Here is a 56,563-nt window from a genome sequence, read left to right on the forward strand (position 1 = left end):
GGGCCACCCTCACCCGCTGCACCGCGGCCGAACTGCCCGGAACGATCCGCGCCGCGCTTGGCGACGCGCGGAAAGTCCTTGTCCCCGAAGGCTTTCCGGTCGAGATCGACGGCACGCCGGACGCGGACGACCTCGACTCCTGCGACGCGGTGGTCACCACGGCCGCGCTGGGCATCGCCACCACCGGCACCATCGTGCTCGACTCCGGGCCGGGGCAGGGCCGCCGCGCGCTGAGCCTCGTGCCCGACGTGCACGTCTGCGTGCTGCGCGAGGACCAGATCGTGCCCGGCGTGCCGCAGGCCGTGGCCGCGCTCGACCCGGCCCGCCCGCAGACGTGGATCAGCGGGCCCAGCGCGACCAGCGACATCGAGCTGAACCGCGTGGAAGGGGTGCACGGGCCACGCACCCTGCACGTCATCGTCGTGGCCGGCGGGTGAGGAGGTGGGCGTAGTGACCGAAGCGCTCGAACGCGACGAGCTCGACCTGCTGCAGCTGCTCGCCGAAGGGCTGCCGCTGGAGGCCATCGCGCGGCGGCTCGAACTGTCCGACCGGACCGTGCGCCGCCGCCTGCGCGCCATCTGCGACCGCCTCGGCTTCGCCACCCCCATCCAGGCCGTCGTCTGGGCGGCCCGGCGCGGCCTCGTGTAACCGCTTTCCCGCTGTCCGGTTCCGGACGAGTTTCTTGTCCCGCAACGAAAACCACCGTAATCTCCCCGTTTGAAACGATTCACTGCCGAATCCAGGCCGTTCCCCACCGGCCGCACCAGGAGCCGCCGTGCGCATCCGATCCCGCCTCCGTCCCCTGACCGCCGTGGCCGGCCTCGCCGCCCTGCTGTTCGCGGGCACGGCCGTGCCCGCGAACGCCACCGGTCACCTCTTCGGCGTCACCGACCTGCGGTCCGCGCACCAGGACCGTCCACTCGGGACGGACGACCGGACCCCGGCGCTGAGCTGGCAGACCGTCCTGCTGGGCCAGACCGCCTACCAGATCCAGGCCGCCACCTCCGAGGCCAGGCTCGCCCACCCCGACCTGTGGGACACCGGCCGCGTCGCGAGCCAGGACGTCTCGGTCGACTACGCCGGGAAGGCGCTGGGCAGCCGTCAGCGCGTCTACTGGCGGGTGCGGGTCTGGTCCGGCGCGATCCCCTCGGCCTGGAGCGCGCCCACCTGGTTCGAAACCGGCCTGGCACAACAGGACTGGTCGGCGGGCTGGATCACCAACTCCCAGTGGCAGCTGAGCACCAAGCAGCCGAGCCCCGTCGTCGTGCCGCTGCCCGCGCAGAACGCCCGCTTCGTCAAGCTCGACGTCACCAAGCTGGGCCTCCCGCTCGCCGAAGAGCCCCTGGACAGCCAGAACCGGCTGGTCACCACCGGCGACACCCGCCGCTTCCCCGACCTGACCTACCGGCTGCAGCTGGCCGAGCTCCAGGTGCGCGACAGCACCAACCCCGGCGTGAACCTCGCCGACGGGCGCGGGAAGTACCTCACCGCCTCGGAAACCCAGACCGTGCGCAAGGAATGGGACCCGGCCCTGCTGGCCGACGGCCAGCTCACCACCAACCCCGAGGACACCACGACGGCCGGGTACCAGAGCGCCGCCCACGCTTCCGCCGACGCCGACGTGTGGCTGACGATCGACCTCGGCGCCACCCACGCGTTCGACCAGCTCGTGCTCTACCCGCGCACCGACACCCTCACCGCCGACGGGCGGACCCCGAACTTCCCGGTCGACTACACCGTCCAGACCGCGAACGACGCCGCCGGGCCGTTCACCGTCGCCGCGGCCGTCACCGGCCAGCAGCCCCCGCAGCCGTGGCTGCCGCCCGCGCTTCCCGTGTTCAGCAAGGACTTCTCGGTGTCCGGCCGCGTCACGAGCGCCCGGCTCTACGTCAGCGGCGTCGGCGTCTACGTGCCCAGCCTCAACGGGCAGCGTGTCGGCGACGCCGTGCTCGAACCGGGCAACACCGACTACACCGACCGCGTCACCTACGCCGCCTACGACGTGACGAACCAGCTCCGCGGTGGCGCCAACACGATCGGTCTCGCGGTCGGCAACGGCACCGCCGACGCGCTGCACACCTCCGGCCGCTACCGCAAGTTCGCCCGCACCGCCGACGACCCCCAGGTGATCGCGCAGCTGGAGCTGACGATGGCCGACGGCAGCGTCCGGCGCGTCGGCACCGACGCGAGCTGGCGCACCACGCTCGGCGCCACCACCGCGTCCAACTGGTACGGCGGCGAGGACTACGACGCCCGGCGCGAGATCCCGGGCTGGGACAAGCCCGGCACCGACCGGGCGTCGTGGTCCGCGGCCGTGCCCGTGAGCAACCCCGTCCAGCTGACCGCCCACCAGAGTGAGCCCGTGCGGGTGGTGGAAACGCTGCCCGGCCAGGAGATCTCCCGTCCCGCGCCCGGCGTGCGCGTCTACGACGTGGGCCGCAACATCGCGGGCCTGCCGCAGGTGACCCTCACCGCCCCGGCCGGCACGACGATCCGCGTCTTCCCGTCAGAAGCGCTGCGCGACGGGCAGGCCGACCAGTCCACCAGCAACGTCGGTGCCCCCGTCTGGGACAGCTTCACCGGCAAGGGCGGCACCCAGACCTGGCACCCGGACTTCTCCTACCACGGCTTCCGCTACCTGACGGTGATCGGCGTGCCCGACGACGCGCAGCTGTCGGTCACCGGCCTGCGGGTCATGGCCGACAACGCCTCCGCGGGCACCTTCGACACCTCCGACGACGTGCTCGACGGGATCCACCAGCTCACCCGGCACGCGCTGGAGAACAACATGCAGAGCATCCTCACCGACTGCCCGAGCCGCGAGAAGCTCGGCTGGCTGGAGCAGGACCAGCTCGCCTTCGACACCATCGCCCGCAACTACGACGTCGAGGCCTACCTCGGCAAGATCGTGCAGGACATCGCCGACGGGCAGGACGCGACCGGCATGGTGCCCAGCACGGTGCCCGACTACACCACCCTCGCCGGCGCCTACCGCGACGACCCGAACTGGGGTGGCGCGCTCGTCCTGGTCCCGCTCAAGGCGTACCGGACCTACGGCGACACCGACCTGCTGACGCGGTACTACCCGGCGATGCAGCGCTACCTCGCCTACCTGACCGGGCAGAGCAGCCGCTGGGCCAATGGCGTCTACAACTACAGCCTCGGCGACTGGATCTCCACCGAGAGCCCGGCCGTGCCGAAGGACGTCACCGGCACGTTCGGCGTCTGGGCGATCGCGGACGGGCTCGCGCAGATCGCCCGCGTGCTCGGCCACACCGGGGACGCCACCAGCTACCAGGCGCAGGCCGACGCGATGGCGAAAGCCCTGTGGGCCAAGTACTACAACGCCTCGACCGGCCTGTTCAGCACCGGCGGCCAGGGCGCCACGGCGCTCGCGCTCGACATGGGCGCGGTGCCGGCGGATCTGCGTGCCGCCCAGGTGCGGCACCTCGTCGACACCATCCAGAACGCCGGCTGGCACCTGGTCATGGGCGAGATCTCGTTCCCGTCCGTGCTGCGCGTGCTTTCCGAGTCCGGGCGCGACGACGTGGTCTACACCGTCGCGACCCAGACCACCAGCCCCAGCCTCGGCCACCAGGTCGTGTCCGGGCTGACGGCGCTGGGGGAGACCTGGGACGGCGGCAGCGGCCAGTCGCAGGACCACTTCATGCTCGGCGCGATGGACGCGTGGCTCACCACGCGCCTGACGGGCATCGAGCAGACGGCGGACTCCACCGGTTTCCGCGAGCTCGTCATCGACCCCGCCGTGGTCGGCGACCTGAAGTCGGCCTCCGGGAGCTACGAGAGCAAGTACGGCCAGGTCGCGACCTCGTGGACGAAGGACGACCACCAGTACCGCCTCGACGTGACCGTGCCCCCGGGCGCGACCGCCGAGGTGCACGTGCCCGGCACCGTCCTGTTCGGACTCGGCCGCTTCCTGCGGGTCGAGAACGGCGAGACCGTGTTCGCGGTCGGCGCCGGTTCCTGGACCTTCCGCTCCTTCGTGCGCTGAGAAAGGGAAACCCATGCGCAGGACACTGCTGTCCGTCGTGCTCGCGGTCGTGACCGCGCTCGGCGTCACCACCGTCGCGACCCCCGCGGTCGCGAAGGACACCGGCCCGGCCGAGACCACGCGGCTCGACCGCTTCGATCCCGCGGCCTTCGCGAACCCGCCGAAGGACTCGCGCCCGGCGATCTACTGGTACTGGAACAACACGATCACCAGCGACATCACCGACCAGCAGATGGCCGAGATGCGGGACAAGGGCATCTACGAGGCCGTGTTGTTCCCGCTCGGCGGCGACTCGATGAAGCCGGTGTTCCTGTCCGAGGACTGGTTCACGCTCGTCGGGCACGTGCTGCGCGAGGCGCAACGCACCGGGATGAAGATCTGGCTGTTCAACGACAACAACTTTCCCAGCGGCCGCGGCGCCAACGTCGTCGCCGCGCAGGACCCGAACCTGCGCCTCAAGGGACTCGTGCGTTCCACCCGGATCGTCACCGGGCCCGCCACGGTGCAGCTCGCCCAGACCACCGGCCTGTCCGTCGACAGCGGCAAGCTCGTCGACGACCCCGGCATCACGCCCGGCATGGCGCCGATCACGAAGGGCGCCGGCTGGACCGACTACACCGTCAGTGGCACCGCCACCCTCACCTCCGGCGGCGTGCAGCTGGCCGTGCGCAGCGACGGCACGCACGGCTACCTCGTCGACGTCGATGCCAAGGGCGCCGCGAGCGTGTACAAAGTGGACGGTTCAACCCGGACGCGGCTGACCACCGGCGTCAACACCCCCGGGTTCACCCCGACCCACACCCAGAAGATCAGCGTCACGGTCAGCGGGAACACGATCACCCCGAAGATCAACAACACCGCGCAGCCCGCCGCGACCGACGCGAGCTACCCCGCGGGCGCCGCCGCCGTGTCCGCCGAGGGCACGCAGCGCACCCAGTGGGACAACCTCGATGTGACCGCGCCGGACGGCACGAAGCTGTGGTCGTCCACCTTCGACAACGCGAGCAGCCTGGCCGACTTCCCGGCCACCCGCGCGAACCTGGCCGGCATCACCGCCTCGGCGGCCCGGCCGCTGGGCACCACCGCCGCGCAGGAGGTCCAGGGCGGCAGCTGGCAGGTGCCCGCCGGTACGTGGCAGCTCGACGTGTACTCCCAGACCCTGCTGCAGGACGACTCCAACGGCTACACCCGCGGCTACCTCGACCTGCTCGACCCGAAGGCCACCGACGCGTTCCTGCGGGCCGTCGCGCAGCAGTACTACGACCGCTTCCGGTGGGCCATGGGCACCGTCGTGCCCGGCTTCTGGGACGACGAACCGTTCATCGCCTCCGCGCAGCCGCACCCGTTCAAGCGCCTCGCCTGGTCGCCCGGGCTCGCCGACGCCATCCGCGCGGCGGGCGGCACCCCCGGCGTCGCCTACACCGCGGCCGCCGACGGCCTCGACGCGACGGCCGACCGGGCCGCGGGCACCTACTGGCGTGCGGTGAACAACCTGTTTTCGCAGAACTACTACCACCGCGAGGCCGACTGGATGGCAGGCCACGGCCTGCAGCTGATCACCAACCCGCTGCTGGACGAGCAGTCCCCGCAGTCGCGGATGAACTCCACCGGCGACCTCACCAAGGACAACCAGTGGGCGCAGGTCCCGGGCAGCGACATGATCACCACGGACTACACCGCCGGTGAGCAGACCACGCTGGGCCGCAACGGCGCGTCCGTCGCGCACCAGAGCGGCGCGCCGCGGATGCTGATGGAGACCTTCGGCAACGCGGGCTGGCAGGTCGCGCCCGAGTACATGCACGCCACCACCGGCGCGCTCGCCACCCGCGGCGTCAACCTCACGTTCCTGCACGCGATGTACACCGACGAGACCTCGGTGACCTTCGCCCCGCCGTTCGGGCCCCGCAGCACGTTCTGGGCCGACATGCCGGACGTGGACGCGTGGATCGGGCGGGTGATGGAGGTCGGCCGGGGGGAGAACCTGGCGCAGACCGCGCTCATCCAGCCGCAGCGCGCCGCCGAGCAGACCCGGGCCGCCGACACGAGCCACCAGCTCGACAGCGACTTCGACGAGACCTCGTTCGCGCTGGAACGCGGCCAGGTCGACTTCGACCTGCTGTCCGACTCGTCGCTGTCCGGTGACCCGAACGCCCGCTACCAGGCCCTGCCGTGGCTCGGTTCGCTCAAGGTGGGTCAGGCCAGCTACCGTGAAGCCGTCCTGCCGAAGACCCCGGTGCTGGACCTGCAGACCGTCCGCTCGCTGTCACTGTTCGTGCTGGCCGGCGGGCACCTCGCCGCCGTCGGCCCGCTGCCGCAGCGTGAGGCGAACGGTCATGACGCCGAGCTGCAGACCGCGCTCAAGCTCCTGTTCGGCAAGGCCGGAACGTCCTGGCAGCAACGCGGCCTCGGCGCGGTCGCGCTCGTCGACGACGTGAACACGCTGCCCGCGCTCGCCCAGCAGGCCGGGTTCGCCGCCGCGTCCCTGCAGCCCGCCGCTTCCTCGGTGCGGGTCTCGCGGACCGGCCGCGGCAACGACATCGCGTTCCTGCTCAACAACGAGAGCGACCAGGTCGTCACCACCACGGCGACGCTCCCCGTCGGTGGCACGCCGGAGATCTGGGACCCGCGCACCGGCTCGACGAAGGTCGCGACCGCCTACCAGAGCGGCCGCGCGAGCACCGGCGTGCCGATCACCCTGCAGCCCTACGAAACGCTCGCCGTCGTGTTCCGCCAAGGGGTCCGCGCCACCGCGCACCTGACCGACGGCACCCTGCCCGCGGACTCGGTGACCGCCACCGGCCGGACCCTGCAGGCGAACGTCACCACGTCCGCCCCCGGCACCTACCCGCTCACCGGGCAGGACAACGGCCGCACCTACCGCGGCACCGTGCAGGTCACCGACCCGCTCGCGCCGATCGCGCTGAACGGCCCGTGGACCGTCAGGCTCGACCAGGACGGCGCCGTGGCGGCCGAACGCCCGCTGGGCTCCTGGACCACGTTCGCGCCCACGTTCTCCGGCAGCGCCGACTACACCACCACCGTCACCCTTACCGCCGCGGACCTGGCGCAGCGCAAGCTGATCCTCGACCTCGGCGAGGTGCACGACCTCGCCACCGCGACGGTCAACGGCACCACCCTGCCCACCGCGCTGTGGCGTCCGTACACAGTGGACGCCACCACGGCGCTGCACCCCGGCGTCAACACGATCAGCGTCCACGTCACCAACACGCTGGCCAACTCGCGCAACAAGATCCTCGCCTCGGGCCTCGTCGGCCCGGTCTCGCTGCGCCCGCAGGCCGTCGTCCCCGCCCGTTTGGAGGCCACCAGATGACCAGAGTCTCACGCCGCACCGTCCTGGCCGCCGGAGCCGCGCTCGGCGTCGCGTCCGCCGTGAACTGGGTCCCGCCCGCGCTCGCCTCGCCCGCCAGGCCGTTCGCCCAGCAGTTCGCCCGGCCCGACGCGAGCACCGCGGCGAAGTTCCGCTGGTGGTGGCCGCACGGGCTCGTCGACCTCGACGAGATCGCCCGCGAGGTCGACCAGATCGCCGATGCCGGCTTCGGCGGTGTCGAGATCCAGGACGTGCACCACAGCGTCCGGACCGTGATGGACCCTGAGGGCCACGGCTGGGGCACCCCGGCGTGGCTCGCCGCGGTGGAGACCGCGCTGCGCCGCGCCCGCGCCCGCGGGCTGCGGGTCGACCTCGCGATGGGTCCGTGCTGGCCCACCGCGGTGCCGACGATCACGCCCGACGACCACGCGGCGAGCAAGGAGCTGGCGCACGGCGTCGTCGTCGTGGACGGCACCTACAGCGGCCCGCCGCCCGCCGCGGTCGTCCCGGCCGAGGCCGGGGTGGGCAAGCAGGACCTCGTGCTGGTGCAGGCCGCGCAGGTCATCGGCTCGGCCACCGCCACCACGGTCACCCTCGACCCCGCCACCGTGCGCACAGTCGACGTCCACAACGGACTCGTCGACTGGACTTCCCCCGGCGGCACGTGGGTCCTGCTGGCGTACTGGTCACGTGGTTCGGCGCAGCAACCCGAGGCCGGGCCGCACACCTCGCCGCTCGCGTACGTCGTCGACCACTTCGGCGCCGCGGGCACCCAGGCCGTGCTCGACGAGTGGAACCGCACCATCCTCACCCGCGAGATCCGCGCGCTGCTGCGTGCCGTCGGCGACAACCTGTTCGAGGACTCGCTGGAGATCGAGACCGACGCGACGATCTGGTCCCCGGACTTCCTCGCCGAGTTCCGCCGCCGCGCCGGTTACGACCTGACGCCGTACCTCCCGGTGATCGTGCAGAAGTCCGGGAAGTACCCGTTCGCGTTCGGCGGCACCACCGGGTCCGCCACCGCCGACCACGTGCGCGACGACTACAACCAGGTGCTCTCGGACCTCTACCACGAAAACCACCTCATCCCCATCCGCGACTTCGCCCACAGCCTCGGTATGACGCTGCGCGTGCAGCCCTACGGCCTGCGCACCGACGCGATCCGCAGCGCCGCGCTGCTCGACGTGCCCGAGGGGGAGTCGCTGGGGTTCCACAACCTCGACGACTACCGCGGCCTCGCCTCGGGCCGGGACCTGGGCGGCAGGCAGCTGCTGTCGTGCGAGTCCGCGGCCTACGCCAACGGCGCCTACAACACCACGTGGGACAAGGTGCTGCAGACGATGGGCAGCGCCTTCGCGGGCGGGGTCAACCAGGCGGTGCTGCACGGGTTCGCCTACGCCGACGCGCCCGGCGCGGCCTGGCCGGGGTTCGCCGCGTTCTCCCCGTACAACGGCACCGGCATCGGCTACGCCGAAGCGTGGGGCCCGCGGCAGCCGACGTGGGGGCACGTGCCTGACATCGCGGGCTGGTTCGCCCGCACCCAGCTCGTGCTGCGCACCGGGAAACCGCAGACGGACCTGGTGTTCTACCGCCAGCAGGGCTGGGGCAACACCGGCATCGGCGCGCCGTGGGCCACCAACGACGCGATCCCGATCGGCTGGACCCACGGGTTCGTCGACGAGGCCGTGCTCGAACTGCCCTCCGCCGTCGTACGCGACGGCAGGCTGGCGCCCGACGGACCCGCCTACAAGGCGCTGATCCTCGGCGGCGACCAGTTCCACGGCAGCGAGCACACCCTCAGCGTGCGGGGCGCGCGGCGGCTGCTCGACCTCGCCCGTGCGGGCCTGCCGACCGTCGTCCTCGGTGACTGGTCCGACGTACACACCGTCGGCATCGCCCAGCCCGGGGAGAACGACCAGCTCAAAGCGCTGATCACCCAGCTGACCGCGTTGAAGACCGTGCGGGTCGTGACCGACCAGACCGGGATCCCCGCCGCGCTGGCGGACCTGGGCGTGACCCGCGACGTCGAGCACGCCACGTCCACGGTGATGACCGTGCACCGGATCGACGGCGACACCGACTACTACTACATCGCCAACGCCCGGCACGCGGAGAACCGCAAGATCACCGCCGTGGACCAGGACGTCTGGCTCACCGCGGGCACCCGGAACGCGCAACCGTCCATTCTGGACGCCTGGACGGGACGGGTGGAACGTCTTGGCGTCTACGAGCGCTCCGGCGACAAGATCCGGGTGCGCGTCAAGCTCAACCCGGGACAGTCGATGATCGTCGCGCTCGGCCCTGCCGACCGCGGCCCGTCGGCCACCGCCACGGACGCCGACGCGGTCCGCTACCTCGACGGCAGGCTGGTGCTGCGCAGCGCCACCGCGGGCACCTACTCGACGACCCTGTCCACCGGACGCGTCGTGCGCACGACCGTCGGCGCCGTCCCCGACCCGGTACCACTGTCCACCTGGGACCTGGAGGTGGAGGACTGGCAGCCGGGCGCGACCCCGACCCAGACGGTGAAACCGGTGCGGCGCCTGTCGCTGACCGTGCTCGCGCCCTGGCCGTCGATCCCGGGACTGGAGGACGTCTCGGGCGTCGGCCGCTACCGCACCACCGTGCAGTGGTCCGGTGACCGCGGCCTCGGCGCGTACCTCGACCTCGGCGAGGTGTTCGACACCTACCGCGTCCGGGTCAACGGCGCCCCGCTGCCGCCCGCCGACGTGCTCGACACCGTCGTCGACGTGGGCCCGTGGCTGCGGCCCGGCCGCAACACCATCGAGGTCGAGATCGCGACCACGCTCAACAACCGCCTGCGCGTGACGAATCCCGCGGTCTTCGGCATCGCCGCCCGCCAGGCGTACGGCCTCGTCGGCCCCGTTCGGCTGGTGCCCTACCGGCAGGTGGAGGTCCGGTGAACCCGTCCCGCCGCACGGTCCTCACCGCCGGAGCCCTCCTCGGGCTCGCGGCCGCGCTTCCCGCGTCCGCCGGCGCCGCCGAGCCGTTCTCGCCGGTCGCGCTGGGCAAGGTGGAGCTGCTGGAGAGCCGGTACCTGCAGAACATGCGCCGCACCGTGGCGTACCTGAGGTTCGTCGACCTCGACCGGCTGCTGCACATGTTCCGCGTGACCGCCGGGCTGCCCAGCACCGCCGAACCGTGCGGTGGCTGGGAAGCGCCGACCATCCAGCTGCGCGGGCACACCACCGGGCACCTGCTGTCCGGGCTCGCGCAGGCCGCCGCGAACACCGGTGACGCCGAGCTGACCGCGAAGAGCGCCCGGCTGGTGTCGGCACTGGCGCAGTGCCAGGCGCCGTCCGGCTACCTCTCGGCGTTCCCCGAGCAGGCGTTCGCCGACCTCGAAGCCGGCAAGGTGGTGTGGGCGCCCTACTACACGATCCACAAGATCCTGGCCGGCCTGCTCGACCAGCACCGCCTGCTCGGCAACCGCCAGGCGCTCGAGGTCGCCCTCGGCATCGCGCGGTGGGTCGACGGCCGCACGTCGAAGCTGACCCACGAGGCGATGCAGGCGGTGCTGCACACCGAGTTCGGCGGGATGAACGAGGCGCTGGCGAACCTCTACGCCGTCACCCGGGACCCGCTGCACCTGGGGCTGGCGCGCCGGTTCGACCACGACGAGATCTTCACGCCGTTGTCGCAGCGGCAGGACACGCTGTCCGGGCGGCACGCCAACACCGACCTGGCGAAGATCGTCGGCGCGGCCGCGGAGTTCGACGTCACCAGGGAGACGAAGTACCGCACGATCGCGACGTACTTCTGGGACCAGGTGGTGCACCACCACAGCTACGTCATCGGCGGCAACGCCAACGCCGAGTTCTTCGGGCCGCCCGACCAGATCGTCAGCCAGCTCGGCGAGAACACGTGCGAGAACTGCAACAGCTACAACATGCTCAAGCTCTCGCGCCTGCTGTTCCTGCAGGACCCCGAGCGCACCGGCTACCTGGACTACTACGAGTGGACCCTGCTCAACCAGCTGCTGGGGGAGCAGGACCCGCAGTCGCCGCACGGGTTCGTCACCTACTACACCGGGCTGACGCCGGGCACCGAACGCAAGGGCAAGGAAGGCGTCGTCTCCGACCCCGGCACCTACAGCAGCGACTACGGCAACTTCACCTGCGACCACGGCACCGGGCTGGAGACACACACCAAGTACGCGGAGAACATCTACTTCACCGCGGGCGACACGTTGTACGTCAACCTGTTCATCCCGTCCACAGTGGACTTCGCCGGTGGCAGGGTGACGCTGGAGACCCAGTACCCCTACGACGAGACGGTCCGGCTGCGGGTGGACGCCACGGGCGAGTTCGCGCTGCGGATCCGCGTTCCGTCGTGGGTCTCGCGCCCGTCGCTGACCGTGGGGCGCGCCGCGGTTCCCGCCCGCCCGGGCACGTTCGCGACGATCCGGCGGCGCTGGCGGGCCGGAGACGTCGTGGAGCTGCGCCTGCCGATGGCGCCGCGCTGGCTGGCCGCGCCGGACAACCCGGCGGTGCACGCGCTCACCTACGGCCCGCTGGTGCTGGCCGCCCGCCACGGCGACGCGCCACCGCCGGTGATTCCCTCGGTGGACCCGGGAAGCCTGCGCCGGGAGCCCGGAGCGGGGGAGTTCAGCGTGCGGGCGGGGGAGGAACGGCTGCGGCTGAGCCCGTTCCTCGACGTGCAGCACGAGCACTACAGCGTCTACTTCGCCCTGCCACCCGAGCGCCCGGCCCCGAAAACGGTGGCGCTGTACCCGCTGACGGACACCCGGGAGCGCGGGGGACGCTGGCCGGACGCGACCCTCGCCGACGGCGCGGTGTTCGGCCCGCGCGGCGTGGAGCTGGACGGGGTGAAGGCGCACGTCCGGCTCGGCTCGGGCCTGCTGGCGAACCTGACCGAGCTGACGGTGGCGATGTGGGTGCGCGTGGACACGGTGGTGAACTCGGCGCGCGTGTTCGACCTGGGTTTCAACGCGCAGTCGTACCTGTTCCTGACCCCGCGGACCGGCCTCGGGGTCGCCCGCTGCGCGATGAAACTCGGCGGCATGGCGGCGGAGGACTACGTCGACGCGGCGGTGGCCCTGCCCGCGGGCACGTGGACGCATGTCGCGGTGACCATCGGCGGAGCCTCGGGAATGCGCCTGTACTTCGACGGCGCACTCACGGGCAGCAACCCGGCGCCGCTGATGACCCCGCTGCTGCTCGGCGCCACCCAGAACAACTACCTGGGCCGCTCGCAGAACCCGAAACACCCGTATCTCCACGGCGCCGTGGCCGACTTCCGGCTGTACAGCAGGGCCCTGCCGGACGAGGAGGTGCGGAGGCTGGCGGATCACTAAAGTGGCGCGGTGAACGCACCGGGCCGCACCGTCGACGACGTCCGCGCCTACCTGCTCGACCAGATCGGCCGCGCCCTCCGCCGGCCGAGTGCGTACGGCGGTGAGGTGTCGCTCATCCTGCTCTTCCGCGTGCTCGCGTTCACCGACTGCCGCGAGCAGCAGCGGGAGGAAGAACTGGCGGCGTTGCAAGCACGGGAGGCTTCCGGCGCCGCCATGGTTATCGGTCGGGTCACAGCGGCCCTGGGATCGCGGGACACGAACGCCATGGCCTCGGTCTACACAGAAGCCGCGTACCGCCAGGGCTGGCTCTCCCTCGACCGGGCGCTGCCGCCGGACGAGTACGAGCACGTCCGGCAGACCGCACGGCCGTGGTGCGCCGAGGACCGGCAGCTCTCCGACCTCCTCGCCGAGTTCGGGGAGCCGTCCGTTCGATGGCCCACCTCCGAGGGCTGCCTCGGCTACGGCACGGCGAACCCGGCGGATCCCCTGGTGTTCTTCCACCTCAAGGGATCCGTCCTGCTCGCCACCCGTTTCGGGGACGGCGACTTCTTCGCCGGCTTCACCTACACCCCGGCCGGAAAAGCCCTGCGCGGCTGAGTCACCCGAACGTCGCCGTCGCCAGGACGGCGTCGATGCGGGCGTCGAGGTCCGGTGAGGACCCGTACTCCGTCACCAGGATCTTGCTCGTCGGCAGCCACCACATGCGCACCTGGCCGTTCTGCGTGGCGTCGGTGCACGTGACCTGCCAGCGCGCGTACTCGGCCTTCTTCGATCCGATCGGCGCGTACCCCGACTCCACCACCGTGCTGCCGGTCGCCGGCGAACCCGGCCCCGACGGCGTGACGCACTGCGGCGCATCCGTTCCCGTCGACCAGCCATACGGCCGCTTCGCGCTCGGCGCGGTGAACCCGGGTTCCGCCGATGCCGACCGCAGGTCCTGCATCCGGGCCACGCACACCGCCGAGCCGTCGGACACGCAGCCGTCCGAGGTGTACTGCATTCCTTGCTGCAGCGTCACGTGCATCGTCGCGACGGTGACCGACGAGCCGGTCGGCGAGGGCGCGGCCGCGGACGGGGACTGCGAAGGTGCCGGCGCCGCGCTCGGGCCCGCGAACGGCTGTCCCGCCACCGCTTTCGTGCAGCCCGCCGCCGTCACCGCGACGCACCCGGCCAGCACCACACCCCACACCGCTTTGCTCCGCAACGGAAAACCCTTTCCCTCACCGTCGGCACCTGTTTCCCGGACGTGCGAACACGTCCCGGGTTGCGCCAGCATCGCACGTTGCACAGCGGACCCGCAGACGTGCCGACTATGCTGTCGTGACCGTATCGACCGGCAGGGTCGGCACCCGACACAACAAGGACGAGCAGGCACCGATGGTGGCTCGGGACGCTGCGCTCACCCGCGCAGCCCCTGCGGAACGGCAGGGGCCCACGGACGTCCTGCTGATCGAGGACGACGACGGCGACGCGCTGCTGGTGGAGGAGCTGCTGATCGACGTCGGCGCCACCGTCCGGCTGCGGCACGTCCGCTCGCTGGCCGAGGCCCGCGCCCTGCTCCCCGGCGCCACGTGCGTCCTGCTCGACCTGGGCCTGCCCGACACTCACGAGCTCGAAGGCGTCCGCTGGCTGCAGGAGCACCGGCCCGACGTCGCGGTCGTCGTGCTCACCGGGCTGGCCGACGAGTACCTCGGCGAGCACGCCGTCCGCGCCGGCGCGCAGGACTACCTCGTCAAGGGCCAGGTCGACGGGCGGCTGCTGGACCGCGTGATCCGCTACGCCATCGAGCGCGTGCGGTCGGAGGAGATCCAGCGCGAGCTGCGCGAGGCCCGCATCTACGCCGAGGAGAACACCCGCCTCGAACGCGGCCTGCTGCCGTCGCCGCTGGTCTCGGACCCGGCGCTGACCGTCGCCAGCCGGTACTCGCCCGGCGGGCAGCGGCTGCTGCTGGGCGGCGACTTCTACGACGTGGTCCAGTCCGCCGACGGCTGGGTGCACGCCGTGGTCGGCGACGTGTGCGGGCACGGCCCGGACGAGGCCGCGCTCGGGGTGTCGATGCGCGTCGCGTGGCGCACGATGGTGCTCGCCGCCCGCCCGACCAGCGAGGTGCTCACCACCCTCGACCAGGTCTTCACCCACGAACGGCACAAGAAAGCCCTGTTCACCACGCTGACCATGCTCTCGATCGACCCCACCCGCAGCTACGCCCGCGTCTACCTCGCCGGGCACCCGCCGCCACTGGTGATCACCCCGGACGGGGTGCGGACGCTGGAGGCGCCCCTGCGCCCGCCCATCGGCATCGGCGACGGCGCCGCCTGGCCGAGCGGCGAGCTGCGCCTGGACGGCCGCTGGTCGGTCCTGATGTACACCGACGGGCTGATCGAAGGCCGCATCGGCATGGGCAGCCGGCGCCTCGACGTCGACGGCCTGCTGGGGCTGGTGGAGAACGTCCTCACCGCGGGACACCGGGGGCGCGGGGCCGAGGAAGGGCTGCTGGACGAGGTGATCGGGCGGGTGCGCACGCTCAACGGCGGCGACCTCGACGACGACCTGGCGGTGCTCGCGCTCGGTGGAGGCACGGCATGACCGAGCAAGCCCGGGCCGCGCGGGCGGCCCGCTGGCCGCTGCGCCGCATCACCACCGCCGGGGTCGCCGTCGTCGCGGCGTTCTCCGTGGCCGCGATCGTGGTCGGCGTGCTCGCGCTGACCAGCCTGGCGACCGCGCGCAACCGCGTGGTGGACCGGATCGACCCGGCGCTCCAGCAGTCGCTGCGCCTCGAAGCGGCGCTCGTCGACCAGGAAACCGGGGTGCGCGGCTACGGGCTCGCGACCCAGCCGGACTTCCTCCAGCCCTACACCACGGGGCTGGCCACCCAGCAGGACGCCGTCGGGCAGCTGAGCGGGCTCGTCGGCGGAATCCCGGACGTGGCGGCCGGGCTGCGTCAGGTCGTCACCCTCGCGGACGCCTGGCGCAGTGGCTACGCCGAGCCGACGATCCAGCAGGTCCGCACCAGTGGGCAGCCCGCGGTCGGCACGGACCTCGACCGCGGCAAGACAGCGTTCGACGCCGTCCGCTCGGCGGTGACGCGGCTGCAGGACCGGCTCGGCGTCGCCCGGCAGGAGGCGACCGCGACGCTGAACCGCACCTGGACCGTCCTGTACGCGGTGTGCATCGGGATCGCGCTGGTGTTCGTGCTCATCGTGGTGGCGCTCGCTGTCGGGCTGCGGGCCGCCGCGATCACGCCGCTGTCGCGGCTGGCGAAGGAGGTGCGTGTCGTCGCCGACGGCGACTTCTCGCACCCGGTGGCGCAGAGCGGGCCGCGTGAGGTCCGCGAGCTCGGCGACGACGTGAACCGCATGCGCGAGCGCATCCTGCAGGAGCTGTCGGCGTTGCGGGAGGCGCACGCGGTGCTCGACGCGCGCACCCAGGACCTGGAGCGGTCCAACGCCGAGCTGGAGCAGTTCGCCTACGTCGCCTCGCACGACCTGCAGGAGCCGCTGCGGAAGGTGGCGAGCTTCTGCCAGCTGCTGCAGCGGCGCTACGCCGGGCAGATCGACGAGCGGGCCGACCAGTACATCGGGTTCGCCGTCGACGGCGCCAAGCGGATGCAGGTGCTCATCAACGACCTGCTCGCGTTCAGCCGCGTGGGCCGGATCGTGCGCGAGCCGGTGCCGGTGGCGTGCGAGAAGGTCGTGGAGCAGGCGAAGGCGAACCTGGCCGCGGCGATCGAGCAGTCCGAGGCGACGGTCGAGACCGGTGAGCTGCCCACGGTGCTCGCGGAGGTACCGTTGCTGACCACGGTCTTCCAGAACCTGATCGGCAACGCGCTCAAGTTCCACGGCGAGCAGCCCCCGCACGTCACCGTGACCGCGGACCGCGATGGCGACTTCTGGCGGTTTTCCGTGCAGGACAACGGGATCGGCATCGACCCCGAGTACGCCGAGCGGATCTTCGTGATCTTCCAGCGCCTGCACGCCAAGGCGGACTACCCCGGCACCGGCATCGGGCTGGCGATGTGCCGGAAGATCGTCGAACACCATGGCGGCACGATCTGGCTCGACACCACGGTCGGCCGCGGCGCCCGTTTCTGTTTCACCCTGCCCGTGCTCACCGAGGAGAAGAAGGAACCCGATGACGATCCCGGAACCGCTTGACGTCGTCGACGTGCTGCTCGTCGAGGACGACGACGGCGACGTGCTGATGACGCAGGAGGCGTTCGAGCACCACAAGATCCGCAACAAGCTGCACGTGGTGAAGGACGGCGAGCAGGCGCTGCAGTTCCTGCGCCGTGAAGGCGAGTACGCCGACGCGCCGCGGCCGGGCCTGATCCTGCTCGACCTGAACCTGCCCCGCCGCGACGGCCGCGAGGTGCTGGCGGAGCTGAAGAACGACGCCGAGCTGCGCGTGATCCCGGTGGTGGTGCTGACCACCTCCGAGGCGGAGGAGGACATCCTGCGCAGCTACAGCCTGCACGCCAACGCCTACGTCAGCAAACCGGTCGACTTCGAGCGGTTCATCGACGTGATCCGCCAGATCGACGACTTCTTCGTCACCGTGGTGAAGCTGCCCCAGTGAGCGGCAGGTGGCGGGCCGCACGCGCGGCCCGCCACTGGCTCAACCCAGCGCCGGGATGACCTCGCGGGTGAACAGGTCGATGCCCGAGCGGTCGTAGGCCGCTTCGGCGAAGTACGTGATCGCGTACGTCATGCCCAGGTCGCGCAGTTCCGTCAGTCGCTCGGTGATCTGTTCCGGGGTGCCGACCAGCGGGCCCGTCGCGAAGTTCTGGTACGCCGCCTCCAGCCGGTCCGCCGGCACGTGCGGGGCGTAGTGCGCGCGCAGCCACGCCAGCCGGTCCTGGACGTCCTTCTCGGTTTCGCCGATCACCACGTTGTAGTTGGCCGAGCGTACGATCGCGCCGAAGTCCGTGCCGACGTCCTTGCAGTGCGCGGCCAGCACCTCCGACTTGTGCGCGAAGTCCTCGGCGCCACCGGCGAAGTTCGTGTAGTTCGCGTACCGCGCCGCGATCCGCAGCGTCCGCTTCTCCCCGCCGCCGGCGATCCACAGTGGAATCCCGCCGTCCTGCAACGGCAGCGGGCGGCAGATCGCGCCGTCCACCCGGTAGTACTCACCGTCCACAGTGGCCTTACCGGTGGTCCACAGCTGCCGCATGATCCGCACGCCCTCGTCGAGCCTGCCGAGGCGCTCGCGCGCGGGCGGGAAACCGTAGCCGTAGGCGCGCCACTCGTGCTCGTACCAGCCCGCGCCGATGCCCATCTCGACCCGCCCGCCCGACACGATGTCCGTGGTGGCGGCGAACTTCGCCAGGTACGCCGGGTTCCGGTACGCCATGCAGGTGCACATCTGCCCGAGCCGCACTCGGTTCGTGGCCGCCGCGAACGCGGCCATCAGCGCCCACGCCTCGTGCGTCGCCTCGTCCGTCGGCACCGGCACGGTGTGGAAGTGGTCGTAGAGCCAGATCGATTCGAAGGGGCCTTCTTCGGCGATCTGCGCGACGCCGAGCATGGTCTCCCACTGGTCGGCGGGGTCGATGCCGGCGAGGTCGAGCCGCCAGCCCTGGGGCACGAACAGTCCAAAACGCATGGTCGCCAGCCTAGTCGGAGCGTGACGCGGCTGTTACGTTACGGGGTATGGCTGAACGTCGTGCGGTCACCGCGGCGGAGCTGTTCGACGCCATCGGCGCGGGCTACGAGGACGCGTTCGGGCGCCCGCCTGTCGTCGACCGGGCGCTGCGGGAGCTGCGAGCGGTCCTGCCGCCCCAGGCGCGGGTCCTCGACCTCGGCAGCGGCACCGGCCGTCCCGCCGCCGAGGAGCTCACCGCCGCCGGGCACCACGTCACCGGGCTCGACGTGTCACCCGTGATGGTCGAGCTGGCGTCGGCGAACGTGCCCGGCGCGCAGTTCGTGCTCACCGACGTCCGCACCTGGAGCTCGCCGCCGGAGTCGTGGGACGCCGTCTGCGCCTACTTCCCGTTCCTGCAGCTGCCCCGCGCCGACACCGAGGCCGTCCTCGCGAAGATCGCCCGCTGGCTCGTGCCCGGCGGCCACCTCTCCCTGGTCACCGTGCCGATGGACGCCGAGGACGTGCCCGTCGAGTTCCTCGGCCACCCCGTGCGGATCACCAGCTTCACCGCCGAAGCCCTGCGGGCCCGGGTCACCGCCGCCGGGCTGGAGGTCCTCGGCACCCACTCGGAGGTCTTCGCGCCCGGCAAGCCCGGCGCGCGGCCCGAGGAGCATCTGCTGCTCACCGCGCGGCGCCCGGAATAGATCCGGGGGAGGGGCGGTTGTAGCAGGTGGTCGGTGCGGTCCGTGTCCCCCGGGCCTCACCTCAACGCCGTCGCGGAACACCAGTCCGGCTGGAGCCGCGTTCGTGCCACTCGCCGAGAGGCGACCGCCGTACCGACCCTCGAACCAGCCCCAGCACCCCGAATCCCGATCGGCCGTGCTGGGGCTTCCCCGTCATCCGGCACCGGTGAACATCGCCACCATGCCGTGCGGCGCGTCGTCGCCGAACATCAGCTCGTACAGCTCGCCGCCGTCGGCCGCGGCTCGCGCGGCGCGCGGGAACATCGCCTGCTCGTACTCGGCGAGCGCCGCTTCGGCGTCGCCGGGATGCGTCGCCAGCGCGGTGGCGAGCTCGGCGCCGTCCTGCATCGCCAGGTTGGCGCCCTCGCCGTTCGGTGGCGCGAGGTGCGCGGCGTCACCGACCAGGGTCACGCCCGGCACGCGGTCCCAGCGGTGCCCGACCGGCAGGGTGTTGAGCGTGCGCAGGACCGGCGCGGTGTCGCTGTCGGTGATCAGCGCGGTCAGTTCCGGCGCCCAGCCGTCGAACTCCCGCGCGATCCGGGCGGTGGCCGCGGCGGCGTCGGTGAAGTCGATGGCGGCGAACCACTCCCGCGGCCGGGTCAGCGCCACGTACGTGTGCAGCGTCCCGCCGCTCTCCCGGTGGGCCAGGATTCCCTGGCCCGGCGCCAGCGCCATCAGCGCGCCGCCGCCCACGGCTTTCGCGGCGGCGGGATGGCGGGTGTCGCCGTCGAACAGGTAGGTCTCGACGTACGAGCTGCCGGTGTACTCGGGCGTCGCGTCCGACAGCAGCGGCCGGACCCGCGACCACGCACCGTCCGCGCCCACCAGCAGGCCGATGGCGACGGTGGTGCCGTCGGCGAAGGCCACCTCGTGGCGGCCCTCGCCGAGGGAACGGACCCCGGCGACCTTGTGCCCCCACCGCACGGTTCCGTCGGGGAGTGACTCGATCAGCAACCGCCGTAGCTCCCCGCGTTGCACCTCGGGGCGGGTGCCCGTGCCGTCGTCGGGCTCGTCGAACAGGACGTTCCCGTCCCGGTCGAGGATGCGCGTCGCCTCGCGGCCTTCGAGGACGAGCGCGCGGAACCCGGCCGTCAGCCCCGCCGCTTCGAGTGCGGGCTGGCCGCTGTCCGCGTGGATGTCGAGCATCCCGCCCTGGCTGCGCGCCGTCGGCGATGCCTCCGCCTCGTAGACCGTGGCCGGGATGCCGTGAACGTGCAGGACGCGAGCGAGCACGAGACCGCCGAGACCGGCACCGACGATCGTGACAGGCGTGTGCATGGCAACTCCCCCTTCTGGAATGTCATTCCAGTTTGGAACGACATTCCAGATATGTCAAGATGGGGGCATGGCAACGCGGGCCCGCCGCCCCCAGCGGCGTAGTGAGGCACTGTCCCGGGAGCGGATCGTCGCGGCCGCCGTCGAGCTGCTCGACACGGCCGGTGAGGGCGGGCTGACGTTCCGGGCGCTGACCGAGCGCCTCGCCACCGGCGCCGGAGCGATCTACTGGCACGTGGCGAACAAGGACGAGCTGCTCGACGCCGCCACCGACGCCGTCGTCGCCGCCGCGCTGGCCGTCGAACCCACCGGAGCCGCGGACCCGCGGGACGAGATCCGCGCCGTCGCGCTCGGCCTGTTCGACGCGATCGACGAGCATCCGTGGCTTGCCACGCAGCTGGCCACCGAGCTCTCGCGCAGCCCCTCGGGAACGGTCACGCCGCGGATCCTCGAAAGCATCGGCCGGCGGGTCCGCGCCCTCGGCGTGCGGGAGGACAGCTGGTTCCTGGCCGCCACGGTGCTGGTCCAGTACATCCTCGGCGGCGCGGCCCAGAACGCCGCGAACGCCCGCGTGCTCGGGCCCGGCGCGAACCGCGACGAGTTCCTCGGCACCGTGTCGAAGGTGTGGGAGGAGCTCGATCCGGACGAGTACCCGTTCATCCGGGCCGTCGCGGAGCAGATGCGCGACCACGACGACCGCGAGCAGTTCCTCGCCGGGATCGACCTCGTCCTCAGCGGCATCACGACGCTGTACGTGCCCGGCGAATGATGCTGCGCGCCCTCACCCCGGACGACTGGGCGGCGTTCCGCGCCGTGCGCCTGGCGGCGCTGCGTGACGCGCCCGAGGCGTTCGGCTCCGGCCTGGCCGACTGGGCGGCCGCGGGGGAGCAGCGCTGGCGGCAGCGGCTGACGGACGTCCCCTGCACCGTGCTGGCCGAGCTCGACGGCCGCCCGGCCGGGGTGGCGAGCGCCACGTCACCCGACTCCGACGGCGCCGTCGAGCTGATCTCCCTGTGGGTCGCGCCCTTCGCCCGCGGCCGGAGAGCCGGGGACGCACTCGTGGGCGCCGTGCTCGACTGGGCGCAGCGTCACGGCGCCCGCCAGGTGGTCCTGCGGGTGCACGAGAACAACCACCACGCGCGGAATCTGTACCGCCGCAACGGTTTCGTGCCCGGGGACGCGCGGTGGATGGGACATTCACTTCCGGCGTGAACCAGCGGGTCACCGGGAGCCGTTCTACCCTCGGAAGGCGCAACGGGCGTGCAACGCGGGAGGCTCCGGTGGCAGTGGACGTCGTCGTGGTGGGCGCGGGCCTGGCCGGGCTCGCCGCCGCCCGCGAGCTCACGAAAGCCGGGCTCGTCACCGTGGTGTGCGAAGCGGGTCCCGAGGTCGGCGGCCGGGTGCGCACCGACTACGTCGACGGCTTCCAGCTCGACCACGGCTTCCAGGTGCTGCTGCCCGCCTATCCCGAGCTGCCCCGCCACCTCGACCTCGCCGCGCTCGACCTACGGCCCTTCACCCGCGGCGTGCTCGCCTCGACCGCCCGGGGCCGCCGCTGGCTCACGCCACCGAGCCACGGCCTCAGCGCGCTCGCCGACACCGCGCGCTTCGCCCTGCGCCGCCCCGTCGACCTCGCGCGGCTCGGTGCTTTGAGCGCCCGCGACACCATCGCCCCGGACATCATGCTGCGCCAGCCGCAAGGGGTCACCGTCGAGCAGGAACTGCGCCGCTGGCGGCTGTCCGCGGACTTCCGCGAGGAGGTCCTGCGGCCGTTCGTCGCCGGGGTGTTCCTCGACCCCGACCTGATGACCTCGGCCCGGCTGTTCCACCTCGTGTGGCGGTGTTTCCTGCGCGGCGGCGGCGCGTTGCCCGCGGCGGGGATGCACGCCATCCCGCGGCAGCTCGCCGAGGGCCTGCCCGAGGGCACGGTGCGCACGAACGCGCCTATCGCCGCCGTCACCGAACACGGCGTCGTGCTCGCCTCCGGGCAGACGATCACCGCGCGGGCCGTCGTCGTCGCCACCGACGGCACCGACGCGGCGCGCCTGTTGCCGGGCCTCACCGCGCCGGAATGGCACGCGGTGACCACGCACTACTTCCGCACGTCCGGTTCGCCGTTGCGCTCACCGACCCTCGTGCTCGACGGCGCCAGCGGCCTGCTGATCAACACCGTGGTGCTCGACGAGGTCGCGCCCGCCTACGCCCCGTCCGGTCAGTCGCTGGTGGCCGCGTCCGTCCCCGGCAGGCCCGGCGTGCCGGAGGCCAAAGTGCGCGAGCAGCTGGCGCGGATGTACGAGACCGACGTGCGGGACTGGGACCTGATGGCGACGCACACCATCCCGCGGGCGCTGCCGGTGTTCGGCCCGGAGCAGCCGCTGCGCCGCCCGGTGCGGCACAGCCCGGGCCGCTACGTGTGCGGCGACCACCGCGACACGCCCTCGATCCAGGGCGCGCTGGTGTCGGGCCGCCGCGCCGCCGAGGCCGTGCTGCGGGACCTCAAGCAAGGGTTGTGACCCCACGGCGATGAGTTCCGGCCGGTTCCCGGGTCTGTTCCGGTGACCGGTCGCAGCACCCCGCACGGAGGACCCCATGACCACCACCCCGCCCATCGTCGACCTGGCCACCTGGCAGGCCGCCCGCGACGAGCTCCTGGCCAGGGAGAAGGCCCACACCCGCGAAGGCGACGCCATCGCCGCGGCCCGCCGCCGGCTGCCGATGGTGGAGTTCGACGGCACCGTCGAGGTGGTCGGGCCCGACGGCCCGGTCCCGTTCCTCGACCTGTTCCAGGGGCGGAACGAACTCGTGGCCTACAAGCACATGTGGTACGACGGCGCGCCCCACCAGGGGCAGTGCGAAGGCTGCACCATGGCGGTCTGGCACCTCAAGGACGCCGTCTACCTCAACGCCCGCGGCGTCTCGTTCGCCATCCTGACCGCCGGCCGGTGGCCGGAAGTGGCGGAGTTCGTCGAGTTCATGGGCTACACCCAGCCCTGGTACTCGGTGCGCGACGTGACCGGCCCCGCGGGCGGGGACATGGGTTACCTCACCTGCTACCTGCGGGACGGCGACCGCGTGTTCCTCACCTACTCCACGACCGGCCGCGGCAGCGAGGCGTTCAACGGATCCTTCGCCCTGCTCGACATGACCGTGTACGGCCGCCGCGAGGCGTGGCAGGACACCCCCGAGGGCTGGCCCGAAGGACACCACCCGTGCTGGTACTGGCGGACGGATGCCGACGGCAACGCCACCTGGGGCCCCACCGGCCGTCCGGTTCCCCAGTGGACACGCCCCGGCGTGACCCCCGCGGACACCCTCGGCCGGGACGGCCAGTTCCACTGACGCGTGCTCACACCCGCCAGGCGAGCTCGTCCACCACGTCGGCCAGCTCGCGGCGCCGCGCGTACACGGCCCGCTGGCGCTGCGCGCCGCCGCCCGTGCGGCGCAGCCTGTCGAGCGTGTCCCGCACGAAGTCCTCGTCGCCGGCCTCACGCAGCTGCGGGCGCACGCGTTCCACGAGCCGGTCGAGCAGGTGCCACGCCGGCACCAGGTCGCCGTCCTCCGGATCGACCGCCTGCCCCGCGAGCCCGTCGCGGGCGCCGCGCCACAGCATGGTGCGCAGCAGCTCCGGCGGCGGCCCGGCCTTGCCGTCCGGCGCACCGGCCTCGTCCAGCGCCCGCGCCGCGAGCCCGCGGACGAGCCCGGCCAGCAGCGCGGCCTCCTCGACCGTCGCGGCCACGTCGGAGATCCGGATCTCGACGGTGGGCTGGTGCTCGGACAGCCGGATGTCCCAGTAGACCATCCCGCGGTCGAGCAGGGCGCCGGTGCGCAGCATCGAGTCCACCAGCGACTCGTAGTGGTCCTCGGACTCGAAGTGCGGCGGCGGCCCCGCCGACGGCCAGCGGCCCCACATCACGTGCCGCCAGCTGGCGTAGCCGGTGTCCTCGCTCTCCGCGAACGGCGAGTTCGCCGTCAGCGCCAGCAGCAGCGGCAGCCACGGCCGCACCCCGTTGCTGACCGCCAGGCCGCTGGCGCGGTCGGGGATCGAGACGTGCACGTGGCACGCGCACGTGAGCGCGTTGCGCGCGATCGCCCCGAACTCCCCGCCCATGCGGTGGTACCGCGCGTTCGGGGTGAAGCTCAGGGTGCGGTCCTCGGCCAGTGGCGCCACCCCGGCGGGCAGCAGCCGCAGCTCGCGCTTGCCGGCCTCGCGGGCCAGCTCGTCGCGCAGCCCCCGCAGCCCGTCCACGACACCGGTCACGGTGGTCTGGACCTCGGTGGCGGACTCGACCTGGCACGGGCGCAGTTCGTGCTCGACCTGCCCGGGCGGGTCGGACACGTCGTCGGTGACGGCCGGCCCGTCGGACGCCAGGTGGGCGTCGCGGTCCACCAGCAGGAACTCCTCTTCGACGCCGAGGGTGAGCGAGGCGGTGTCGGTCATGGACGCAGGTGGGACCCATCAGGAGAGCGGCGGTCGGACGCGGTCATCGTATCGGCACCACCGGCGCCCCGCAGGGTTCGAACGCCGTAGCCGTCACATCGCGCTGAGTGTTTTCCGGCCCTCCGGCGGAGGACCACCTGTCCAGGTGGCGCGACGAGGGCGCCGCCGCGAAACCCGCCCTGTCATCACGGGGCGTCACGGTCGCGCCGGACCCCGCCCGGTCGAATGTCAATCGAAGGTGTGAGTAACGGGAAAGCGGCTGCTACTCAGACCGAAGGTGGTGTCATCGCGGGAAATCCGGGTTCCTTGGGGGCGGCGCCCGGCGTTGGTAGCTTCGCTGTCGCCCGCTCGCACCCGTTGGTGCAGCAACCGCGTCGGGGGACCGGTTCCGTGTGCGCGGGCGTCCTTCTCACCGTTTCCGAAGGGATGATTCATGCGGGTCTCTGTGCTGCGCTCGGCCGGGATGGCCGGTCTCGCGACCACCGCGCTGCTCGCCGCCGCGGTCCCGGCCGCCGCGGCCACCGGGGCGGGGGAGGCTTCGGCCTACGGCGCGTCGGCCACCGTCTCGCTCCTGCCCGGCGTGCTCGGCGCTCCCGGACTCACCGTCGACACCGGGCACCTCGCCTCGTCCGCCACCGGGGAACGGGCGAGCGCGTCGGTCGCCGACGCCCCGCTCAAGGGCCTCGTCACCGCGAAGGTGATCACCAGCTCGGCGAAGCACGACACCGGCACCGGCGAGGTCGACGCGAAGGCCTCGGTCGTCGACGCCACCCTGCCCGTCCTCGCCGCGGTCGCGGGCCGCACCCCGGCCGCCGAGGTGATCACCGCGCAGTGCACCGCCACCTCGGAGGGCGTCACGGGCAGTTCGCAGCTGGCGGACCTCGACCTCGGCCGCCTCGGCACCCTGCCCGCCGGTACCGGCCCCAACCGCGAACTCGGCGTACCCGGCGTCGTGCGGGTGATCGTCAACGAGCAGGTCCGCCACTCCGACGGCAGCCTCACCGTCAACGCGCTGCACATCAAGCTGCTCGGCGGTCAGCTCACCGGCGCGCTCGGCAGCGGGGACGTCGTGCTGGCCTCGGCCACGTGCGGCAAGGCCACCGGTCCCGCCACGACCCGGACGACTCCCACGCCGACCACTCAGCCGCCGTCCGGGAGCAGCGGCGGCGGGCAGGTCCGCGTCGTGCCCCTCGGCGCCCCGCAGACCGGCGACGGCAGCCTCGCGACCGTGGTGGAGGGCTGACGTGCCGTCCCCGCGTCGCCGCTGGGCGCTGCTGCTCGCGCTGCTCGCCGCACTCCTGCTCGGCGGGTGCGGTGCCGACGCCGCCGCACCCGCGCCCACCGTGAGTGCGCAACCCGCGCAGACCCTGCCCACCTGGGTGGACCTGCCCAGCATCGGGGCCCGCTCCTCACTCGTGCCGCTGGGACTCAACGCCGACCGGACCGTCGAGGTCCCGCCGGTCGACCAGCCGCTGCAGGCCGGGTGGTACCGGTACAGCCCGGCGCCGGGCGACGTCGGGCCCGCGGTGATCCTCGGGCACATCGACGGCAACCACCAGCAGGGCATCTTCTGGCGGCTGCACGACGTGAAGCCGGGGGACCGGGTGCAGGTCGGGCGGGCCGACGGCAGCACGCTGACGTTCGAGGTGACCAAAGTGGACCAGGTGGCCAAGAGCGAGTTCCCGACCGACGCGGTCTACGGCGACACCGCCGACCCGCAGCTGCGGCTCATCACCTGCGGCGGCGCGTACGACGCCGCGCACCACAACTACCTCGACAACGTGATCGTCTACGCGAAGCTCGCCTGATCCGGCGGGGCGACGGTCAGCAGCCGGGTGCCCGTCATCTCCAGGCGGAGGCCCCGGGCGTCGGAGGCGTAGCGCAGCACCACCCCGGCGCAGCCCGGGCAGCGCACGACGAGCGCGGGCGCGTGCGGGTAGACGTGGTGCGCGGCCAGCGGCCCGCTGGCGCCGCAGTGGGCGCAGGTGAGGATCGCCGCGGCCAGGTCCAGCGCGAACAGCTCGCCGAGCGGGCCGGCCGCGGCGTTGCCGTCCAGGCAGGCGGAGTCGTCGGGGCGCTCAGTCGCCGGCATAGCGCTGCTCCTTCCACGGGTCGCCGTGGTTGTGGTAGCCGAAGTTCTCCCAGAACCCCGGCTGGTCGGTGCTGCGCAGCTCCAGCCCGCGCACCCACTTCGCCGACTTCCAGAAGTACAGGTGCGGCACCAGCAGGCGCGCGGGGCCGCCGTGCTCCGGGGTGAGGGGCTCTCCGCGGTAGGTGTCGACGATCCACGCCTTGCCGTCGAGGACGTCTTCGAGCGGCAGGTTGGTGGTGTAGCCGCCGTCGCAGAAGGCGAGCAGGTACTCGGCGTCGGTGTCCACGTCGCCGAGGATCGTGTCGAGGCTGACGCCGGACCACGTGGTGTCGAACTTCGACCAGCTGGTGACGCAGTGGATGTCGACGGTGATCGTCTCGTGCGGCAGCCGCCGGAACTCGGCCCAGCTCCAGCGCAGCGGACCGGGGAGCTCGCCGCGCACGCGGAAGTCCCACGCGTCCGGGTGCCGCCGCGGCACGGGCCCGGCGGACAGCACCGGAAAGCCGTCGCCGACGTCGTACTGTCCCGGCGGCAGCCGGTCCACCGGCCCGCCACGGCGGCGTCCGGTGAAACCACGGGTCACGAGAGCCATCGGCGCATCATCCCGCCGGATCGGGCGTCCCGGCAATCCGGGACGGGGTCAGGCGATGTGGCGCTGGTTTTCGGCTGCCGGACCGAGAATCCGGCCCAGGACCGCGGGGTGGTCGAGGCTCGTCACGTACAGCACCGGCCGTCCCGCGCCCGGCCAAGGCAGCGGGGTGCGGGTGGGCCAGTCGTCCCGGGTCGCGACGACGAGGGACAGCCCGGCGTCGTGGGCGGCGGTGGCCCCGGCGAAGGAGTCCTCCAGTGCGACGGACTGGCGGGGGTCGGCCCGCAGCCGGCGGCAGGCGGAGAGGTAGACGTCGGGAGCGGGCTTGGGGCGTCCGGCTTCCTCGGCGCTGATCACGGCGGAGAACGCGGTGAGCAGGCCCGCGCCGGTGAGCACGTCGGCGAGGATCTCGGCCGGCGCGTTGGACGCGACGGCGAGCGGCAGCCGGTCGTGCAGCCGGTGGACGAGCTCGGCGACCCCGGGCAGCACGGGCGGCGGAGTGGCCCGCAGACTCGCGGCGAGCACCGAGCGCAGGGCTGAGCGCGCCCGGCCGGTGCGGTCGGGCGTACCGGCCCACCCCGCGATCCGGCGTGCCCCGGTGTCCACGGAACTCCCCGTGAGCGCCGCGAGATGCGCCCCGGTCAACGCGAAACCCAACTCCGCGGCGGCGGCGTGGAACGCGTGGGTCCAGGCCTCCGCGGTGTCCAGCAGGAGCCCGTCGCAGTCGAAGATCGCGGCCTCGCAGGTCACGCCGTCCTCCCGTCGGTGGAACTAGGATCCACACACTAGGGTGAAGTGGAAGGAATTTCCAGAGCGCTGCGCAACAAGGACTGCCCCGAGCCGGTGGCCCGCAGGCCGAGCACCCGCAGCGCCGCCCACACGGTGGCCTGGTTCGCGGTCACGACGGGTTTGCCGAGCTCGCGCTCCAGCGGCGCGATCAGGTCGTAGGTGGGCAGCGCGGTGCAGCTCACGAAGACGGCGTCCGCGTCCGGGTGGTCACCCGCCAGGACGAGGTCGGCGACCTGCGCGTAGGAGGCCGACAGGACTTCGCGGACGGGGATGCCCAACGCGGTGTTCGCGACGACCGCGAAACCCGCCTCGGTCACATACCGCTTCAGCCGCCGCCCGACGGGCTCCTCGTACGGGTGCACCACGGCCACTCGCCTGGCGTGCACGGCCCGCAGTGCGTCCACCGCCGCTCCGCTGGTGGTCAGCGCTCGCGCCGCCCCCTGCCCGAGCATCGCCTCACGCAGGGCTGCCTCCCCGCGCGCGCCCCCGACGAAGCTGCACGACGTGCATGCGTAGATCACCACTTCGGCGCCCACCGCACACACCTCGCGCGTGGGGCGCTCCACAAAGGACGGATCGCTCAGCGTCGAGACAGTGCCCAGGTTGTCGTCGCCACCGGCCTCGGCCGTGCGGGCGATGAACAGCGACACCGAGTCCGGAACCCACCGCCACAGCTCGCGGTCGCGGGCGAAGTCGAACGGCGCGACGACACCCACGCCGACCTGCGGCTCCGGGCCGGTCAGCGCCATGGCATGTGCTGGGGGCACCAGGTGCTGCCGTCGAGCAGCAGCGTGCCGGGCGGAGCCTTGGTCATGACGGGACCCTTTCACCGGGAACGTGTGGCGGGAGGGTAGCCGAAGTAAGGTCATCGACGCGGGTGGCGAGGGGGCGACGTGACGGGTGAGACGGACCGGCAGGTGCCGGGCACGGTGGCGGAACGGGCGCGCGCCGCGATGGGCGGGTTGCCGCCGAGCGAGGCACGCGCCGTGCGGGTGCTGCTGGAACGCGGCTCCGACGTGGTGCGGCTGTCGGTCAGTGAGGTTGCCACGGCGGCGGGCACCGGCGTCGGCACCGTCGTGCGCGCCTGCCAGAGCCTCGGCTTCAAAGGCTTCCAGGACGCCAAGATCGCCCTCGGGCAGGACCTCGCGCCCCTGGTCGGGGAACGCTCGCCCGAGCACATCACCACCGCCGACCGGCCCGCCGACGTGCTCGCGAAGCTCGCCGCCGGCAGCGGCGACGCCCTGCGCCGCGCGCCGATCAGCGTCGACCCCGCGGAACTGGAGCGCGCCGTCGAGCTGCTGCACCACGCCAAGCGGGTGCTCGTGCTCGGCGTCGGCACCAGCGCCCCGCTCGCCTACGACGCGGCCTACCGGCTGCTCTCGATCGGCGTCGCCGCCGAGGCGCCCGCCGACGTCCACGTCCAGCACGTGCGTGCCGCGCTGCTGTCCGCCGGGGACGCCGTGCTGGCGGTCAGCCACACCGGCTCCACCCGGGAAACACTTGCCGCCGTGCGCAGTGGCCGGGAGGCCGGCGCCTCGGTGGTCGCCGTGACCAGCTTCAGCAGCTCGCCGCTCACCGAGCTGGCGCACGCGAAGCTCGTCGCGGGCGGCCTGGAGACGCACTACCGGATCGAGGCGATGACCAGCAGGCTCGCCCACCTGCTCGTGCTCGACGCGCTGTACGTCAGCCTCCTGCTGGCCGACCGCGACCGCGCCGACGCCGCGCAGCAGACCCTCGCGGACGTCCTGGCCGAACACCGGTTTTGAACCGGGTCGGCAACCGTTCAGCCGATCGGGTCGTCCGATTGCAGGAACAGCACCGCGAGGCCACCGTCTAAGGGTGAAGATCAAGCTCGTTCCCCTCGCCGCGCTCCTGGTACTGCTGGCCGCCTGCTCCGGCGGGCGGAGCACCACGCTCCCGGAGCAGGACTGGTCCTCGTTCGCGCCCCTGCGCGCCGCCGGGACCACCGCCCCGTCGCCGAGCGTGCCGCCGCCCGCCGCCGTCGCCGCCAACGAGCTGGGCCTGGTGCCCGTGCTGATGTACCACCGGATCGTCGACCCGCCGAAGTCCGTCTACGACCGCAGCCCCGCCGACTTCCGCGCGGAGCTGGAGCGTCTCGCCCGCGAGAACTACGTGCCCGTCACCGCCGCCGAGTTCACCGCGGGCACCATCGACATCCCGGCTGGCACCCACCCGGTGGTGCTGACGTTCGACGACGGCGACCCCAGCCAGTTCGCGCTCGACGCCGCCGGGAACCCGGTGTCCACCACCGCCGTGGGCATCCTGCTCGACGTCGCCCGCGAGCATCCCGCGTTCCGGCCGGTGGCAACGCTGTACGTGAACCAGACCCCGTTCGGTGACCCCGGCGGCCACAAGACGCTGCCGTGGCTGCAGGCGCACGGGTTCGACGTCGGCAACCACACGCTGACCCACGCGAACCTCAAGCAGGACTCCGCCGACGAGGTGACCACCGAGATCGCCGGAAACGACCGGGAGATCCGCGCCGCCGGGCCCGGCCTGGCGCCCGTCACGATCGCGCTGCCCTTCGGCGTGCACCCGCGCCAGGAGGACCAGGCGCTCAAGGGGCCGGGCTACGACTACCGCGGCGCGTTCCTCGTCGGCTCGAACCCCTCGCCCTCGCCGTACGCGGCGAAGTTCGACCCCTTGAACATCCCGCGCATCCGCTCGGAGGCGGCCACGGGGGAGGAGGCGGAGTACGGCTCGACGGTGTGGCTCGACAAGCTGGCCGCCGATCCGGGCAGCCGCTACACCTCCGACGGCGACCCGGCGCACGTGTCGTACCCGAAGTCCGCCAACGGAAAGGTCGCTCCGGCGTACCTGAGTCGGGTGAACCCCTATTGACAGCGAACCAGGGAGGGGGAGAGTACAAAGACCCCGTGGGCGGGGACGCCGTGCTCTGTACGCCGCCGCCGACGACCGCGATGGTGTGACCAAGGCACTCCCCTTTGGAGCATCCCGATGACGAAGACCCTGTCGGAGCCGGACTACGTGGCGTCCGCCCTCACCGCGGCGAGCCTGGTTCCCTTCCCCGACCCCGCGCACCCCTGGCGGCTGGTGGCGCGCCCCGGGCGCATCGAAGTGCTGCAGTCCGACGGTGACCGCGAGGCGCTGGCCGCCTGCGGTGCCGCCGTGCTCAACATGCAGCTCGCGCTGCGGGCCGCCGGGCACGCCGCGACGGTGGACCTGCTGCCGGACCGCACCCGCCCGGACCTGCTCGCCGTGGTGTGGATCCGCGCCAGGTGCACGCCGAGCATCCAGGAACGCTCGCTGGCGCGGGCGATTCCCGTGCTGCACGAGGCGCGGGTGCCCCGGGGCGGCGGTCCCGTGCCGCCCGACGTCCGCGCCGCGCTGGTGCGGGCCGCCGAGCGGGAGGAGGCCGACCTGCTGCTGCTCGAACCGCCCGCGGAGGTCGACGCCCTGCGGGGCCTGCTGGCCGAGGCGGGCTGGCTCACCGGATCCGGGCTCGCCGGGCTGGTCGCCGTGCTCAGCTCCTACACCGACACGCTGCGCGGGCAGGTGCGCGCGGGCCGGGCGCTGCAGCGCGTGCTGCTCACCGGCGTCGTGCAGGGCGCGCGGGCGCGGGTCCTGCTGCGCCCGGAGACCGTGCAGAAGGCGCGCCCCGAGCTGCGCGGCTTCCTCGGGCACCAGGTGAACCCGCAGGCGGTGCTCGCGTTCCGGTTCGCCCCGGCCGTGCCGCCGCGGCAACGCCGCTCCTGACGCCTTCCCCCCTCCTGCCCCGGCCGCCCCGCGGCCGGGGCAGTGTCGTGTCCGGGGCCGAAAAGCGCGAAGATCTTTCCTTAAAAACAATTCGCATCCAAGATCAAATGTGACATTCTTTCGTAGTTGATCAGCCACAGTGGACACTCCACGGCGACGTTTCACGCGGTCAGGCGGGTTTCGATGAACCCGAGCGGGTATTGGGCCTGCGTGTGCGAAAGCACGGAATTACGGTTTCATCAGTCGGTTCCGGCGCTTGTCGAACGAAATTCGCAAAAGGAGAGAACCTGTGCCCAGGTGGCCACGGACCGTTTCGCTCGCCTGCTCGGCGATCCTGCTCGCGGCAGGCCTGACGGTCGCCGCCGCGCCCGCGCTCGCCTACCCGCCCCGCATCAAGGTGTTCGTCACGAACACCGGCTCGGCCAATGCCACGGTCTACGACACGCGCACCACGCAGCTGCTCGCGGACGTGCCGGTGCAGCCCGGCCCGGTGGGCGTCGCGCTGTCGCCGGACGGGGACCGGGCCTACATCGCCAACGAGCAGGCCAACACCCTCTCGGTGGTCGACGCCAACACCTTCAAGGTGCTCGCGACGGTGCCGGTCGGGTCGCACCCGTTCGGCGTCGCGGCCGGCCCGTCGCGGGTCTACGTCGCGAACTACAGCGACAACACGGTCACGGTCGTCGACACGAACACCAACCGGCCGGTGGCGACCGTGCCCGTCGGGCGGTTCCCGCACACCCCCGCGCTCACGCCCGACGGGCGCAGCCTGCTCGTCACCGCGAACGGCGGGGACTCGGTCACGGTCATCGACACCGGGTCCAACCGCGTCACCGGCCACATCCCGGTCGGCCGGTTCCCGGCGGGCATCGCGATCACGCCCCGCGGCCGCGCCTACGTCGCGAACACCGGCAGCAACTCGGTGTCGGTGATCAACCCGCTCACCGGGCTCGTGGTGGCGACCGTGCCCGTCGGCACCGCGCCGATCGGCGTCACCAGCACCGGCAACGGCACCGTGTACGTGTCCAACAGCGGCTCGGACACCGTGTCGCAGCTGCAGGGCAGCGGCGTCACCGCCACCATCCCCGTCGGTGACCAGCCCGAGGGGCTCGGCGCCGCGCCGGACAACAGCTTCCTCTACGTCGCCGACACCGGGGCCAACGCGATGTCGGTCATCGACATCGGCTCCAACGCGGTCACCGCGACCGTGCCCGTGGGCGCCCAGCCCGAAGGCGTGGCGGTCTCGCCCGGCTGAGCGGAAGGCAACGATCGCGCACCCAGAGTGTTGGGGAGATATTGCGCGACTAGACACCCATGTGGTTACTTTTCCGCCTCGGGGCATCGCGGGAGAGGCGGAGCAGGTGGGGTTGTCCATGTTCAGAAGGTGGCGGGCGGGTGCGGCGGTCCTCGTCGCGGTTCTCGTGGCGGGGCCGTTCGCACCCGCGGCGCAGGCGCAGGACAACGGCGGCAAGGTGCTGCGGGTCGCGCTGGTGCAGGAGATCGACCACCTCAACCCGTTCCTCGCCTCGTTCGCCTCCAGCACCATGGTCGGCCGCCTGGCGTGGGAGTTCCTGACGCTGCCCTCGGCGCAGGACAACACCCCCAGCCCCGGGCTGGCCGAGTCGTGGTCCACGTCGCCGGACAAGCTGACCTGGACCTACAAGATCCGCCAGGGTGTGAAGTGGTCCGACGGCCAGCCGGTCACGGCGAAGGACGCGGCGTTCACCTTCAACCGGATCATGACCGACGAGAAGGCGCAGGAGGCCAACGGCACCTACGTCGAGAACTTCGCGAGCGTCACCGCGCCGGACGACGCGACGCTGGTCATCACCACGAAGGTGCCGCAGGCGAGCATGACCGCGATCGACGTGCCGATCGTGCCCGAGCACGTCTGGGCGGGGATCTCCGACATGGAGGACGCGAAGACCGACTCGGTGCCGGTCGTCGGCGTCGGGGACGGACCGTTCCTCATCACCGAGTACCGGCCGAACGAGCTGGTGCGCCTCAAGGCCAACCCGGACTACTGGCGTGGCAAGGCGAAGTACGACGAGCTGCAGTTCATCAGCTACAAGAACTCCGACGCCGCGGTGAACGCGTTGAAGAACAACGAGGTGGACCTGGTCAACCGGCTCACCCCCACGCAGTTCGACACGCTGAACGGCCAGCCGGGCATCACGACCAACAAGGCCACCGGCCGCCGCTACCGGGAGCTGCTGATCAACCCCGGCGCGCAGAACGCCGCCCACCAACCGCTCGGGGACGGCAACCCGGCGTTGAAGGACGTCCGCGTGCGCAGGGCCATCGCGCAGGCCATCGACCCGCAGACGCTCATCGACAAGGTGCTGGGCGGCTACGGGCAGCTCGGCGGCGGCATCGTGCCCGCCGCCTTCCCGCTCTACCACTGGGATCCCTCGGACGCGCAGCGCGACAAATTCGACCCGGCCGCCGCCGGTGCGGCTCTCGACGCGGCCGGCTACCCCAAGGGCGCCGACGGCACCCGCGTGGGCCCCGACGGCAAGCCGCTGCAGCTGCGGCTGCTCGGCCGCGCCAGCGAGGACTTCTCCCAGCGCGCCGCGGACTACGTGGTGAGCTGGCTCGGCGCGGTCGGCATCAAGGTCACCAAGCAGCTGGTGTCGGACAACGAGGTGCAGGACCGCACCGACGCGGGCACCTACGACCTCGCGTTCTCCGGCTGGGGCACCAGCCCCGACCCGGACTACGTACTGAGCAAGCAGGCGTGCTCCGCGCTGCCCACCGCGCCGGGGAGCAGCAGCAGCGCCGCGTTCTTCTGCGACCCGCAGTTCGACGCGCTCTACCAGCAGGAGAGCGCCGAGCTGGACCAGGCCAAGCGCGCGGACCTCGTCAAGCAGGCGCAGGCCCGCTACTACGACCAGGTGCCGAGCCTGGTGCTGGACTACGACAACCCGCTCGAGGCGTACCGCTCCGACCGGTTCACGAGCTTCCCGAAGCAGCCCGCGAACACCGGCAACATCATGGAGCAGAGCGGGTACTGGAGCTTCTACGGCGCGGTGCCCGCCGAGGGCGGCGGCAGTGGCGGTGGCGGGCTGCCTGCCGGCGCCTGGATCGGGATCGGTGCCGCGGTGCTCGTCGTGGTGGTCGCCGGCGGCGTGGTCGTCGGCCGGCGGAAGAAGACCGCCGACGACCGGGAGTAGGGCATGACGGAGACACTCGCGGCCGCCGAGCTGACCGATCCCGGTGAACGCCGGGGCGGCACCGGAACGGCCCGGTTCCTGCTGGGCAAGGTGGGAGCCGCGCTCGCGAGCCTGCTGCTCGTGGTGGTGCTCGGGTTCCTGCTGTTCCGCGCGATCCCGGGCGACCCGGTCACCACCCTGACCCGCGACCGGCTGATGAGCCCTGAGCAGATCGCCCAGCTGCGCGAGCGGCTCGGCGTGGACAAGCCGCTGTACCAGCAGTTCCTCGGCTACCTCGGGGACCTGCTGCACGGTGACCTCGGCACGTCGTTCACCTACAACCGCCCGGTGGCCGACCTGATCGCCGAGCGGTTCTGGCCGACGCTGCTGCTGGTCGGCACCGCGACGGTGCTCGCGGTCGCGCTCGGCCTGTGGCTCGGGGTGCTCGCGGCATGGCGGCACGGCAGCGCGTTCGACCGCGCCCAGACCGGGATCGCGCTGACCCTGTGGTCGGTGCCGCAGTTCTGGCTCGGCCTGCTGCTGCTCATCGCCACCCACGGGCTGTTCCCCAGCGGCGGGATGCGCTCACCGGACGCCGGGCCCGGGTTCCTCGCCCAGACCGGCACGATCGCCTACCACCTCGTGCTGCCCGGCGTGACGTTGCTGGCGGTGTTCTACGCGCAGTACATGCTGGTGATGCGCTCGTCGCTGCTCGGGGAGATGGAGGCCGACTACCTCACCACCGCCCGGGCGAAGGGGCTGCGCGATGACCTGGTGCGCCGCCGCCACGCGGTGCCGAACGCGCTGCTGCCGACGGTGACGCTGGTGTTCCTCCAGTTCGGCATGGTCGTCTCGGGCGCGGTCACGGTCGAGACGGTGTTCTCGTGGCCCGGCCTCGGCCTGCTCATCTACCAGGCACTGGGGGTGCCGGACCTCCCGCTGCTGCAAGGAGTCTTCATAGTGCTGGCCGGCGCGGTCGTGGTGATGAACCTGCTCGCCGAGGTGCTCTACCGCGTGCTCGACCCCCGGGTGCGTGCGCGGTGACCGCCTCCATCGTCTGGCAGCGCCGCCGCAGTGCCCTCGCCGGGGTGTGGCGGGAGTTCGCGGCGAACCGGGGCGGGCTGATCGGGCTCGGCGTGCTCACGCTCGTCGTGGTGCTCGCCGTGCTGGCGCCCGTGATCACCGACGAGTCCGGGCTCGACGTCACCAACGCCCCCGGCCGCCCGCTGCAGCCGCCCAGTGGCTCGTTCCCGCTCGGCACGGACGTCGACGGGCGCTCGGTGCTGCTGCTGACCCTGTGGGGCGCGCGAGTGTCGCTGCTCGTCGGGTTCGCGGCGACGATCCTGTCGGTGCTCATCGGCACGGTGGTCGGCATCGCGGCCGGGCACTTCGGCCGCTGGACCGCCGCGGTACTGCTGCGGTTCACCGACTTCTTCCTCGTGCTGCCGTCGCTCGTGCTGGCGATCGCGTTGTCGGCGGTGCTGCCGCAGGGCATCGCCACGATCATCCTCGCCGTCGGGGTCACGTCGTGGCCCACCACCGCGCGGCTGGTGCGCGCCCAGACGCTCACGATCGAAAGCCGCCCGTACATCGAGCGCGCGAAGGCGCTCGGCGGCGGGCACCTGCACGTCGTGGGCAGGCACGTGCTGCCCGGTGTGCTGCCGCTCGTGCTGGCCAACACCACGCTCGTCGTGGGCAACTCGATCATCGCCGAGTCCACCCTGTCGTTCCTGGGCCTCGGCGACCCCAGCGCGGTGTCGTGGGGCTCGATGCTGCAGCGGGCGCTGCAGTCGGGTGCGGTGACCGGCGGCGCGTGGTGGTACCTGCTGCCGCCCGGGCTGGCCATCGTGGTGATCGTGCTGTGCTTCACCCTCGTCGGCCGCGCGCTGGAGACCGTCGTGAACCCCCGGCTGAAGGGCCGCCGCTCGTGAGTCCGTTGCTGGAGCTGAAGAACCTCGGCGTCACCTACCGCACGGACGGCGGCGACGTCGAGGCCGTGCGCGGGGTGAACCTGAGCCTGGAACCGGGTGACACGCTCGGCGTGGCGGGGGAGTCCGGCTCGGGCAAGTCCACCGTGGCGATGAGCGTGCTGCGGCTGCTGCCGAAGTCCGCGCGCGTGTCGGGGGAGATCCTGCTCGACGGCGAGGACGTCGCCACCATGCGCTGGGGCCGCCTGCGGGCGGTGCGCTGGGCCGGGGCGTCGATCGTGTTCCAGGGCGCGATGCACGCGCTCAACCCGGTGCGGCGCGTCGGGGCGCAGATCGCCGAGCCGATCCGGCTGCACGCGGAGAAGACACCCGGCGAGGCCGAGGTCAAGGCGCGGGTGGCCGAACTGCTGGAGCAGGTGGACCTGCCGGCCTCGCGCGCCGGGGCGTACCCGCACGAGCTGTCCGGCGGGCAGAAGCAGCGCGTGATGATCGCGATGGCGCTGGCCTGCCGTCCCCGGCTGATCATCGCCGACGAGCCGACCACCGCGCTGGACGTCATCGTGCAGGCCCAGGTGCTGGACCTGGTGAGCAGGCTGGTCGCCGAGCAGCGCCTCGGGCTGGTCATGATCAGCCACGACCTGTCCGTGCTCGCCGCCACGTGTGCCCGCATCGCCGTGATGTACCAGGGAGAGCTGGTCGAGCAGGGCCCGGGCCGGGAGCTGATGGCGGCGCCGAAGCACGAGCACACCCGGGCGCTCGCCGCGGCGTTCCCGACCGTCGGCGACCCGGTGTCGCGGTTCGCCCCGGCCACCGCGACCCCGTTGCCGCCGGAGCCGGAGAGCCCGCCCGAACGAGAGGTCCTGCTGGCCGCGCGGAACCTGCGGGTGTCCTTCGGGAGCGTGACCGCCGTGGCGGGCGTGGACCTGGAGGTGCGCCGCAACGAGATCGTGGCGCTCGTCGGGCAGTCCGGCTCCGGCAAGACCACGCTCGCCCGCACGCTGCTGGGCCTGCAACAGCCCACCTCGGGCCAAGTCCTGTTCGAGGGCTCCCCGCTCACCGCGCGCGGCCTGAAGGCGTACCGCCGGCAGGTGCAGCTGGTGCTGCAGGATCCGACGAGCGCGCTCAACCCGCGGCACACCGTGTACGAGGCCGTCGCCGAGGGCCCGCGCATCCACGGCCTGCCCGGGGACGAACGGCAGCTGGTCGTCGAGGCGCTGGAGGCCGCGGAACTGCGCCCGGCCGGGCAGTTCCTCTCCCGGCTGCCCCACGAGCTGTCCGGTGGGCAGCGCCAGCGCGTGGTGATCGCCGGGGCGCTCGCGCTGAAACCGAGCGTGCTCGTCGCCGACGAGCCCGTGGCCTCGCTCGACGCGTCCGTGCGCGGCGAGATCCTCGGCCTGCTGCTGCGGCTGCGCCGCGAGCTCGGGCTCGCCGGACTGGTGATCACCCACGACCTCGGGCTGGCGTGGAACATCGCCGACCGGGTCGCCGTGATGTACCGCGGACAGCTGGTGGAGGTCGGCACCGTGGAGGAGGTGCTGCTGGCGCCACGGCACGACTACACCCGGTCACTCCTGGCGGCGCTGCCCGGCGGCGTCCAATCCGCCGCCGCCGCGAATCCGCCCGGACCCGGTGTGTAATCTCGGCAGTCGAAATGGCGACCACTACTGATTCCGCGGCGGACGTTCCGGCACCGGTCGGGGACGCCGGGGCGCCGGAGGCGCACCCGGGAACCGAGCGTGCGCGGGTGCCCTCCCGCTTCCCGTACCGCACGATCTCGATGGGCACCATCGGCAGCGTGCTGCTGCTGCTCGGAGCCCTCGGCGCGGGCGGAGTGCTCATCCGCGACCCGGTGATCGGCACCGGCCCGCTGTCGTGGGTCCGCTACGGCCACGGCCGGGTGCTCGCCAACGGGGTGCTCTACGCCGGGTTCGGGCTCGTGGTGTGGGCCTGGGTGCGGCTGGGCCGCTACATGCTCGCCGGGCGCATCGGCAGCCGCCCCATCGCGATCGCCGCGGCGTGCTGGATGGGCCCGCTGCTGATCTCGCCGCCGCTGTTCACCCGCGACGTGTTCTCCTACCTCGGCCAGGGCGCGCAGCTGCTGCACGGGCTCGACCCGTACGCGCACGGCCCCGCGGAGCTGGAGATCCTGCCGAACATCGTGCAGAACGTGCACCCGGTGTGGCAGACCACCCCGGCGCCGTACGGCCCGCTGTTCCTGCTGGTCGCCAAGGGCGTCGTCGCGGTCACCGGGGACAACGTGATCGCCGGGGTCATCCTCACCCGGCTGGTGCTGCTGCTGGGCCTCGGCGCGATGGTGTGGGCGCTGCCGAGGCTGGTGCGCCACCTCGGCGGCAAGCTGCCGATCACCATGTGGCTCGCGGTCGCCAGCCCGATGACCGTGATCCACCTCGTCGGCGGGCCGCACAACGACCTGATGATGCTGGGCTTCCTCACCGTCGGCGTGCTGGCCGTGCTGGAGCGCAAGCACGTGCTCGGGATCGCGCTGGTCACCCTCGGCATGCTGATCAAGCCGACCGCGGCCGTCGCGCTGCCGTTCCTGGTGTGGGTGTGGGTCAACCACCTGCCCGGCGACAACCGGCTGCGCAACTTCGTGAAGGCCGGCGCGGCGTCGCTCGGCATCTTCGCGGTCGTGTTCGTGTTCGGCACCTGGGTGTCGCTCGGCTCGGTCAACCTCGGCTGGGTCACCGGCCTCAAGGCGCCGCAGCTGGTCACCAACTGGCTCAACCCCTCCACCGGCGTCGGGCAGATCGTGTACACGCTGGTGCACCTGGTGATCAACGTGCCGGAGTCGCCGTTCGTCACCGTCGCCCGCCTGCTGTCGTGGGTCGGGCTCGCGGTGTTCTTCGTGCTGCAGTGGTGGCGCGCGCGGGTCGGCGGCAACGAGGCGATCTTCCGGATGGCCATGACGCTGCTGGCCACCGCGATCCTCGCGCCGCCCACCCTGCCGTGGTACCTGACGTGGGGCTTCGTCGTCGCGGCGGCGTTCCCGTGGCGGCGGCGCCACCTCGCGATCGTGGTCGGTGTCGCGATCTTCCTGGTGATGGCGTACTACCCGACGGGCGAGCAGGCGCTCTACGACTGGTGGTTCGTGGTGGTCACGATCGCGCTCGGCGTGTACGCCGCCGCGTCGCTGCTGCGGCCGGACCCGCTGGGCCTGATCGGCGCGTGGCGCCGCCCGGTGGCCGGCTCGGTGGCCGAAGGCGGGCGCGTCGCGTCACGCTGAGGCCTGCCAGCCGCGCCAGGTCGTCACCTCGGTGCGCACCACCGGCCCCTCCGGCGGGCGTTCGCGGTACTGCGGGTACTTCGCCCGCAGCGCGGCGACGGCCGTCGGTGAGCTGTCCAGCACGCGGGCCCGTCCGTCCGCGCGGACCCACCACAGCCGGGACCAGTCCTCGTCGTAGCCATCGGCGAGGAAGCTGACCGCCGGGTTCGCCGCGATGTTGCGCAGCCGCTTCAGATCGGTGCTGCGCTTGGGTTTGTGGTCGACGGCGAACACGATCTCGCCCGCGTCGAGCGCGAACGTCACGGGCACGAGGTGCGGGGCGCCGTCCACGCCGACGGTGGCGAGCCGGGCGACGCGGGCGGCCGCGAACCGGGCCTCAGCGTCCATCGACGGTCAGGGTTTCGCCGTCGAGGGTGGCCGGCACGCCCAGCGGGACGGTTGCCGAGCCGGGCAGGTGCCCGAACCCGGCCTCCTCCAGGATCGGCACGCCGAGCGGTGCGAGCCGGTCGAGCAGCACCGCGCGCACACTGTCGGGCTTCCCGCAGTCGGTCCACGACCCCAGCACGATCCCGGTCACCCCCGCGAACCAGCCCGAGCGCAGCAGCTGGGTGAGCATCCGGTCGATCCGGTACGGCGCCTCGGTGACGTCCTCCAGCAACGCGATCGCACCGTCGCGCGGGCGGTGCTCGGGCGTGCCGACCGACGCGGCGAGCAGGCTCAGGTTCCCGCCCGTGGTCACACCGCGGGCGGTGCCGGGCACGAGCGCGGTGCCCCGCAGGACGATCGGCCGCGCGGGGTCGAACAGCGCCGAGCGCAGTCCCGCCCCGGCGAGTTCGTCCCAGAACGGGGCCGCGGGCATGGGCGAGAACAACGTCGGCAGGCCGAGGTGGACGGCGATCGCGTCGTGCAGCGCGGTCACGTCGCTGGCGCCGGTGAAGATCTTCGGCCCCGCGACGCGCAGGGCGGGCCAGTCGACGAGGTCGAGCATCCGCTGGGTGCCGTAGCCGCCGCGGGCGGAGATCACCGCGGCCACCGCCGGTTCGAGCCAGGCGGCCTGGAAGTCCGCGGCCCGCCGCTCGTCGGTGTCGGCGAGGTAGGGCAGCCCCGGGTGCCGGTTGCCCGCGCTCGCGAAGCGCTTCACCGTCAGGCCCCACGCCTCCAGCGCGGCCGTCGCGGCGTCGAGCTGCTCCGGGGGCACCGGGCCCGCCGGGGTCACGAGGGCGACGCTGTCGCCGGGCCGCAGCGCCCTCACCGCTGCAGCTCCAGCCGCGGCACCCCCGGCGGGTCGAACCCGAACACCTGCCCGTAGAACGACAGCTCCGCCTCCAGCGCGGTGGCCATGGTCTCCGCCTTGCGGAACCCGTGCTGCTCACCGGCGAAGGTCAGGTACGCGTGCGGAATCCCCTTGCCCTGCAAGGATTTCACGAACCGGTCGGCCTGGTCCGGCGGGCAGATCTGGTCTTCGAGCCCCTGCAGGAACAACACCGGCCCGGTGAGCTCACCGGCGTGGGTGAGCGGGGAGCGCTCGATATAACGCTCGCGGGCCCCGGGCAGGGGGCCGACCAGACTGTCGAGGTAGCGGGACTCGAAGTCGTGGGTCTCGCCGCCCTCGCCGGTCCAGCGCAGCAGGTCCAGGATCGGGTACTTGACCGTGCCCGCGGCGAACGTGTCGGCCATCGTCATCGCCGCGGCCGAGGTGAACCCGCCCGCGCTGCCGCCGCGGATCGCCAGCCGGGCCGGGTCGGCGATGCCTTCGGCGACGAGCGCGCGGGCCACCACGACGCAGTCGCGCACGTCGACCACGCCCCACTGCTCGCGCAGCCGCTCCCGGTAGGCGCGCCCGTACCCGGTGGAACCGCCGTAGTTGACGGCCACGACGCCGATGCCGCGGCTGGTGAAGTAGGCGAAGTCCAGGTCCATCGTCGGGTAGTTGCGCCCGGTGGGACCGCCGTGGACGTGCACGACGTACGGCGCCAGCTCACCTTCCGGGGCGACGAACCCGGGGTTGGTCGGCGGGTACACGTAGGCCGGGATGCGTTCGGAGTCCGGGCCCTCGAAGATCCGCTCCTCGGGCACCGGCAGGTAGTCGACGGGCAGCTCCTCGGCGGAGGAGACGATCGGGGTGACCGTGCCGGTGGCGAGGTCGACGCGCACGATCCCGCCTTCACGGTCCGGCGCCGCGGCGATCCCGGCGACCTGGCCGTCGGTGACGGCGAGCGCGGGCGCCCACTCCGTCAGCTCCGGCACCACGGTCGTGACCGTGCCCGCGTGCTCGTCGAGCACGGCGAGCCGGCCGGAGCTGAGCACCGCGTGCCTGCCGCCGCCGAGCGGGGTGAACCAGCGCGAGCCGAGCTTCCACAGCGCCCCGCCCAGCTCCTGCTCGACCGGCGCGAGGGTGGTCAGCCCGCCGTCGAGACCCACGCGGTGCAGGTTCCACCAGCCGCCGGGATCCGCCAGCGCCAGCAGCGTCTCCGGCGACTCCCACTCCAGCTGGCACACCGACACCCCGGCGCCGCCCGTGAGCACACGGTGCGGGCCGAACGCCCCGCCGGGGCGGACCTCGGCGACGCACAACTCCGCCTCGTCCCACGGCATCGCCGGGTGGTTCCAGCCCAGCCACGCGGCGTGCCTGCCGTCGGGCGAGAGCTGCGGTGCGGTGAGGAAGTGGTGGCTCGCGGCGAGCGACCGCGTTTCGCCCTGCGCGAACGCGACGAGGTCGCGCTCGATGTCGGTGCGCCGCGGCCCGGTGCTCGTCTCGCGCACGGCCCACACCTCTCCGTCCGGTCCCGGGCGCAGGTCGCCGTAGCGGATCCCTTGCGGCCTGGGCGGTTCCGGCGTGACCGGCGTGACGGCGCCGGTGTCGAGGTCACGCACGTACACCCGCTGGTCGTCCCAGTGCGTGAAGTACAGCGCGCGGCCCATGGCCAGCCAGGGACGGCCGCCGTACTCGTGCACGCGGTTGCGGGCGTTCCACGGCGCGGGCAGCAGTTCCGTGCCGTCGGCGCGCACCACCGCGAGCCGCCCGCCCTCCTCGGGTCTGGCCTCCGCCCACCACACGTCACCGTCGACGACGTCGAGCCATTGCGCGCCACCGCCGGCCGCCGCCACGTCCGCGGCGCTGATGGGGGAGGTCCAGGTTCCGTGTGGTGAGGTTCGGGGCACCGCTGCACTTTAGTCGGACGTGACGGGCTCCACTGGACTCAACCCGGGGCGGCGGATGCCGATCATGCAACGGTGGCCTAGGGTCGGAGGTGCCATGGCTCGTGTAATCCACGTCTTCCGCCAGCCCGACCGGTTCGTCGCAGGAACCGTCGGGGAACCTGGCGACCGCACTTTCTACCTGCAGGCGTCGGAGGACGTCCGCACCATCAGCGTGACCATCGAGAAGCAGCAGGTCGCGGTGCTCGCCGAGCGCCTCGCGTCGCTGCTGGAGGAGGTCGCCAACCGCTTCGGCGCGGACGTGCCCGAGACGGTGCCGGACGACCTGGTCGACACGGGCCCGCTCACGGTGCCGGTCGAGGAGGAGTTCCGCGTCGGCACGATGGGGCTGGGCTGGGACGCCGAGAGCAAGGCCGTCGTCGTCGAGCTGCTCGCCATGACCGAGGGCGAGGTCGACGAGACGGTGGTGCTCGACGACACCGAGGAGGGCCCGGACGCGGTGCGGGTGTTCCTGACCCCCGCGGCGGCCCGTGCCTTCGCCGAGCGCGCCGACCGCGTCGTCAACGCCGGGCGCAAGCCGTGCCCGCTGTGCGGGGAGCCGCTCGACCCGGCGGGGCACATCTGCCCCCGGCAGAACGGCTACCGCCGCGAGACCGACCTGGCCGGGGACTAGCCGCTCGTGGCCGAACCGATCAGCCCGACCGACCCCGCCGCCAAGCTGCTGCTCTCGCACGGCCGGATGGAGGTCGAGGGCAGGCTGGTGGACGCCTCGAACGTCACCCTGTTCTGCTCGGTGGAGCTCGACGGCATGGCCGCGAACGCGGTGTACAAGCCGGTGTCGGGCGAGCGGCCGCTGTGGGACTTCCCGGACGGCACGCTCGCCGGGCGCGAGGTGGCCACCTACCTGCTGTCCGACGCGTCCGGGCTGGGCACGATCCCGCCGACGGTGCTGCGGGACGGGCCGTTCGGCTCCGGCATGGTGCAGCTGTGGATCGAGACCTCCGAGGAGGAGCTGATCGACGTGCGCGCCCCGGAGGACGTCCCGCCCGGCTGGCGCGTCGTGCTGCACGCCCACGACCGGCTCGGTGAGCCCGCGGTGCTCACGCACGCCGACCACCCCGGCATCCGTGACCTGGCGGTGCTCGACGTGATCGCCAACAACACCGACCGCAAGGGCGGGCACGTGCTCGCCGGCGTGGACGGGCGCGTGTACGGGGTGGACCACGGCATCTGCCTGCACGCGGAGCCGAAGCTGCGCACGGTGCTGTGGGGCTGGATCGGCGAGCCCCTGCCGGAGGAGGCCGTCGAACGGCTGCGCGCGCTGCCGGAGAAGATCTACGGCCCGCTCGGCGAGGAGCTTTCAGAGCACCTGACGGGCCTGGAGATCAGCGCGATCGCGGACCGCGCGGAGGCCCTGCTGACGGCGGGCGTGTTCCCGCAACCGGGCGACGACTGGCGCGCGGTCCCCTGGCCGCTGTTCTGACCCTCGACGCTGCCGGCCGGGCCCGGCCGGTGGCCCGCTTCGGCCCGGAGTGGCCCCGTGGTGCGACGAGCTGCCCGGCTTGGTGGACCTGCCCTCGCTGGGTGACGGCGTGCGGCAGATGTTCGAGCCCGCCGGGCTGATGGCGGCCATCGACCCGGTGCCGCCCGTTCCTAGCGCTGCCGCCAATCCGGTGAGCGTGTTCACTCGAACTACCGGTATCCGCCGCGTGACGTTGCGCGGCGGCGGGTGTCTGGCATACCGAAGGGCATCGACGAGTGGGGGTGCGAGTGACCGCGATGGCCAAGGCGGCGGAGCCGTCGCTGGACGACGCGACCCTGGTGGCCAGGGCGCGCGACGGCGACATCCGCGCCTACGAGGAGCTGGTGCGCCGGTACCAGGGCCCGATGTACCGGCTCGCGCTGCGCATGCTCGCCAGCGCGGGCGACGCCGAGGACGTGGTGCAGGACGTGTTCCTCACCGCCTGGCGGCGCCTGCCGCAGCTGCGGCAGGACGCGGCGTTCGTGGGCTGGCTGTACCGGACCACGACCAACCGGTGCCTCAACGCGATCCGCGCGCGGCGCCCCGTCGCCGACGTCGATCCCGACACCACCGAGACCCCCCGCGGCGACGCCCGGCCCGAGCACGCAGTCGAGATCAGCGCTCAGCTCGCGGCGCTCACCGAGGCGCTGCGGACGCTCACCCCCGAGCAGCGGGCCTGCTGGCTGCTGCGGGAGGTCCACGGCCGGACCTACGAGGAGATCGCGGCGGCGGTGGACGGTTCGACCACGGCGGTCCGCGGGCGCATCGCCCGTGCCCGCGCCCAGCTGGCGGAGGTGATGCGGCCATGGCAGTAGAGACGAGCTACGACCTGCCGTGCGGGCGGTCGCTGGACCAGGTGTGGCAGCACCTCGACGCGCCCGACGAGCACCAGCGGGGCTGCCCGCACTGCTCGACCGCCCGCGGGAGCCTGCGGGCGCTGCGCGACGCGACGGCGGAGCTGACCGCCGAGCGGCCCGAGCCCCGCCGCGACCTGACCGACCGGATCATGGCCGCGGTCCGCGCCGAGGTGCGCCGCCGCGGCGACATGCTGCCCGTGCGCGCTGACGAACCCGGCGAGCTGGTGCTGAGCGAGCAGGCCGTCGCCGTGGTGCTGCGCTACGCCGCCGACGAGCTCGACGGCGTGCGGGCCCGTCGCTGCCGTGTGCACGCCCTCGGCCGCGACGACGACGGCGAGACGGTGCTGCACGCGGAGCTGACCGTCACGGTGGCCTACCGCGACGACCTGGCCGAGCTGCTGGCGGCCCTGCGGGAACGCCTCCGCGGCGCGTGCGCGGCCAGTGTCGGCCTGCGCCTGGGGCGACTCGACATCGAGGTGGCGGATCTCCATGAGTAGGGACATCGAGTGGATCGTCGAGGAGCCGGTGGTGGCGGCGGTCGCCGCCGACGCCGCGCGCCGCACGCCCGGCGTCGTCCGGCTCGAAACCGGGGTCGGCCGGCTCGTGCGGGAGTGGGGACGGGCGAGGTGGCAGCAGGTCAAGGGCCTCACCCCGGCGCCCGCGGAGGGTGTGCTGGTCGAGCCGGCCGGGGACGCGGTCAAGGTCCGGCTCGGCATCGCCACCGCCGGGCACACCCAGGCCGCGGCCGTCGCCCGCCGGGTGCAGCGCGAGGTGCGGGGCGCGGTCCGCCGTGACACCGGCCTCGACGTCGCGGAGGTGTCGGTGGCCGTGCTCGACATCGAACCGGGAGGTGTCCGGTGACCGCCCGCGCGGAGCTGGTCGCCCGGCTGCTCACCGCACTGTCCACAATAGACGGGTTGCGCCCGGCGCCACCGCTGATGCGCACCGTGCCAGGGCGCAACCTCGACGCGCTCGCCATTGACGCGGACACCGAACTGGTGCAGATCCGGCTCGTCGCGACCGCGCTGCCGCTGCCGCCCCGGCTCGCCGAAGCCGCCGAAGCGGTGGCGAAGGCACTCGTCGGCACGCCGTACGCCGGCGCGCACGTACGGCTCGTCGTGACCGATGTGGACGGTGCCGCGTTCACGAAACCGCCCCGAACCGGTGCGTGAGTTTCTCCCGTTCCCCGTGTCTTTCCGGTAGCACACCCGAACACGAGAAGGAGGGCCGACATGGCCGCGAGCACCGAAGAAAGCCGTGCCACCACGGTGACCCGCTCGGAGACCAGCACCCCGCTGGTCACCAGCCACGGCACCACCACGATCGCCAGTACCGTCGTGCAGAAGATCGCCGGGCTGGCCGCGCGCGAGATCGCCGGCGTGTACGACCTGGGCGGCGGTGTGACCCGGGCGTTCGGCGCGCTGCGCGAGCGCATCCCGGGAGCCAACGCCAGCGCCGGGCAGGGCGTGTCGGTCGAGGTGGGGGAGAAGCAGGCCGCGGTGGACCTGCAGCTCGTCGTCGAGTACGGCGTGTCCATCGCCGACCTCGCGCGCGCCGTGCGCACCAACACCATCACCGCGATCGAGCAGATGACCGGGCTGGAGGTCGTCGAGGTCAACATCGTCGTCAACGACGTGCACCTGCCCGAGGACGACGCCGCCGAGGTCCCGGTCACCGGGCGGGTGGAGTAGACCATGAGCCCGACCGTCCTGGGCCTGCTCACCGGGCTCGTGCTGGGCCTGGCCGCCGCGTTCGGCGGCTTTGGTGCCTTCGTCGTCGTCGCCGTGCTCGGCGGGCTCGGCCTGCTCGCGGGCCGCGCGCTCGAAGGCAAGCTCGACCTGTCGCAGCTGATGGGGCGGGACCGGCGATGACCGTCACCGGCCTCCCGCCCGCGGCACGGGGCACCACCACCGTCAGCGAGCGGGCGGTCCAGCGGATCGCGACGCGGCTGGTGGTGGACATGGAGGACGTCGGCGGCACCGCGCGCCGGCTGTTGGGCGTCACCGTCGCCGACGACGAGGCGCCCAAGGTCGCCGCCACCGTCCGGCACGAGCACGTGACGCTGGACGTCGAGCTGTCGGTGCCCTATCCGGCGTCGGTCGCGCGGACCACGGAAGCGGCCCGGGCACAGCTCACCCGCGACGTCGGGGAGCTGACCGGGCTGACCGTGGACCGCGTCGACGTCACCGTCACCGCGCTGCGCGGCGACCGGGCGGCGGGGAGGCGGGTGCGGTGATCCGCCGGTCCCGTCGCAGCCTGCCCGCCACCGTCGTCGCGCTCGTGGGGCTCGCGCTGTGCGCGCTCGTCGCGACCAGTGCCGTGCAGCTGCTGCTGCACAAGTCCCCGGTGCTGGACTACGCCCGCGCCGCCGGTTTCGCGCACCGTACACAATGGAGCGACTTGCCGGTCGTCATCGGCGGTGGCGTACTCGCCGCGCTGGGACTGCTCCTGCTCGCCGGGGCGCTGCTGCCGGGCCGCGCGCTCGTGCTGCCCCTGGGCGACGAGCGGGTACCGGCCGGGGCGGGCGCCCGCAGCATGGCGGCGGTGCTGCGCTCGGCCGCGGAGTCGGTCGAGGGCGTGGACAGCGCGAAGCTCAAGCTGCGGCGCAAGAAGGTCACCGCGAGGGTCGCCGCCACGCGGCTCGCGTCGGAGGACCTGGCCGAGCGGGTGCGGGCCGCGCTGGAGGACCAGCTCGACCGCATCGGCCCGGCGGTGCGGCCGAGCACGAGGGTGAGGATCTCCTGATGGCCAGTCTCAACCGGCCCGCCCGGCTCAACCGCACACTGCTCGCCCTCACGGGGCTGCTGTTGCTGGCCGCGGGGGCGTTCGCGATCACCACCGCCTACGGGTGGCTGCCGCTGCTGGACCGCGACCGGCCGCTGGTGCCGGGCACGCAGCTGCCGCCGACCTGGGTGCTGTACGTGGTGATCGTCGCGGCGGTCGTGCTGGGCCTGCTGTTCCTGCGGTGGCTCGGGGCGCAGGCGTTGCGGCGCCCGAAGACCACGACGTGGCGGTGGGAGAGCGTGGCGGCCGAAGGTGTGACCCGGCTCGACGGCGGCCTGGCCACCGGCCCGTTCGCCGACGAGGTCGCCCAGTACCCGGGCGTGGAGTCGGCCGACGCGACGCTGTCGGGCACGCAGGACGCCCCGACGCTGCTGGTGACCGTCACGGCCGGCCCGGAAGCAGACCTGGCCCAGCTGCGAGAGCGCATCGCGGACGACGGCGTGGCGCGGCTCAAGCAGGCCCTGGACCTCGACGCGCTGCCGACCGTGGTGGAGTTCCGCTTCGCCGACCAGCCGGGGACGCGGGTGCGTTAGGTCGCCGGAATACGGCCTGGAGCGGGAGGTGGCTAGGGTCGCACCGTGCAGGAATCATCGACCGCGCAGCCGTTCAAGGGCTTCGCGCCGGCCGCCGACATCACCGTCGAACGCTACCTCTACCGCAGCCGCTCCAAGGGCGTGGAGACGGACACCGTCACCCGTGAGCCGGATGGTTCGCTTCGGGTCAGCACCTCGTGGGGACACTTCTTCCTCAGCCCACCGCTGGCGCGGTGGCTGGAGCAGGACAACACGGTGCTGACCTGGCAGCGGGTGCCGACCAGACAGGGCACGGCCCGTCATCTCTGCTTGGTCGACGAGGCCGGGAACATGCTGTGGCGTGAGAGCTCGGCCAGTACGACAGTGACGCCCCCACCGGCTGTGTCGTACGACTACGGCGGACCTGAGATGGGCTTGGGGTCCCGGCTGCGGCTGCAGTCCCTGACTTCCCCGTCGGGCTCGCACACCCTGTTGCACCACGACGACGGAAACCTGGTGCTCTACTGCAACGGCACCGGCACTGCGGTGTGGGCGACCGGCACGAGTTGGGTCGACGACAGCTGGGTCGACCTGACCCTGCGTGGCGACCTCGTGCTGCGCACCTCGTGTGGCGCCCCCGTCTGGCACTCGGACACCGCCGACGCGGGCGTGGAGCGGCTCGCCGTCCGCGACGACGGCACCTTTGCCCTGCTGGACGCCGCAGGAAAAGCCGTCTGGCGGATCGACCACCACGCACCCTGCACAGCGGCCGGGCACGTTCCGGCACGCGGCGCCGTCCTCCGACGCGGTCAGCAGCTCCGCAACCAATCCCTGACCTCCGCCGACGGTGGCACGGTCCTGTACCACCGAGCCGGTGACGGCAACGGCGAAGGAACGAGACTGTTCCGCGCCGACGGGATACAGGTGTGGTGCGCGCCCGACTCCCGCGCCGCAGACAGCAGCCTGGCCCTCGACGAGGAAGGATTCCTGCAGATCCGGGCCGACGACGGCAGCGTTCTCGAACAACTGGCCGGTCCGGGAGACCACCTCGTCGTGGTACCGGGCGGAGAAGTCCGGCTCTGCGCCCAGGACGGCACGGTGGTGTGGCGCGAAGGCCAGCACGTGATCGGCGACCGCGACGAAATCGTGACGGCCGCCCCGCGCACGATCACCCCCACTGCCCTGGAGATGCTGCTCAACGCCGACTCCACCCCGGTCGTGCGCACCGACTTCTCCGACGACCACGCCTGGGAGACCGCGCGGCGTGACCTCACCACACCCCGCGAATACTGGGATGACGAGGTCGTTCTCGACGCCACTGTGGTTGCCCTACCCGAGTTCGCGGGGTGGACGGGCGAAGAGCTCGCGACCCTGCTGTCACACACCGGACACGGGCGCCTCCTCGTGGTGGACGCGATCACACTCGCCTCCCCGGAGCATCCCGTCCTCGTCGTGGAGATCGACCCGGAACGCGACCGGCCACGATCCTTCCGCGCCACTCCGCGGGCGGTGCTGGACGTGGAAATCCAGCTCTCGACCGCCAACATGGACTGGGAGGACTTCAGCCGCTCGGCCGACCCCGACGACGTGCTCCGAACCTCCACTGCGGACTAGACGCTCGCCGCGTCGTAGGCCGCTCGCGCGACGGCGATGTCCGAGCGGTGGCGTTCGGCCCAGGACAGCAGGCCCGTGAGCGACGTGTACAGCTCGCGGGCCATGTCGGTGAGCGTGTACTCGACCTTCGGCGGCACCGTCGGGTACACCGTGCGCACCAGCAGGCCGTCGCGTTCGAGCTTGCGCAGGTTCAGCGTCAGCATGCGCCGGCTGATGCCCTCCACCGTGCGCTCCAGCTCGGTGAAGCGCACCGGGCCGTGCGCGGCCGCGACGAGGATCCCGATGCTCCACTTGCCGGCGACGTGGTCGAGCACCTCGGCGATCGGGCAGGCCTCGGTGTGCTGCGCGGTGGAAAGGTCCGTCACACCCCGACCGTACCGCGCACACCGGACCTGGACGGTTACCTCCGTGTGCCACTGGCACACCGATCTGCCTTCTTCCCGAAGCACCCACGGGCACACACGATGAGCACTGTTACAGATCGTGCCCTCTTGGAGGTCCAGGTGCTGCCCACCGTGCCCCACACCGACCGGCGCCGCTGGCTCGCGCTCACGGTGCTGTGCGCGCAGACGCTGATGATCGTGCTCGACCAGACGATCGTGAACGTCGCGCTGCCGTCCATCCGCGACGACCTCGGCTTCACCCCCACCGGCCTCGCCTGGGTGATCAACGCCTACCTGGTCGCGTTCGGCGGACTGCTGCTGCTCACCGGCCGCCTCGGGGACCTGCTCGGGCGCCGCCGCGTCTTCCTCGCCGGGCTGGCCGTGTTCACCGTCGCGTCCCTGCTGTGCGGGCTCGCCCCGGACGCCGGGGTGCTCGTCGCCGCCCGGTTCGTGCAGGGCATCGGTGGCGCCGCCTCGTCCGCCGTGGTGCTCGGCATGATCGTCGCGCTGTTCCCCGGCACCCGTGAGCGCGCCAAGGCGATCGGCGCGTTCAGCTTCGTGCAGGCCGCGGGCGGCACGATCGGCAGCGTCACCGGCGGCGTGCTCACCGCGGCCGTCAGCTGGCACTGGATCTTCCTGATCAACCTGCCGATCGGCGTCGTCGCCGGGCTCGCGGCCCTGCGGTTGCTCGACCGCGACACCGGCACGGGCCTGCGCGGCGGTGCCGACGTGCTCGGTGCCGTGCTGGTCACCGCCGCGCTGATGCTCGGCGTGTACGCGATCGTCGAGCTCGCTCCCGCCGCGGGCGGGGTGTCGGTGCTGCTGCTCGCGGGATTCCTGGTGCGCCAGGCGAAGGCCGCGCGCCCGCTGCTGCCGCTGCGGCTGTTCGCCTCGCGCACCCTGGCGGGCGCCAACGTCGTGCAGGTGCTGCTGATCGCCGCGTGCTTCGCCTTCCAGTTCCTCGTCGTGCTGTACCTGCGGCAGGTGCTCGGCTACGCCGCGCAGGACACCGGACTGGCGATGGTGCCGGTCGCCGCCGCCATCGCCGCGGTCTCGATCGCGGTGTCGGCCCGCGTGACCGCCCGCTTCGGCGAACGCGCCGTGCTGCTGGGCGGGCTCGTGCTGATGACCGGCGGCCTGCTCCTGCTGGCTCGCGTCCCGGTCGACGGCCGGTTCGCCACGGATCTGCTGCCCGCGATGCTCCTGCTCGGAACCGGCTTCGGGCTGGCGATGCCGGCGCTCATCGCGCTCGGCATGCGCGACGCGCGGCCCGAGGACACCGGCCTGGCTTCGGGGGTGTTCAACACGACCCAGCAGGTCGGCGGTGCGCTCGGGCTGTCCGCGCTCGCCGTGGTCGCCGCCGCCCGCACCGAAGCCCTGCCCGGGCTGTCTCCTGGGAAAGCGCTTACCGCCGGATACCACCTGGCTTTCCTCGTCGCCGCGGGGCTCGTCGCGGCCGCGGCGGTACTGGCGGCGTTCGTGTTCACTCCCCGGCGTGGCGGCGCGACGCGGTGAGGAGTCCGGCGTTACCGTCCCCGCTCGTGCGCTCCCATTCCTATGACGACGTCCTCGCCGGACCGCGCAGGCGCAAGATCCCCGAGGTCGCGGCGGAGCCGGGGCTCGTGGTGGAGGACCCGGCCAGCGGGTTCTGCGGCGCGGTGGTGCGGCTGGAGCACGGCACCGTGGTGCTCGAAGACCGCCGGGGCCGCCACCGCGTGTTCCCGCTCGTCCCGGCCGGGTTCCTGCTCGAAGGCAAGCCGGTGACGCTGGTGCCGCCGAAAGCCGCCGCCAAGCCCACCCGGACGGTGTCCGCGTCCGGGTCGGTGCGAGTGGCGGGCCTGCGGGCCCGCACCGCGCGCGACTCGCGCATCTGGGTGGAGGGCAAGCACGACGCGGAGCTCGTCGAACGCGTGTGGGGGCACGATCTGCGTGTCGAGGGCGTCGTGGTGGAGCCGCTCGACGGCGTCGACGTGCTGGCCGAGCGCATCGACGAGTTCGGCACCGGCCCGGGGCGCAGGCTCGGCGTACTGGTGGACCACCTCGTCGCCGGCAGCAAGGAGTCGCGGATCGTGGAAGCGGTTTCCGACGAGCATGTGCTGGTCACCGGGCACCCCTACGTCGACATCTGGCAGGCCGTCAAACCCGCCGCCGTCGGCATCTCCGCGTGGCCGTCGGTGCCGCGCAGCGTGCCGTGGAAGGAAGGCATCTGCGCCGCGCTCGGCTGGGGCGAGCCGTACGAGGGGTGGCAGCGCGTGCTCGGCGCGGTGTCGAGTTTCCGGGACCTGGAGACCCCGCTGATCGGGGCGGTCGAGCGGCTGATCGACTTCGTCACCGATCCGGAAGGCTGATCCCGCTGGTCCGACGCGGGCCAATTCGCGTGTGCACTGGCTGCGACCGGTCACTTTCTGCCACGATGAGGTGCATGACACCGGCGCTGATCTGGCTCGTCGCGGGCATCGTGCTCATGGTCGCCGAGGTCGTCTCCGGCGACTTCGTGCTGCTGATGCTCGGCGGTGGCGCGCTGCTCGGTGCCGCCTCGGCCGCGGTCACCGGCAACCCGGTCATCGACGTGATCGTGTTCGCGGTCGCCTCCACGGCGCTGCTGTGGCTGGCCCGCCCGGCGCTCAAGCGGCGGTTCCTGAACACGCCCGACATCAAGATGGGGCCGGAGGCGCTGATCGGCACGCACGGCGTGGTGGTCGCCGCCGTCGACGGCCACCACGGGCAGGTCCGGCTCGGCGGAGACGTCTGGTCGGCCCGCAGCCTCGCCGAAGGAGAGCTGATCGAGCCCGGCACGAAAGTGACCGTGGTACAGATAACGGGCGCCACGGCCGTGGTGTCACCGGAGATTTGAGCCAACCCACAGCACCCGGGGAGAGAACTTGGGAACCGCAGCGATCATAGTTGTCGCGGTCATCGCCCTGTTCGTGATCGTCACGATCGCGAAGGCGATCATGGTGGTCCCGCAGGCCCAGTCCGCCGTCATCGAGCGGCTGGGCCGCTTCCGCACCGTCGCGTCGCCCGGCCTGAACTTCCTGGTGCCGTTCCTGGACCGGGTGCGGGCGCGGATCGACCTGCGCGAGCAGGTGGTGTCGTTCCCGCCGCAGCCGGTGATCACCGAGGACAACCTGACGGTCTCGATCGACACCGTCGTCTACTTCCAGGTGACCGACTCCCGCGCCGCCGTGTACGAGATCTCGAACTACATCGTGGGCGTGGAGCAGCTGACCACCACCACCCTGCGCAACGTGGTCGGTGGCATGACGCTGGAGCAGGCGCTGACCTCGCGCGACCAGATCAACAGCCAGCTGCGCGGCGTGCTGGATGACGCCACCGGCCGGTGGGGCATCCGCGTCGCGCGGGTCGAGCTGAAGGCGATCGACCCGCCACCGTCCATCCAGGACTCGATGGAGAAGCAGATGCGCGCGGACCGGGAGAAGCGCGCGATGATCCTCAACGCCGAGGGCCAGCGGGAGGCCTCGATCAAGACGGCGGAGGGGCAGAAGCAGTCGCAGATCCTCGCCGCGGAGGGCCAGAAGCAGGCCACGATCATGGCGGCGGAGGCCGACCGGCAGTCGCGGATCCTGCGCGCACAGGGTGAACGCGCGGCGCGCTACCTGCAGGCGCAGGGCCAGGCGAAGGCGATCGAGAAGGTGTTCGCCGCGGTGAAGGCGGGCCGCCCGACGCCGGAGGTGCTGGCCTACCAGTACCTGCAGACGCTGCCGCAGATGGCGCAGGGCGACGCGAACAAGGTGTGGCTGGTGCCGAGTGACTACGGCAACGCGCTGCAGCAGTTCGCCCGCGCATTCGGCAAGCAGGACAGCGACGGGGTGTTCCGCTACGAACCGCCCGCCGAGGAGGACGTGCAGCCGCCGAGCCTGGAGGACGACGACGTGGCCTCGTGGTTCGACACCTCCACCGACCCGCGGATCGCCGAGGCGGTGCGCGAGGCGGAGAAGGTGGCGCGCCAGGAGGTGCCGGGACCGCTGGGCACCCAGCCCGCGACCCCGGCGCCGGACCTGCCGCGCGGCGGCAGCCTGGCCGAGGAGGAGCCCCACGACGCGCCGGTCGACTCGCCGCCCCCGGCGCCGCCGCAGGCCGCGCAGCAGCCCCCGGCGGCTCCCCAGCAGCAGGCGGGCCCGCCGACCGGGCCGCAGCAGGGGCTGCCGCTGCGCCAGCCGGGGCAGCACTACAACACCCCGCCGATCAGCCCGTATCCCACGCAGCAGCCGCCGCAGGGCGGCCAGTACCCGAGGCAGTAAGCGCTTACCGCCCGTCCCCTCCGGAACCCGTCCGGAGGGGACGGGCTTTTTCACGCCCTGCGCCGCGCGTACGTGCCGTGGTCGGCGATGTCGGCGCGGGAGCGGTCGGTGATCAGCCAGCCGCACAGGCAGGTCACCAGCACCGACAGCACGATGTACGCCGAGATCGAGTACGGCGTACCGGTCACCGCCAGCAGCCACGTCGCCAGCAGCGGCGCGGGCCCGCCGGCGAAGACCGACGCGAGCTGGTAGCCCAGCCCGGCGCCGCCGTAGCGCAGGTGCGTCGGGAAGCTCTCGCCGATGAACGCCGCCTGCGGTCCGTACTGCAGCGCGTGCGCGATGAGCGACGCGATCACCACGATGAAGATCGCGACGTGCCCGCCGCCCTTGAGCACCGCGAAGTACGGGAACGCCAGCACCCCGGTCAGCACCGCGCCGGTGAGGTAGACCCACTTGCGGCCGATCCGGTCGGACAGCTGGGAGAAGAACGGGATGGCCACCAGTTCCAGCGCGGCGGCGACGAGCACGGCGTTGAGCACGAACGTCTTCGAGTAGTGGTGCTGCGCCACCACGTACACCAGCACGTAGCTGGTGAACAGGTAGAACGGCATCTGCTCGCTGAAGCGCAGCCCGGCCGAGAGCAGGATCTCCCGCCAGTGGTGGCGGATCGCCTCGCCGACGGGGTTCCGCGCGGTCTGCTGGCGCGCCACGATCGCCGCGAACATCGGGGTCTCCAGTATCCGCAGCCGGATCACCAGCCCGATGGCCACGAGCACGAAGCTGAGCAGGAACGGGATCCGCCAGCCCCACGCGTCGAACGCCGCGTCGCTGAGCACGGCGGACAGCAGCGTCATCCCGCCGGTGCCGAGCACGAGGCCGCACGGCACACCGATCTGGGCGAAGCTGGCGAGCAGGCCGCGGCGGCGCTGGTCGCCCCACTCCATGGCCAGCAGCACCGAACCGCTCCACTCGCCGCCGATCGCGAGGCCCTGCACCAGCCGCAGCGCGACCAGCAGCAGCGGCGCCGCGACGCCGATGCTGCCCGCGCCGGGCAGCACGCCGACCAGCGCGGAGGCGAGCCCCATGAACAGCAGGGTGATCACCAGGGTGGCCTTGCGGCCGATGCGGTCACCCCAGTGGCCGAAGATCGCCGCGCCGACCGGCCGGGCGGCGAACCCGACGGCGTAGGTGGCGAACGACTGCATCGCACCGGCGTAGCTGCTC

General features: G+C 72.6%; 55 protein-coding genes (2 of these 55 only partly in view). 42 read left to right on the forward strand and 13 right to left on the reverse strand.

Features of this window, described 5'->3' with window-relative positions:
- The 7 genes from FHX82_RS26100 to FHX82_RS26130 all read left to right on the forward strand — a co-directional run.
- On the forward strand, nt 1-437 hold the 3' portion of the coding sequence (locus FHX82_RS26100; protein WP_145934272.1) for a LutC/YkgG family protein. The gene continues 148 nt to the left of window position 1, outside the view; only the last 437 of its 585 coding nucleotides appear in the window; the start codon falls outside the window, past its left edge; it ends in the stop codon at nt 435-437.
- 13 nt (nt 438-450) lie between these two features.
- Nucleotides 451-648 (forward strand): LuxR C-terminal-related transcriptional regulator, encoded by a 198-nt coding sequence (locus FHX82_RS26105; RefSeq protein ID WP_145934273.1) that lies wholly within the window; start codon nt 451-453, stop codon nt 646-648.
- Between the two features lie 127 nt (nt 649-775).
- The gene (locus FHX82_RS26110; protein WP_145934274.1) at nt 776-4,012 is read left to right on the forward strand and encodes a family 78 glycoside hydrolase catalytic domain; all 3,237 of its coding nucleotides are present in this window, start codon (nt 776-778) and stop codon (nt 4,010-4,012) included.
- A gap of 13 nt (nt 4,013-4,025) precedes the next feature.
- On the forward strand, nt 4,026-7,343 hold the full coding sequence (locus FHX82_RS26115; RefSeq protein WP_183176844.1) for a glycosyl hydrolase: 3,318 nt from the start codon (nt 4,026-4,028) through the stop codon (nt 7,341-7,343).
- Complete coding sequence (locus FHX82_RS26120) at nt 7,340-10,264, forward strand: glycosyl hydrolase (protein ID WP_145934275.1); 2,925 nt, start codon at nt 7,340-7,342, stop codon at nt 10,262-10,264. The genes FHX82_RS26115 and FHX82_RS26120 overlap by 4 nt, the downstream gene beginning before the upstream one ends.
- On the forward strand, nt 10,261-12,678 hold the full coding sequence (locus FHX82_RS26125; RefSeq protein ID WP_221216561.1) for a beta-L-arabinofuranosidase domain-containing protein: 2,418 nt from the start codon (nt 10,261-10,263) through the stop codon (nt 12,676-12,678). Before FHX82_RS26120 ends, FHX82_RS26125 begins: the two co-directional genes overlap by 4 nt.
- 9 nt (nt 12,679-12,687) lie before the next feature.
- On the forward strand, nt 12,688-13,275 hold the full coding sequence (locus FHX82_RS26130) for a hypothetical protein (protein ID WP_145934276.1): 588 nt from the start codon (nt 12,688-12,690) through the stop codon (nt 13,273-13,275).
- Between the two features lies 1 nt (nt 13,276).
- Here FHX82_RS26130 and FHX82_RS26135 read toward each other — a convergent pair whose 3' ends face one another.
- On the reverse strand, nt 13,277-13,882 hold the full coding sequence (locus FHX82_RS26135; RefSeq protein WP_145934277.1) for a hypothetical protein: 606 nt from the start codon (nt 13,880-13,882) through the stop codon (nt 13,277-13,279).
- A gap of 116 nt (nt 13,883-13,998) precedes the next feature.
- On the opposite strand from FHX82_RS26135, the gene FHX82_RS26140 reads away from it, so the two are divergent.
- The 3 genes from FHX82_RS26140 to FHX82_RS26150 are packed head-to-tail and all read left to right on the forward strand — an operon-like array spanning nt 13,999 to nt 17,253.
- Nucleotides 13,999-15,264, forward strand: a complete 1,266-nt coding sequence (locus FHX82_RS26140; RefSeq protein WP_229880244.1) for a PP2C family protein-serine/threonine phosphatase — start codon at nt 13,999-14,001, stop codon at nt 15,262-15,264.
- Nucleotides 15,261-16,832 (forward strand): sensor histidine kinase, encoded by a 1,572-nt coding sequence (locus tag FHX82_RS26145; protein ID WP_145934278.1) that lies wholly within the window; start codon nt 15,261-15,263, stop codon nt 16,830-16,832. Before FHX82_RS26140 ends, FHX82_RS26145 begins: the two co-directional genes overlap by 4 nt.
- Nucleotides 16,810-17,253 carry a response regulator gene (locus FHX82_RS26150; RefSeq protein ID WP_145934279.1) on the forward strand — a complete coding sequence of 148 codons (444 nt, stop codon included), beginning with the start codon at nt 16,810-16,812 and terminating at the stop codon, nt 17,251-17,253. The genes FHX82_RS26145 and FHX82_RS26150 overlap by 23 nt, the downstream gene beginning before the upstream one ends.
- A 39-nt stretch (nt 17,254-17,292) precedes the next feature.
- Here the strand turns inward: FHX82_RS26150 and FHX82_RS26155 are convergent, their stop codons facing one another.
- On the reverse strand, nt 17,293-18,279 hold the full coding sequence (locus FHX82_RS26155) for an LLM class F420-dependent oxidoreductase (RefSeq protein ID WP_145934280.1): 987 nt from the start codon (nt 18,277-18,279) through the stop codon (nt 17,293-17,295).
- Between the two features lie 47 nt (nt 18,280-18,326).
- On the opposite strand from FHX82_RS26155, the gene FHX82_RS26160 reads away from it, so the two are divergent.
- On the forward strand, nt 18,327-18,962 hold the full coding sequence (locus FHX82_RS26160) for a class I SAM-dependent methyltransferase (RefSeq protein ID WP_145934281.1): 636 nt from the start codon (nt 18,327-18,329) through the stop codon (nt 18,960-18,962).
- A 192-nt stretch (nt 18,963-19,154) separates the two neighbouring features.
- On the opposite strand, the gene FHX82_RS26165 is transcribed toward FHX82_RS26160, so the two are convergent.
- Complete coding sequence (locus FHX82_RS26165; protein ID WP_145934282.1) at nt 19,155-20,279, reverse strand: FAD-dependent oxidoreductase; 1,125 nt, start codon at nt 20,277-20,279, stop codon at nt 19,155-19,157.
- Between the two features lie 67 nt (nt 20,280-20,346).
- Here FHX82_RS26165 and FHX82_RS26170 point away from each other — a divergent pair, with 67 nt between their 5' ends.
- From FHX82_RS26170 to FHX82_RS26185, 4 genes are all read left to right on the forward strand, one after another.
- Complete coding sequence (locus FHX82_RS26170) at nt 20,347-21,045, forward strand: TetR/AcrR family transcriptional regulator (protein ID WP_145934283.1); 699 nt, start codon at nt 20,347-20,349, stop codon at nt 21,043-21,045.
- Nucleotides 21,042-21,488 (forward strand): GNAT family N-acetyltransferase, encoded by a 447-nt coding sequence (locus tag FHX82_RS26175; RefSeq protein WP_145934284.1) that lies wholly within the window; start codon nt 21,042-21,044, stop codon nt 21,486-21,488. The genes FHX82_RS26170 and FHX82_RS26175 overlap by 4 nt, the downstream gene beginning before the upstream one ends.
- 68 nt (nt 21,489-21,556) lie before the next feature.
- Nucleotides 21,557-22,789, forward strand: coding sequence for an NAD(P)/FAD-dependent oxidoreductase (locus FHX82_RS26180; protein WP_145934285.1), 1,233 nt, complete (start codon nt 21,557-21,559; stop codon nt 22,787-22,789).
- 76 nt (nt 22,790-22,865) lie between these two features.
- Nucleotides 22,866-23,615 carry a DUF899 family protein gene (locus FHX82_RS26185; protein ID WP_145934286.1) on the forward strand — a complete coding sequence of 250 codons (750 nt, stop codon included), beginning with the start codon at nt 22,866-22,868 and terminating at the stop codon, nt 23,613-23,615.
- Nucleotides 23,616-23,622: 7 nt separating this feature from the next.
- Here the strand turns inward: FHX82_RS26185 and FHX82_RS26190 are convergent, their stop codons facing one another.
- A complete protein-coding gene (locus FHX82_RS26190; protein WP_145934287.1) occupies nt 23,623-24,714 on the reverse strand; it encodes a carboxylate-amine ligase in 1,092 nt (363 codons plus the stop codon).
- 433 nt (nt 24,715-25,147) lie between these two features.
- Here FHX82_RS26190 and FHX82_RS26195 point away from each other — a divergent pair, with 433 nt between their 5' ends.
- Both FHX82_RS26195 and FHX82_RS26200 read left to right on the forward strand, forming a co-directional pair.
- Nucleotides 25,148-25,957, forward strand: coding sequence for a choice-of-anchor P domain-containing protein (locus FHX82_RS26195; RefSeq protein ID WP_145934288.1), 810 nt, complete (start codon nt 25,148-25,150; stop codon nt 25,955-25,957).
- Nucleotide 25,958: 1 nt separating this feature from the next.
- Nucleotides 25,959-26,522 carry a class F sortase gene (locus FHX82_RS26200; RefSeq protein ID WP_145934289.1) on the forward strand — a complete coding sequence of 188 codons (564 nt, stop codon included), beginning with the start codon at nt 25,959-25,961 and terminating at the stop codon, nt 26,520-26,522.
- Here the strand turns inward: FHX82_RS26200 and FHX82_RS26205 are convergent.
- The 4 genes from FHX82_RS26205 to FHX82_RS26220 are packed head-to-tail and all read right to left on the reverse strand — an operon-like array spanning nt 26,504 to nt 28,933.
- Nucleotides 26,504-26,806, reverse strand: a complete 303-nt coding sequence (locus tag FHX82_RS26205) for a DUF6510 family protein (RefSeq protein WP_145934290.1) — start codon at nt 26,804-26,806, stop codon at nt 26,504-26,506. The two genes, FHX82_RS26200 and FHX82_RS26205, sit on opposite strands and share 19 nt — an antisense overlap.
- On the reverse strand, nt 26,793-27,398 hold the full coding sequence (locus tag FHX82_RS26210) for a sulfite oxidase-like oxidoreductase (protein ID WP_145934291.1): 606 nt from the start codon (nt 27,396-27,398) through the stop codon (nt 26,793-26,795). The genes FHX82_RS26205 and FHX82_RS26210 overlap by 14 nt, the downstream gene beginning before the upstream one ends.
- A 48-nt stretch (nt 27,399-27,446) precedes the next feature.
- Nucleotides 27,447-28,145, reverse strand: coding sequence for an HAD family hydrolase (locus FHX82_RS26215; protein ID WP_145934292.1), 699 nt, complete (start codon nt 28,143-28,145; stop codon nt 27,447-27,449).
- 35 nt (nt 28,146-28,180) lie between these two features.
- Entirely contained in the window at nt 28,181-28,933 is a 753-nt protein-coding gene (locus FHX82_RS26220; protein WP_145934358.1) for a maleate cis-trans isomerase family protein, read from the reverse strand.
- A 144-nt stretch (nt 28,934-29,077) separates the two neighbouring features.
- Between FHX82_RS26220 and FHX82_RS37840 the strand changes: the two genes are divergently transcribed.
- The 9 genes from FHX82_RS37840 (at nt 29,078) to mptB (ending at nt 40,246) form a co-directional block, all read left to right on the forward strand.
- Nucleotides 29,078-29,950 (forward strand): MurR/RpiR family transcriptional regulator, encoded by an 873-nt coding sequence (locus tag FHX82_RS37840; RefSeq protein ID WP_229880245.1) that lies wholly within the window; start codon nt 29,078-29,080, stop codon nt 29,948-29,950.
- A gap of 73 nt (nt 29,951-30,023) precedes the next feature.
- Nucleotides 30,024-31,046 (forward strand): polysaccharide deacetylase family protein, encoded by a 1,023-nt coding sequence (locus tag FHX82_RS26230; protein WP_145934293.1) that lies wholly within the window; start codon nt 30,024-30,026, stop codon nt 31,044-31,046.
- Nucleotides 31,047-31,163: 117 nt separating this feature from the next.
- Nucleotides 31,164-31,922 carry a nitroreductase family protein gene (locus tag FHX82_RS26235; RefSeq protein ID WP_145934294.1) on the forward strand — a complete coding sequence of 253 codons (759 nt, stop codon included), beginning with the start codon at nt 31,164-31,166 and terminating at the stop codon, nt 31,920-31,922.
- 289 nt (nt 31,923-32,211) lie between these two features.
- On the forward strand, nt 32,212-33,177 hold the full coding sequence (locus FHX82_RS26240) for a beta-propeller fold lactonase family protein (protein WP_183176845.1): 966 nt from the start codon (nt 32,212-32,214) through the stop codon (nt 33,175-33,177).
- Between the two features lie 118 nt (nt 33,178-33,295).
- The gene (locus tag FHX82_RS26245; RefSeq protein WP_145934296.1) at nt 33,296-35,095 is read left to right on the forward strand and encodes an ABC transporter substrate-binding protein; all 1,800 of its coding nucleotides are present in this window, start codon (nt 33,296-33,298) and stop codon (nt 35,093-35,095) included.
- Between the two features lie 3 nt (nt 35,096-35,098).
- Entirely contained in the window at nt 35,099-36,118 is a 1,020-nt protein-coding gene (locus FHX82_RS26250; RefSeq protein ID WP_145934297.1) for an ABC transporter permease, read from the forward strand.
- Nucleotides 36,115-37,005 carry an ABC transporter permease gene (locus tag FHX82_RS26255; RefSeq protein ID WP_145934298.1) on the forward strand — a complete coding sequence of 297 codons (891 nt, stop codon included), beginning with the start codon at nt 36,115-36,117 and terminating at the stop codon, nt 37,003-37,005. The genes FHX82_RS26250 and FHX82_RS26255 overlap by 4 nt, the downstream gene beginning before the upstream one ends.
- The gene (locus FHX82_RS26260) at nt 37,002-38,639 is read left to right on the forward strand and encodes an ATP-binding cassette domain-containing protein (protein WP_145934299.1); all 1,638 of its coding nucleotides are present in this window, start codon (nt 37,002-37,004) and stop codon (nt 38,637-38,639) included. The genes FHX82_RS26255 and FHX82_RS26260 overlap by 4 nt, the downstream gene beginning before the upstream one ends.
- 14 nt (nt 38,640-38,653) lie before the next feature.
- Entirely contained in the window at nt 38,654-40,246 is a 1,593-nt protein-coding gene (mptB, locus tag FHX82_RS26265) for a polyprenol phosphomannose-dependent alpha 1,6 mannosyltransferase MptB (protein WP_145934300.1), read from the forward strand.
- Here the strand turns inward: mptB and FHX82_RS26270 are convergent.
- The 3 genes from FHX82_RS26270 to FHX82_RS26280 are packed head-to-tail and all read right to left on the reverse strand — an operon-like array spanning nt 40,238 to nt 43,408.
- The gene (locus tag FHX82_RS26270) at nt 40,238-40,633 is read right to left on the reverse strand and encodes a TIGR03668 family PPOX class F420-dependent oxidoreductase (protein ID WP_145934301.1); all 396 of its coding nucleotides are present in this window, start codon (nt 40,631-40,633) and stop codon (nt 40,238-40,240) included. The two genes, mptB and FHX82_RS26270, sit on opposite strands and share 9 nt — an antisense overlap.
- The gene (locus FHX82_RS26275) at nt 40,623-41,489 is read right to left on the reverse strand and encodes a S66 peptidase family protein (protein ID WP_145934360.1); all 867 of its coding nucleotides are present in this window, start codon (nt 41,487-41,489) and stop codon (nt 40,623-40,625) included. The genes FHX82_RS26270 and FHX82_RS26275 overlap by 11 nt, the downstream gene beginning before the upstream one ends.
- 5 nt (nt 41,490-41,494) lie before the next feature.
- Nucleotides 41,495-43,408, reverse strand: coding sequence for a prolyl oligopeptidase family serine peptidase (locus FHX82_RS26280; RefSeq protein ID WP_145934302.1), 1,914 nt, complete (start codon nt 43,406-43,408; stop codon nt 41,495-41,497).
- A gap of 94 nt (nt 43,409-43,502) precedes the next feature.
- Between FHX82_RS26280 and FHX82_RS26285 the strand changes: the two genes are divergently transcribed.
- From FHX82_RS26285 to FHX82_RS26340, 12 genes are all read left to right on the forward strand, one after another.
- Nucleotides 43,503-44,078: an Rv2134c family protein gene (locus tag FHX82_RS26285; RefSeq protein WP_145934303.1), complete on the forward strand. Its 576-nt coding sequence runs from the start codon at nt 43,503-43,505 to the stop codon at nt 44,076-44,078.
- Nucleotides 44,079-44,084: 6 nt separating this feature from the next.
- A complete protein-coding gene (locus tag FHX82_RS26290; RefSeq protein WP_261377159.1) occupies nt 44,085-44,888 on the forward strand; it encodes an Rv2133c family protein in 804 nt (267 codons plus the stop codon).
- Between the two features lie 296 nt (nt 44,889-45,184).
- Nucleotides 45,185-45,742 (forward strand): RNA polymerase sigma factor, encoded by a 558-nt coding sequence (locus tag FHX82_RS26295; RefSeq protein WP_145934362.1) that lies wholly within the window; start codon nt 45,185-45,187, stop codon nt 45,740-45,742.
- Nucleotides 45,733-46,281, forward strand: coding sequence for an Asp23/Gls24 family envelope stress response protein (locus FHX82_RS26300; RefSeq protein WP_145934304.1), 549 nt, complete (start codon nt 45,733-45,735; stop codon nt 46,279-46,281). The genes FHX82_RS26295 and FHX82_RS26300 overlap by 10 nt, the downstream gene beginning before the upstream one ends.
- Nucleotides 46,274-46,645: an Asp23/Gls24 family envelope stress response protein gene (locus FHX82_RS26305; protein ID WP_145934305.1), complete on the forward strand. Its 372-nt coding sequence runs from the start codon at nt 46,274-46,276 to the stop codon at nt 46,643-46,645. The genes FHX82_RS26300 and FHX82_RS26305 overlap by 8 nt, the downstream gene beginning before the upstream one ends.
- A complete protein-coding gene (locus FHX82_RS26310) occupies nt 46,642-46,956 on the forward strand; it encodes a hypothetical protein (RefSeq protein ID WP_145934306.1) in 315 nt (104 codons plus the stop codon). The genes FHX82_RS26305 and FHX82_RS26310 overlap by 4 nt, the downstream gene beginning before the upstream one ends.
- A gap of 60 nt (nt 46,957-47,016) precedes the next feature.
- The gene (locus FHX82_RS26315; RefSeq protein WP_145934307.1) at nt 47,017-47,475 is read left to right on the forward strand and encodes an Asp23/Gls24 family envelope stress response protein; all 459 of its coding nucleotides are present in this window, start codon (nt 47,017-47,019) and stop codon (nt 47,473-47,475) included.
- 3 nt (nt 47,476-47,478) lie between these two features.
- Entirely contained in the window at nt 47,479-47,655 is a 177-nt protein-coding gene (locus FHX82_RS26320) for a hypothetical protein (RefSeq protein ID WP_183176846.1), read from the forward strand.
- Complete coding sequence (locus FHX82_RS26325; RefSeq protein WP_145934308.1) at nt 47,652-48,020, forward strand: Asp23/Gls24 family envelope stress response protein; 369 nt, start codon at nt 47,652-47,654, stop codon at nt 48,018-48,020. The genes FHX82_RS26320 and FHX82_RS26325 overlap by 4 nt, the downstream gene beginning before the upstream one ends.
- Nucleotides 48,017-48,529: a DUF6286 domain-containing protein gene (locus FHX82_RS26330; RefSeq protein ID WP_145934309.1), complete on the forward strand. Its 513-nt coding sequence runs from the start codon at nt 48,017-48,019 to the stop codon at nt 48,527-48,529. Before FHX82_RS26325 ends, FHX82_RS26330 begins: the two co-directional genes overlap by 4 nt.
- Complete coding sequence (locus FHX82_RS26335; RefSeq protein WP_145934310.1) at nt 48,529-49,101, forward strand: Asp23/Gls24 family envelope stress response protein; 573 nt, start codon at nt 48,529-48,531, stop codon at nt 49,099-49,101. The genes FHX82_RS26330 and FHX82_RS26335 overlap by 1 nt, the downstream gene beginning before the upstream one ends.
- A gap of 45 nt (nt 49,102-49,146) precedes the next feature.
- A complete protein-coding gene (locus FHX82_RS26340) occupies nt 49,147-50,694 on the forward strand; it encodes a DUF6924 domain-containing protein (RefSeq protein WP_145934311.1) in 1,548 nt (515 codons plus the stop codon).
- Here the strand turns inward: FHX82_RS26340 and FHX82_RS26345 are convergent.
- Entirely contained in the window at nt 50,691-51,059 is a 369-nt protein-coding gene (locus tag FHX82_RS26345; protein WP_145934312.1) for a winged helix-turn-helix transcriptional regulator, read from the reverse strand. The genes FHX82_RS26340 and FHX82_RS26345 overlap by 4 nt on opposite strands.
- A gap of 210 nt (nt 51,060-51,269) precedes the next feature.
- Here FHX82_RS26345 and FHX82_RS26350 point away from each other — a divergent pair, with 210 nt between their 5' ends.
- The 4 genes from FHX82_RS26350 to FHX82_RS26365 all read left to right on the forward strand — a co-directional run bounded on the left by FHX82_RS26350 (nt 51,270) and on the right by FHX82_RS26365 (nt 55,339).
- Nucleotides 51,270-52,592: an MFS transporter gene (locus FHX82_RS26350; RefSeq protein WP_229880376.1), complete on the forward strand. Its 1,323-nt coding sequence runs from the start codon at nt 51,270-51,272 to the stop codon at nt 52,590-52,592.
- Nucleotides 52,593-52,618: 26 nt separating this feature from the next.
- Entirely contained in the window at nt 52,619-53,425 is an 807-nt protein-coding gene (locus FHX82_RS26355; protein WP_145934314.1) for a DUF3097 domain-containing protein, read from the forward strand.
- A 74-nt stretch (nt 53,426-53,499) separates the two neighbouring features.
- Complete coding sequence (locus FHX82_RS26360) at nt 53,500-53,931, forward strand: NfeD family protein (RefSeq protein ID WP_145934315.1); 432 nt, start codon at nt 53,500-53,502, stop codon at nt 53,929-53,931.
- A 28-nt stretch (nt 53,932-53,959) separates the two neighbouring features.
- The gene (locus tag FHX82_RS26365; RefSeq protein ID WP_411353381.1) at nt 53,960-55,339 is read left to right on the forward strand and encodes an SPFH domain-containing protein; all 1,380 of its coding nucleotides are present in this window, start codon (nt 53,960-53,962) and stop codon (nt 55,337-55,339) included.
- A gap of 50 nt (nt 55,340-55,389) precedes the next feature.
- Here FHX82_RS26365 and FHX82_RS26370 read toward each other — a convergent pair whose 3' ends face one another.
- Nucleotides 55,390-56,563, reverse strand: the 3' portion of a protein-coding gene (locus FHX82_RS26370) for an MFS transporter (RefSeq protein ID WP_145934316.1). It continues 179 nt past the right edge of the window; only the last 1,174 of its 1,353 coding nucleotides appear in the window; the start codon falls outside the window, past its right edge — the gene reads right to left on this strand; its stop codon occupies nt 55,390-55,392.

The sequence above is a fragment of the Amycolatopsis bartoniae genome, from assembly GCF_014191255.1.
GTDB lineage: Bacteria > Actinomycetota > Actinomycetes > Mycobacteriales > Pseudonocardiaceae > Amycolatopsis_E > Amycolatopsis_E bartoniae.

Excerpts from the sequence above, each read along its gene's own strand:
- FHX82_RS26170 (WP_145934283.1), top strand. The coding sequence starts at position 20,347 with ATGGCAACGCGGGCCCGCCGCCCCCAGCGGCGTAGTGAGGCACTGTCC.
- FHX82_RS26285 (WP_145934303.1), top strand. The coding sequence starts at position 43,503 with ATGGCTCGTGTAATCCACGTCTTCCGCCAGCCCGACCGGTTCGTCGCA.
- FHX82_RS26155 (WP_145934280.1), bottom strand. The coding sequence starts at position 18,279 with ATGCGTTTTGGACTGTTCGTGCCCCAGGGCTGGCGGCTCGACCTCGCC.
- FHX82_RS26325 (WP_145934308.1), top strand. The coding sequence starts at position 47,652 with ATGACCGTCACCGGCCTCCCGCCCGCGGCACGGGGCACCACCACCGTC.
- FHX82_RS26335 (WP_145934310.1), top strand. The coding sequence starts at position 48,529 with ATGGCCAGTCTCAACCGGCCCGCCCGGCTCAACCGCACACTGCTCGCC.
- FHX82_RS26195 (WP_145934288.1), top strand. The coding sequence starts at position 25,148 with ATGCGGGTCTCTGTGCTGCGCTCGGCCGGGATGGCCGGTCTCGCGACC.
- FHX82_RS26220 (WP_145934358.1), bottom strand. The coding sequence starts at position 28,933 with ATGGCGCTGACCGGCCCGGAGCCGCAGGTCGGCGTGGGTGTCGTCGCG.
- FHX82_RS26300 (WP_145934304.1), top strand. The coding sequence starts at position 45,733 with ATGGCAGTAGAGACGAGCTACGACCTGCCGTGCGGGCGGTCGCTGGAC.
- FHX82_RS26190 (WP_145934287.1), bottom strand. The coding sequence starts at position 24,714 with ATGACCGACACCGCCTCGCTCACCCTCGGCGTCGAAGAGGAGTTCCTG.
- FHX82_RS26235 (WP_145934294.1), top strand. The coding sequence starts at position 31,164 with ATGACGAAGACCCTGTCGGAGCCGGACTACGTGGCGTCCGCCCTCACC.
- FHX82_RS26245 (WP_145934296.1), top strand. The coding sequence starts at position 33,296 with ATGTTCAGAAGGTGGCGGGCGGGTGCGGCGGTCCTCGTCGCGGTTCTC.
- mptB (WP_145934300.1), top strand. The coding sequence starts at position 38,654 with ATGGCGACCACTACTGATTCCGCGGCGGACGTTCCGGCACCGGTCGGG.
- FHX82_RS26150 (WP_145934279.1), top strand. The coding sequence starts at position 16,810 with ATGACGATCCCGGAACCGCTTGACGTCGTCGACGTGCTGCTCGTCGAG.
- FHX82_RS26360 (WP_145934315.1), top strand. The coding sequence starts at position 53,500 with ATGACACCGGCGCTGATCTGGCTCGTCGCGGGCATCGTGCTCATGGTC.
- FHX82_RS26205 (WP_145934290.1), bottom strand. The coding sequence starts at position 26,806 with ATGCCGGCGACTGAGCGCCCCGACGACTCCGCCTGCCTGGACGGCAAC.
- FHX82_RS26320 (WP_183176846.1), top strand. The coding sequence starts at position 47,479 with ATGAGCCCGACCGTCCTGGGCCTGCTCACCGGGCTCGTGCTGGGCCTG.
- FHX82_RS26210 (WP_145934291.1), bottom strand. The coding sequence starts at position 27,398 with ATGGCTCTCGTGACCCGTGGTTTCACCGGACGCCGCCGTGGCGGGCCG.
- FHX82_RS26350 (WP_229880376.1), top strand. The coding sequence starts at position 51,270 with ATGATCGTGCTCGACCAGACGATCGTGAACGTCGCGCTGCCGTCCATC.
- FHX82_RS26120 (WP_145934275.1), top strand. The coding sequence starts at position 7,340 with ATGACCAGAGTCTCACGCCGCACCGTCCTGGCCGCCGGAGCCGCGCTC.
- FHX82_RS26175 (WP_145934284.1), top strand. The coding sequence starts at position 21,042 with ATGATGCTGCGCGCCCTCACCCCGGACGACTGGGCGGCGTTCCGCGCC.
- FHX82_RS26270 (WP_145934301.1), bottom strand. The coding sequence starts at position 40,633 with ATGGACGCTGAGGCCCGGTTCGCGGCCGCCCGCGTCGCCCGGCTCGCC.
- FHX82_RS26295 (WP_145934362.1), top strand. The coding sequence starts at position 45,185 with ATGGCCAAGGCGGCGGAGCCGTCGCTGGACGACGCGACCCTGGTGGCC.
- FHX82_RS26305 (WP_145934305.1), top strand. The coding sequence starts at position 46,274 with ATGAGTAGGGACATCGAGTGGATCGTCGAGGAGCCGGTGGTGGCGGCG.
- FHX82_RS26145 (WP_145934278.1), top strand. The coding sequence starts at position 15,261 with ATGACCGAGCAAGCCCGGGCCGCGCGGGCGGCCCGCTGGCCGCTGCGC.
- FHX82_RS26250 (WP_145934297.1), top strand. The coding sequence starts at position 35,099 with ATGACGGAGACACTCGCGGCCGCCGAGCTGACCGATCCCGGTGAACGC.
- FHX82_RS26315 (WP_145934307.1), top strand. The coding sequence starts at position 47,017 with ATGGCCGCGAGCACCGAAGAAAGCCGTGCCACCACGGTGACCCGCTCG.
- FHX82_RS26185 (WP_145934286.1), top strand. The coding sequence starts at position 22,866 with ATGACCACCACCCCGCCCATCGTCGACCTGGCCACCTGGCAGGCCGCC.
- FHX82_RS26160 (WP_145934281.1), top strand. The coding sequence starts at position 18,327 with ATGGCTGAACGTCGTGCGGTCACCGCGGCGGAGCTGTTCGACGCCATC.
- FHX82_RS26115 (WP_183176844.1), top strand. The coding sequence starts at position 4,026 with ATGCGCAGGACACTGCTGTCCGTCGTGCTCGCGGTCGTGACCGCGCTC.
- FHX82_RS26165 (WP_145934282.1), bottom strand. The coding sequence starts at position 20,279 with ATGCACACGCCTGTCACGATCGTCGGTGCCGGTCTCGGCGGTCTCGTG.